50 protein-coding genes (2 of these 50 only partly in view) are annotated in these 57671 nt (G+C 67.9%); 27 read left to right on the forward strand and 23 right to left on the reverse strand.

Features of this window, described 5'->3' with window-relative positions; all coding sequences use genetic code 11:
* Positions 1-609: the start of an ABC transporter permease gene (locus CFB82_RS13570; RefSeq protein WP_069248578.1), read on the reverse strand. 1149 nt of this gene lie to the left of the window's left edge; 609 of the gene's 1758 nt are visible here — the first part of the coding sequence; it begins with the start codon at positions 607-609; the stop codon falls past the left edge of the window.
* A 509-nt stretch (positions 610-1118) separates the two neighbouring features.
* Here CFB82_RS13570 and CFB82_RS13575 point away from each other — a divergent pair.
* On the forward strand, positions 1119-1385 hold the full coding sequence (locus CFB82_RS13575) for a double-stranded DNA-specific endonuclease (RefSeq protein ID WP_011545926.1): 267 nt from the start codon (positions 1119-1121) through the stop codon (positions 1383-1385).
* A 42-nt stretch (positions 1386-1427) separates the two neighbouring features.
* Here CFB82_RS13575 and CFB82_RS13580 read toward each other — a convergent pair whose 3' ends face one another.
* A complete protein-coding gene (locus tag CFB82_RS13580) occupies positions 1428-2744 on the reverse strand; it encodes an ATP-binding protein (protein WP_089446192.1) in 1317 nt (438 codons plus the stop codon).
* The gene (locus tag CFB82_RS13585; protein WP_009693256.1) at positions 2728-3453 is read right to left on the reverse strand and encodes a response regulator; all 726 of its coding nucleotides are present in this window, start codon (positions 3451-3453) and stop codon (positions 2728-2730) included. Before CFB82_RS13585 ends, CFB82_RS13580 begins: the two co-directional genes overlap by 17 nt.
* A 224-nt stretch (positions 3454-3677) precedes the next feature.
* Here CFB82_RS13585 and CFB82_RS13590 point away from each other — a divergent pair, with 224 nt between their 5' ends.
* Positions 3678-4229, forward strand: a complete 552-nt coding sequence (locus CFB82_RS13590; RefSeq protein WP_069248580.1) for a periplasmic heavy metal sensor — start codon at positions 3678-3680, stop codon at positions 4227-4229.
* A gap of 70 nt (positions 4230-4299) precedes the next feature.
* Here the strand turns inward: CFB82_RS13590 and CFB82_RS13595 are convergent, their stop codons facing one another.
* Complete coding sequence (locus CFB82_RS13595) at positions 4300-4995, reverse strand: pirin family protein (RefSeq protein WP_089484395.1); 696 nt, start codon at positions 4993-4995, stop codon at positions 4300-4302.
* Between the two features lie 369 nt (positions 4996-5364).
* On the opposite strand from CFB82_RS13595, the gene CFB82_RS13600 reads away from it, so the two are divergent.
* The 4 genes from CFB82_RS13600 (at position 5365) to CFB82_RS13615 (ending at position 8578) form a co-directional block, all read left to right on the forward strand.
* Positions 5365-6147 carry an ABC transporter substrate-binding protein gene (locus CFB82_RS13600; RefSeq protein ID WP_143750906.1) on the forward strand — a complete coding sequence of 261 codons (783 nt, stop codon included), beginning with the start codon at positions 5365-5367 and terminating at the stop codon, positions 6145-6147.
* Positions 6148-6379: 232 nt separating this feature from the next.
* Complete coding sequence (locus CFB82_RS13605; RefSeq protein WP_021158491.1) at positions 6380-7069, forward strand: ABC transporter permease; 690 nt, start codon at positions 6380-6382, stop codon at positions 7067-7069.
* On the forward strand, positions 7066-7779 hold the full coding sequence (locus CFB82_RS13610) for an ABC transporter permease (protein WP_059233487.1): 714 nt from the start codon (positions 7066-7068) through the stop codon (positions 7777-7779). Before CFB82_RS13605 ends, CFB82_RS13610 begins: the two co-directional genes overlap by 4 nt.
* Positions 7780-7798: 19 nt before the next feature.
* Entirely contained in the window at positions 7799-8578 is a 780-nt protein-coding gene (locus CFB82_RS13615; protein ID WP_039368539.1) for an ABC transporter ATP-binding protein, read from the forward strand.
* Positions 8579-8665: 87 nt separating this feature from the next.
* On the opposite strand, the gene CFB82_RS13620 is transcribed toward CFB82_RS13615, so the two are convergent.
* The gene (locus CFB82_RS13620; protein ID WP_089484397.1) at positions 8666-9163 is read right to left on the reverse strand and encodes a GNAT family N-acetyltransferase; all 498 of its coding nucleotides are present in this window, start codon (positions 9161-9163) and stop codon (positions 8666-8668) included.
* Positions 9164-9249: 86 nt separating this feature from the next.
* Between CFB82_RS13620 and CFB82_RS13625 the strand changes: the two genes are divergently transcribed.
* Together CFB82_RS13625 and CFB82_RS13630 are read left to right on the forward strand one after the other, a co-directional pair.
* Positions 9250-10221: a LysR family transcriptional regulator gene (locus CFB82_RS13625; RefSeq protein ID WP_256990357.1), complete on the forward strand. Its 972-nt coding sequence runs from the start codon at positions 9250-9252 to the stop codon at positions 10219-10221.
* Between the two features lie 562 nt (positions 10222-10783).
* On the forward strand, positions 10784-11863 hold the full coding sequence (locus CFB82_RS13630; protein ID WP_089484452.1) for a porin: 1080 nt from the start codon (positions 10784-10786) through the stop codon (positions 11861-11863).
* Between the two features lie 144 nt (positions 11864-12007).
* Here CFB82_RS13630 and CFB82_RS13635 read toward each other — a convergent pair whose 3' ends face one another.
* On the reverse strand, positions 12008-12346 hold the full coding sequence (locus CFB82_RS13635; RefSeq protein ID WP_006398637.1) for a P-II family nitrogen regulator: 339 nt from the start codon (positions 12344-12346) through the stop codon (positions 12008-12010).
* 83 nt (positions 12347-12429) lie between these two features.
* Positions 12430-14136, reverse strand: a complete 1707-nt coding sequence (locus CFB82_RS13640; RefSeq protein WP_089484398.1) for an NAD+ synthase — start codon at positions 14134-14136, stop codon at positions 12430-12432.
* 110 nt (positions 14137-14246) lie between these two features.
* Between CFB82_RS13640 and CFB82_RS13645 the strand changes: the two genes are divergently transcribed.
* From CFB82_RS13645 to CFB82_RS13655, 3 genes are all read left to right on the forward strand, one after another.
* Positions 14247-15425, forward strand: a complete 1179-nt coding sequence (locus tag CFB82_RS13645; RefSeq protein ID WP_089484399.1) for a GNAT family N-acetyltransferase — start codon at positions 14247-14249, stop codon at positions 15423-15425.
* Between the two features lie 301 nt (positions 15426-15726).
* The gene (locus tag CFB82_RS13650; protein ID WP_089484400.1) at positions 15727-16761 is read left to right on the forward strand and encodes a helix-turn-helix transcriptional regulator; all 1035 of its coding nucleotides are present in this window, start codon (positions 15727-15729) and stop codon (positions 16759-16761) included.
* Between the two features lie 49 nt (positions 16762-16810).
* Entirely contained in the window at positions 16811-17629 is an 819-nt protein-coding gene (locus tag CFB82_RS13655) for a GIY-YIG nuclease family protein (protein ID WP_089484401.1), read from the forward strand.
* Between the two features lie 54 nt (positions 17630-17683).
* Here the strand turns inward: CFB82_RS13655 and ppa are convergent, their stop codons facing one another.
* The gene (ppa, locus tag CFB82_RS13660) at positions 17684-18211 is read right to left on the reverse strand and encodes an inorganic diphosphatase (protein WP_034178734.1); all 528 of its coding nucleotides are present in this window, start codon (positions 18209-18211) and stop codon (positions 17684-17686) included.
* 519 nt (positions 18212-18730) lie between these two features.
* Between ppa and CFB82_RS13665 the strand changes: the two genes are divergently transcribed.
* From CFB82_RS13665 to CFB82_RS13685, 5 genes are all read left to right on the forward strand, one after another.
* Positions 18731-20170: an aldehyde dehydrogenase family protein gene (locus CFB82_RS13665; RefSeq protein ID WP_069248587.1), complete on the forward strand. Its 1440-nt coding sequence runs from the start codon at positions 18731-18733 to the stop codon at positions 20168-20170.
* A gap of 92 nt (positions 20171-20262) precedes the next feature.
* Positions 20263-21021 (forward strand): SDR family oxidoreductase, encoded by a 759-nt coding sequence (locus CFB82_RS13670; protein WP_069248588.1) that lies wholly within the window; start codon positions 20263-20265, stop codon positions 21019-21021.
* Between the two features lie 164 nt (positions 21022-21185).
* Positions 21186-22490, forward strand: a complete 1305-nt coding sequence (locus CFB82_RS13675; RefSeq protein ID WP_089484402.1) for an MFS transporter — start codon at positions 21186-21188, stop codon at positions 22488-22490.
* Positions 22491-22715: 225 nt separating this feature from the next.
* Positions 22716-23129, forward strand: a complete 414-nt coding sequence (locus tag CFB82_RS13680) for a helix-turn-helix domain-containing protein (protein WP_089484403.1) — start codon at positions 22716-22718, stop codon at positions 23127-23129.
* Entirely contained in the window at positions 23126-24352 is a 1227-nt protein-coding gene (locus CFB82_RS13685) for an alpha/beta fold hydrolase (protein WP_089484404.1), read from the forward strand. The genes CFB82_RS13680 and CFB82_RS13685 overlap by 4 nt, the downstream gene beginning before the upstream one ends.
* 114 nt (positions 24353-24466) lie before the next feature.
* Here CFB82_RS13685 and CFB82_RS13690 read toward each other — a convergent pair whose 3' ends face one another.
* From CFB82_RS13690 to hemC, 3 genes are read right to left on the reverse strand one after another with little or no spacing between them, the layout of a single operon-like run.
* A complete protein-coding gene (locus tag CFB82_RS13690) occupies positions 24467-25654 on the reverse strand; it encodes a heme biosynthesis protein HemY (protein WP_089484405.1) in 1188 nt (395 codons plus the stop codon).
* Positions 25655-25656: 2 nt separating this feature from the next.
* The gene (hemDX, locus tag CFB82_RS13695; RefSeq protein ID WP_089484406.1) at positions 25657-27627 is read right to left on the reverse strand and encodes a fused uroporphyrinogen-III synthase HemD/membrane protein HemX; all 1971 of its coding nucleotides are present in this window, start codon (positions 27625-27627) and stop codon (positions 25657-25659) included.
* On the reverse strand, positions 27627-28631 hold the full coding sequence (gene hemC / locus CFB82_RS13700) for a hydroxymethylbilane synthase (RefSeq protein ID WP_089484407.1): 1005 nt from the start codon (positions 28629-28631) through the stop codon (positions 27627-27629). The genes hemDX and hemC overlap by 1 nt, the downstream gene beginning before the upstream one ends.
* 207 nt (positions 28632-28838) lie before the next feature.
* Here hemC and ppc point away from each other — a divergent pair, with 207 nt between their 5' ends.
* A complete protein-coding gene (gene ppc, locus CFB82_RS13705) occupies positions 28839-31865 on the forward strand; it encodes a phosphoenolpyruvate carboxylase (RefSeq protein WP_089484408.1) in 3027 nt (1008 codons plus the stop codon).
* 118 nt (positions 31866-31983) lie between these two features.
* Here the strand turns inward: ppc and CFB82_RS13710 are convergent, their stop codons facing one another.
* Positions 31984-32736 (reverse strand): class I SAM-dependent methyltransferase, encoded by a 753-nt coding sequence (locus CFB82_RS13710; RefSeq protein ID WP_089484409.1) that lies wholly within the window; start codon positions 32734-32736, stop codon positions 31984-31986.
* A 215-nt stretch (positions 32737-32951) separates the two neighbouring features.
* Here CFB82_RS13710 and CFB82_RS13715 point away from each other — a divergent pair, with 215 nt between their 5' ends.
* From CFB82_RS13715 to CFB82_RS13725, 3 genes are all read left to right on the forward strand, one after another.
* Complete coding sequence (locus tag CFB82_RS13715) at positions 32952-33761, forward strand: helix-turn-helix transcriptional regulator (RefSeq protein ID WP_089484410.1); 810 nt, start codon at positions 32952-32954, stop codon at positions 33759-33761.
* A 139-nt stretch (positions 33762-33900) separates the two neighbouring features.
* Entirely contained in the window at positions 33901-35310 is a 1410-nt protein-coding gene (argH, locus tag CFB82_RS13720; RefSeq protein ID WP_089484411.1) for an argininosuccinate lyase, read from the forward strand.
* Positions 35311-35404: 94 nt separating this feature from the next.
* Entirely contained in the window at positions 35405-36088 is a 684-nt protein-coding gene (locus CFB82_RS13725; protein WP_089484412.1) for an HAD family hydrolase, read from the forward strand.
* Positions 36089-36176: 88 nt separating this feature from the next.
* On the opposite strand, the gene CFB82_RS13730 is transcribed toward CFB82_RS13725, so the two are convergent.
* From CFB82_RS13730 to apbC, 5 genes are all read right to left on the reverse strand, one after another.
* On the reverse strand, positions 36177-36977 hold the full coding sequence (locus CFB82_RS13730) for a lysozyme inhibitor LprI family protein (protein ID WP_373558797.1): 801 nt from the start codon (positions 36975-36977) through the stop codon (positions 36177-36179).
* Positions 36978-37003: 26 nt separating this feature from the next.
* Entirely contained in the window at positions 37004-39283 is a 2280-nt protein-coding gene (locus tag CFB82_RS13735; protein ID WP_089484414.1) for an arginine/lysine/ornithine decarboxylase, read from the reverse strand.
* An 81-nt stretch (positions 39284-39364) separates the two neighbouring features.
* On the reverse strand, positions 39365-39934 hold the full coding sequence (gene dcd, locus CFB82_RS13740) for a dCTP deaminase (RefSeq protein WP_006398615.1): 570 nt from the start codon (positions 39932-39934) through the stop codon (positions 39365-39367).
* A 112-nt stretch (positions 39935-40046) separates the two neighbouring features.
* Positions 40047-40583, reverse strand: coding sequence for a superoxide dismutase [Cu-Zn] (gene sodC / locus CFB82_RS13745; RefSeq protein ID WP_069248600.1), 537 nt, complete (start codon positions 40581-40583; stop codon positions 40047-40049).
* 133 nt (positions 40584-40716) lie between these two features.
* Positions 40717-41808 (reverse strand): iron-sulfur cluster carrier protein ApbC, encoded by a 1092-nt coding sequence (gene apbC / locus CFB82_RS13750; protein WP_069248601.1) that lies wholly within the window; start codon positions 41806-41808, stop codon positions 40717-40719.
* Positions 41809-42156: 348 nt separating this feature from the next.
* On the opposite strand from apbC, the gene CFB82_RS13755 reads away from it, so the two are divergent.
* Both CFB82_RS13755 and metG read left to right on the forward strand, forming a co-directional pair.
* A complete protein-coding gene (locus CFB82_RS13755; protein WP_043189806.1) occupies positions 42157-42801 on the forward strand; it encodes an OmpA family protein in 645 nt (214 codons plus the stop codon).
* A gap of 379 nt (positions 42802-43180) precedes the next feature.
* The gene (gene metG / locus CFB82_RS13765) at positions 43181-45337 is read left to right on the forward strand and encodes a methionine--tRNA ligase (protein ID WP_069248602.1); all 2157 of its coding nucleotides are present in this window, start codon (positions 43181-43183) and stop codon (positions 45335-45337) included.
* 57 nt (positions 45338-45394) lie between these two features.
* On the opposite strand, the gene CFB82_RS13770 is transcribed toward metG, so the two are convergent.
* Both CFB82_RS13770 and CFB82_RS13775 read right to left on the reverse strand, forming a co-directional pair.
* Positions 45395-49474 carry a translocation/assembly module TamB domain-containing protein gene (locus tag CFB82_RS13770; protein WP_089484415.1) on the reverse strand — a complete coding sequence of 1360 codons (4080 nt, stop codon included), beginning with the start codon at positions 49472-49474 and terminating at the stop codon, positions 45395-45397.
* Positions 49475-49502: 28 nt separating this feature from the next.
* The gene (locus CFB82_RS13775) at positions 49503-51317 is read right to left on the reverse strand and encodes an autotransporter assembly complex protein TamA (protein ID WP_089484416.1); all 1815 of its coding nucleotides are present in this window, start codon (positions 51315-51317) and stop codon (positions 49503-49505) included.
* Between the two features lie 249 nt (positions 51318-51566).
* Here CFB82_RS13775 and CFB82_RS13780 point away from each other — a divergent pair, with 249 nt between their 5' ends.
* The 4 genes from CFB82_RS13780 (at position 51567) to panD (ending at position 54166) form a co-directional block, all read left to right on the forward strand.
* Positions 51567-51755 (forward strand): DUF3460 family protein, encoded by a 189-nt coding sequence (locus CFB82_RS13780; RefSeq protein WP_006478107.1) that lies wholly within the window; start codon positions 51567-51569, stop codon positions 51753-51755.
* A gap of 4 nt (positions 51756-51759) precedes the next feature.
* Complete coding sequence (locus CFB82_RS13785; protein WP_021164248.1) at positions 51760-52632, forward strand: segregation and condensation protein A; 873 nt, start codon at positions 51760-51762, stop codon at positions 52630-52632.
* 265 nt (positions 52633-52897) lie between these two features.
* The gene (gene panC / locus CFB82_RS13790; protein ID WP_089484417.1) at positions 52898-53737 is read left to right on the forward strand and encodes a pantoate--beta-alanine ligase; all 840 of its coding nucleotides are present in this window, start codon (positions 52898-52900) and stop codon (positions 53735-53737) included.
* Between the two features lie 42 nt (positions 53738-53779).
* Positions 53780-54166: an aspartate 1-decarboxylase gene (gene panD / locus CFB82_RS13795; protein ID WP_069248606.1), complete on the forward strand. Its 387-nt coding sequence runs from the start codon at positions 53780-53782 to the stop codon at positions 54164-54166.
* Positions 54167-54297: 131 nt separating this feature from the next.
* Here the strand turns inward: panD and CFB82_RS13800 are convergent, their stop codons facing one another.
* The 4 genes from CFB82_RS13800 to CFB82_RS13810 all read right to left on the reverse strand — a co-directional run bounded on the left by CFB82_RS13800 (position 54298) and on the right by CFB82_RS13810 (position 57391).
* Positions 54298-54966 carry a ParA family protein gene (locus tag CFB82_RS13800; RefSeq protein WP_089484418.1) on the reverse strand — a complete coding sequence of 223 codons (669 nt, stop codon included), beginning with the start codon at positions 54964-54966 and terminating at the stop codon, positions 54298-54300.
* 136 nt (positions 54967-55102) lie between these two features.
* A complete protein-coding gene (locus CFB82_RS13805) occupies positions 55103-55516 on the reverse strand; it encodes a DoxX family protein (RefSeq protein WP_089484453.1) in 414 nt (137 codons plus the stop codon).
* Between the two features lie 150 nt (positions 55517-55666).
* Positions 55667-55807, reverse strand: a complete 141-nt coding sequence (locus tag CFB82_RS43215; protein ID WP_166896785.1) for a hypothetical protein — start codon at positions 55805-55807, stop codon at positions 55667-55669.
* Between the two features lie 81 nt (positions 55808-55888).
* Positions 55889-57391, reverse strand: a complete 1503-nt coding sequence (locus CFB82_RS13810) for a cobyric acid synthase (protein ID WP_089484419.1) — start codon at positions 57389-57391, stop codon at positions 55889-55891.
* Between the two features lie 74 nt (positions 57392-57465).
* On the opposite strand from CFB82_RS13810, the gene cobU reads away from it, so the two are divergent.
* Positions 57466-57671 carry the 5' portion of a bifunctional adenosylcobinamide kinase/adenosylcobinamide-phosphate guanylyltransferase gene (gene cobU / locus CFB82_RS13815; protein ID WP_089484420.1) on the forward strand. Its footprint extends 349 nt past the window's final position, so the window shows 206 of its 555 coding nt (coding positions 1-206); the start codon lies at positions 57466-57468; its stop codon lies beyond the right edge, outside the window.

A 57671-nucleotide genomic window follows, 5' to 3' on the forward strand; every position in this document is an offset into this window, starting at 1 on the left:
CGACATCATCATGTTCCAGATCAGGCCCGGCATCGAGAACGGCACTTCGAGCTTCCAGAAGCGCTGCCACGACGTCAGGTGGAAACCCCGCGACACTTCGTCCAGGTCGCGCGGCACCGTACGCAGCGACTGGTAGAAGCTGAACGTCATGTTCCACGCCTGGCTCGTGAAGATCGCGAAGATCGCCGCGAGCTCGGCGCCGAGCACGCGGCTCGGGAACAGCGCGAGGAAGAACGTGACCGTAAACGAGATGAAGCCGAGCACCGGCACCGACTGCAGGATGTCGAGGATCGGGATCAGCACCATGCCGGCACGCCGGCTTTTCGCGGCGAGCGTGCCGTAGATCAGCGTGAACGCAAGCGACGCGACCATCGCGGCGAGCATCCGCAGCGTGGTGCGCAACGCGTATTCGGGCAGGTTCGACGGGTCGAGCGAGATCTTCTGCGTCTGCAGGGTACCGATCGGCGCCATCGTTTCGTGGAAACCGACGATCGCCATCGCGAGCAGGCAGATGATCAGCGGAAACGCGATGAAATCCCACCGGTTCGGCAGGACGCGCCACGCGGACGCGTTGGCGGTCCGGTTCGGATTGAAGAATCCGACGTCCATCAGGCGCCCTCCCCGGTAAGGCCGAACGAAGCCGGCAGTCGATGTTGATTCATGGCAAAGCGCACGGGTGCGGTAATTCGATTGACTGACGATCGCGCGCGAGCGCGGTGCGCCGTGCATGCACGCGCTGCCGAGCCCGGACGAGTCGGCCGCGACGGCACGACACTACACCAACCTGTATTTCAGGTACAACCGTCCGGGAACGGCGCAGGCGGCGCACGGATCATGCCTGGCGCGTGGGCGGATGGCGGGTGCGCGGGTCGAGCAGCCCCGGCCGCAGTCTTTCGGCCGGCATGCAGGCCCGAATTATGCCGTGATCCGGCTCGCCCGGGAACCCGCCAGCCGCACGTACGCGACAAACCATGTCGCGCGTCACCAGCCGGATACGACTAAGCGGGTATGATCAGGGCTGGCCCTCGGGATCTGTTACGGACGGTCCGATGGCAACGCATGCGCGTGCCCGATGTCAACAGGCCCCGGGGATCGATCGACGAGCGGGAGGAAAGGGAATGGCAGGAAACTTGGTGATCGTCTGCCGCGATCAGGATGCCGACGCGTTCTACGAACTGATGCAGGAGTACGGGTCGTTCCAGACGCGGCTGTCGTCGACGGCGTGGTACCTGAACATGAACGTCGTGCCTGAATCGCTGCAGGAGGAAATCCTGGAGCGCCTCGGCCGGTACACGACCGTCTACATCTTCGAGGCCACCACCGTGACCTACAACACCATCGACAGCAACGCGGCCGAGACGCTCGGCACGCTGTTCGGCGAATGACGGCACGCGGCGCCAGCCCGGACGGGCCGGCGCCGCAGCCGCTCATGCGGCTTGTGCGTGGGGTTCGTCCTTCGGCACGACCTCGAACGGGAACGTCATCGCGACGCGCAGGCCGCCTTCGGGGCGGTTGCCGATGTCGCACGCCCCGCCCAGCCTGAGTACGAGCCGCTCGACGATCGCGAGCCCGAGCCCGCTGTGGCCGTTGCCGCCTCGCGCGGGGTCGAGCCGCACGAACGGCCGCGTGGCCGCCGCGAGGTCGCGCGGTGCGATCCCGCCGCCGCTGTCGCTGACCGACAGCACGTAGCCGGTCGGCGTGCGCGCCGTCTCGATGAGCACGGGCGGCGCACCGTACGCATGCGCGTTGTCCAGCAGGTTCGACAGGATCCGGTCGAGCGTCGCCGTCGGCAGCCGGAAGCCCGGATCGGCGTCGAGCCGGGTCTGGACCGTCGGCGCGTTCGGCGCGACCGCGCGATAGCTGCGCGCGATCCGCTCGCACGCCTGATCGACCGGCACCGGCTCGCTGCGATCGGACCCGCCGTGCGCAAACACCAGGAATTGATCGACGATGTGCGACATCGAATCGACGTCGCGCACGACGCCGTCACGCAGCCGGGCGTCGTCCATCATTTCCGCCCGCAGCCGCATCCGCGCAAGCGGCGTGCGCAGGTCGTGCGCCACGCCCGCGAGCATCACCGCGCGGTCGCTCTCGGCCTGCGACACCTGTTCCACCATCTGGTTGAAGCCATGCGTGAGCTGGCGCAGCTCGCGCGGGCCGCGCTCACGCAGCGGCGGCACCGGCTGGCCGCGACCGAAGCGCGCGACCGCGCGCGCGAGCGAGCGCAGCGGCTGCTGCAGTTGCCAGGCCGCGAACAGCGCGGCGATCACGCCGGCCGAGAAGATCGTGCCGAGCCACAGCAGCATCCGGTCGAGCGAGCGCGGCGGCCGCAGCGGCTGCACGGGCACCACGATCCAGTTGCGGTCGGCCGGCTCCTTCACCCACAGCACGGGCGGATGGCCGGGCGTGCCGATCTCGACCTGCGTGCCGGGCGGCATGCGGTCGCTCACGTCGTCGCGGAACCGCTTCAGCGGCGGCGGCAGCCCTGCATCGCCGCCCTTCGGCACGTCGGCGCTGTCCGGCGACACGAGCCGCACGCGCGACGGCAGCGGCTGGTCGGGCGTGCGCGCGACGTGCTGGCGCACCGCGTCGACGAGGAACGCGGCCTCCTCGACCGCATAACGCGTCTGCATCTGGTTGCGCTCGAGCCGCATCGCGAAGAACCACGCGAAGTGCGACAGGAGCAGGACACCGACGACGAGCAGCGCCAGCCGCCCGAACAGTGAATCAATGGGTTTGCGCATGGGCCTCGCCGTCGGGCACGAACACGTAGCCGCGCCCGCGAACCGTCTGGATGAAGCGCGGCGTCGACGGATCCGTTTCGAGGATGCGGCGCAGGCGCCACACCTGGACGTCGATGCCGCGGTCGGTGCCGTCGTACTCGGGCCCGTGCAGCAGCTCGAGCAGCCGCTCGCGCGTGAGCGTGCGCAGCGCATGGTTCACGAAGATCTTCAGCAGCGCGAATTCACTGCTCGACAGCGTGGCCGGCTTGCCGTCGACCGACAGCGTGCGCGCCTGGAAGTCGAGCACGAAGCGGCCGAACGCGAACGGCTCGCGCTGTTCGGGCGCCGCGGCCGACGGCGTCGCGCGGCGGCGGCGCAGTACGGCCTGCACGCGCGCGAGCAGCTCGCGCGGGTTGAACGGCTTGCCGAGGTAGTCGTCCGCGCCGAGCTCGAGCCCGACGATGCGGTCGACGTCGTCCGCACGCGCGGTCAGCATGATCACGGGGATGTCGTCGCCGGCCGCGCGCAACTGGCGCAGCGCGGTCAGGCCGTCGACGCCCGGCATCATCAGGTCCAGCACGATCAGGTCGGGCCGCTCGCGCTCGAGGCGCTTCTCGAGCGTCGCCGCGTCGTGCAGCACGGACACTTCCATCCCCTGGCGCACGAGGTAGTCGCGCAGCAGGTCTCGGAGTTCTTGGTCGTCGTCGACGATGAGGATCTGGGTAGTCATGGTTCGAAGTTTACCGCGCGAGGGAGGAGTCGAAGAACGAAACAAAGGGACGAAAGGGTTACTGCGGGTTACCGCGCAAGGGAACTGTAATGCGCGGTAACCCGGCCACCGCCCCACGTAACACCGGCCGCAGCCTGCATCGCTAACCTGCGTCTTACCGGATGCGGTACCCGGTTTTCCCGGTACCGCATCGCCGGACCCTTTGGATACAAGGAGTTTCTGAAATGTATAAGAAGACTTCCCGCGTGGCCATCGCGGCCGCCACCGTGCTCGCTCTCGCATTCGGCACCGCGCATGCCGCGCAGCCCGACGACATGCCGCCTCCGGGCGGCCCCGGCGCCCACCAGATGCACGGCGGGCACGAAGGCGGCCCGTTCGGCGCGATCATGAAACTGCACGACCAGCTGAAGCTCAACGCGTCGCAGGAACAGCAATGGCAGGCGGCCGTCAACACGATGAAGCAGAACCGTGACGCGATGCGCAAGAGCCACGAGCAGATGCGCGACCAGTTCAAGGCGCAGCAGAACCAGCCGATCCTCGACCTGAGCGCAATGCACTCGGCACGCCAGCAGGCCGAGGCGCAGAACGCGCAACTGCGCGAGCAGACGTCCGCCGCGTGGCTCACGTTCTACAACGGGCTGAACGACCAGCAGAAGACGATGGTCAGCACGGCGCTCAAGCAGCAGTTCGCGAAGATGGAACAGCGCCACGAGAAGATGAAGGAGCGCTGGGAGCAGCATCGCGCGGCCAAGGCCGCGTCGGCGCCGGCGCAGTAAGCCGGCGGGCCGCTCCGCGGAGCGGCATCGAAGGGGACGCGGGCACCGGCCCGCGTCCCCTTTTTGCATGTCAGGCGACGTCGAACAGCAGCACCTCGGCCGCCTGGCCGCGCGCGAACGCCACCGCGTCCACGCCGCCGATCCGCACGCCGTCGCCCGCGGCCAGCGCACAGCCGTTCACCTCGAGGTCGCCGCGCACCACGTGCACGTACGCGCGACGCCCGGCCGGCACGTCGAACGCCGCCGCCTCGTCGCCGTCGATCAGCCCCGCGAAGATGCGCGCGTCCGCACCGATCGGCAGCGCACCGTCGCCACCGTCCGGCGCCGCCACTATCCGCAGCCGGCCGCGTTTCTCGTCATCGGCAAAGCGCGTCTGCACGTAGCCGGGCCGGCCGCCTGCCCCGGCCGGCGCGAGCCAGATCCGCAGCAGGCGCAGCGGCTCGTCACGCGACGCGTTGGTTTCGCTCAGCATCACGCCGGTGCCGGCGCTCATGCGCTGCACGCCGCCCGCACGGACGATCGCCCCGTTGCCGAGGCTGTCGCGATGCGCGAGCGCGCCGTCGAGCACGTAGGTGACGATTTCCGCGTCGCGGTACGGCCGCATCCCGTAGCCGCGGGTCGGCGCGATGCATTCCTCGTTCAGTTCGCGCAACGCGCCGAACGCCGGCGGCCCGTTCCGGCCGGACGCCCGAGGAAAGCTGTGACGGAATTCGTGCCAGCCATGGCTGCGCAGGTCGCGATCGGCGGCGCGGCGGATCTGGAACATGGGACGGACACTCCGTGAGATGCGTGGTTCTGCCATGCCATCACTGTATGAGTGTGCCAATCGCGCCACAATCCGCCGCTTGCGCACCGCATCGTTGCACCCGCGGATGCAATCGACGCAATGGTCATTGCGAATGCGACGATTATCGCAACAGCGGGATCAATGCGTCGAAGAATCGATCGGTCGGCCCGGATTGCCGGTTTCCGGGTATCGCGTTCGGGTAAAATACCGGCCTTTTGGCGTTCGCCGTTCCGGCGGCCGCCATTGCCAGAGCGCCGTTCGGCGATTTTTGGCCGTCTAGAATACGCCGCGGCGCCCGGTCCGACCGGCCGCGAGCGCTCCCGGAAAGTCAGCAACAGAAGGATGGAAATGAAGAAGGCCGCCCTGTGCGCCGCCCTCGCCCTCATGGCGGGCAGCGCCTTCGCGAAGGAGTGGAAGACCGTGCGGATCGGCGTCGACGCCAGCTACCCGCCGTTCGAGTCGACCGCGCCGAGCGGCGAGATCGTCGGTTTCGACGTCGATTTCACCAAGGAAATCTGCAAGCGAATCAACGTGAAATGCGTGTGGGTGGCGCAGGATCTCGACGGGATCATCCCGGCGCTGAAGGCGAAGAAGTACGACGTCATCGTGTCGTCGCTGACCGTCACGGACAAGCGCCGCGAACAGATCGACTTCTCCGACAAGGTATATGACGCGCCGGCGCGGATGATCGCGAAGACCGGCTCGCCGCTGCTGCCGACGATCGCGTCGCTGAAGGGCAAGCGCGTAGGCGTCGAGCAGGGCTCGACGCAGGAAACCTACGCGAAGGCGTACTGGGAACCGCAGGGCGTGACGATCATTCCTTACCAGAACCAGGACCAGGTCTATGCCGATCTCGGCTCGGGCCGTCTCGACGCGACGCTGCAGGACGAGCTGCAGGCCGACTACGGCTTCCTGCGCACGCCGCGCGGCAAGGGTTTCGCGTTTGCCGGGCCGGAAGTGAAGGATCCGAAGACGATCGGCGACGGCACCGCGATCGGCCTGCGCAAGGAAGATACGGACCTGAAGCTCAAGATCAACAAGGCGCTGGCCGACATGCACAAGGACGGCACGTACGACCGGCTGTCGCACAAGTATTTCGCGTTCAGCGTCTATTCGGCTTCGGCCCGCTGAGCAACGAAAAGAAGAGACGACGGATGCGGGGGCGGCCTCGGATCCGGGCAGTACAGGCAATCAACCACGCGCCGCCCGCCCCCTTGCCCGTCGTTCGCGCGACGGGCGGGCCCGGCACCGATGCCGGGGCGGACGGTCATGATACGCACGGGGCGTTCCGCGCAGCTTGGGCGGAACGCGTCTTTCGCGGCGCACCGCGTGCGCCCTAAGGGACCACACCAGGGACCACTCAATGTTTCTACAAGGTTACGGCCCGCTGATCCTCGCTGGCACCTGGCAAACCGTCAAACTGGCGGTGCTTTCGCTTGCGCTGTCGTTCCTGCTGGGCCTGCTCGGCGCGGGCGCGAAACTGTCGCGCAACCGCTTCACGAACGGCGTCGGCACCGTCTACACGACGCTGATCCGCGGCGTGCCCGACCTCGTGCTGATGTTGCTGCTGTTCTACAGCCTGCAGATCTGGCTGAACATGGCGACCGACGCGCTCGGCTGGGACCAGATCGACATCGACCCGTTCCTCGCCGGCGTGCTCGTGCTCGGCTTCATCTACGGCGCGTACTTCACCGAGACGTTCCGCGGCGCGTTCCTGTCGGTCCCGCGCGGCCAGCTCGAGGCCGGCAGCGCGTACGGGATGACGAACTGGCAGGTGTTCACGCGGATCATGTTCCCGCAGATGATGCGCTTCGCGCTGCCGGGCATCGGCAACAACTGGCAGGTGCTCGTGAAGTCGACCGCGCTCGTGTCGATCATCGGCCTCGCCGACGTCGTGAAGGCGTCGCAGGATGCCGGCAAGGGCACGCTGCGGTTCTTCTTCTTCACGCTGATCGCGGGTGCCGTCTACCTCGCGATCACGACGATCTCGAACTTCGTGCTGATGTGGCTCGAAAAGCGCTACTCGACCGGCGTCCGCAAGGCTGACCTATGATCGAACTCATCCAAGAATACTGGCGCAACTATCTCTACACCGACGGCTATCGCATCACCGGTGTCGCTATCACGCTGTGGCTGCTGGTCGTGTCGATCGGCCTCGGCTTCTGCCTGTCGATACCGCTCGCGGTCGCACGCGTATCGAAGAAGAAGTGGCTGTCGAGCGCCGTGTGGCTCTACACGTACGTGTTCCGCGGCACGCCGCTCTACGTGCAGCTGCTGCTCTGCTACACGGGCCTCTACAGCCTGCAGGCCGTGCGCGGCACGCCGATGCTCGACGCGTTCTTTCGCGACGGGATGCACTGCACGCTGCTCGCGTTCACGCTGAACACCTGCGCGTACACCACCGAGATCTTCGCGGGCGCGATCAAGGCGACCTCGTACGGCGAGATCGAAGCCGCGCGGGCGTACGGGATGTCGACGTTCACGATGTATCGTCGCGTGATCCTGCCGTCGGCGCTGCGCCGCGCGCTGCCGCTGTACAGCAACGAAGTGATCCTGATGCTGCACGCGACCACCGTCGCCTTCACCGCGACCGTGCCGGACATCCTGAAGATCGCCCGTGACGTCAACTCGGCGACCTACATGTCGTTCCATGCGTTCGGCATCGCCGCCCTGCTCTATCTCGTGATCTCGTTCACGCTCGTCTGGCTGTTCCGCCAGGCCGAGCGCCGCTGGCTCGCGTATCTGCGCCCGCAAGGCAAGTAAGTTTTCGCAGGACTATCGAATGAACTCCCAGACCCAGAAGCTTTTCGTCGACGATCTCCACAAGCGGTACGGCGACAACGAGGTGCTCAAGGGCGTGTCGCTGAAGGCGAACTCGGGCGACGTGATCAGCGTGATCGGCTCGTCCGGCTCCGGCAAGAGCACGATGCTCCGCTGCATCAACTTCCTCGAGCAGCCGAACGCGGGCCGCATCTTCGTCGACGGCGAGGAAGTGCGCACCGCGCTCGACAAGACGGGCGCGCTGCGCGCGGCCGATTCGAAGCAGCTGCAGCGCGTGCGCACCAAGCTGTCGATGGTGTTCCAGCACTTCAATCTCTGGTCGCACATGAACGTGATCGAGAACGTGATGGAAGCGCCCGTGAACGTGCTCGGCATCCCGAAGAAGGAGGCCGAGGAGCGCGCACGCGAGTATCTCGAGAAAGTCGGCCTCGCGCCGCGCGTCGAGAAGCAGTATCCGTCGCACCTGTCGGGCGGCCAGCAGCAGCGCGTGGCGATTGCCCGCGCGCTGGCGATGCATCCGGACGTGATGCTGTTCGACGAGCCGACGTCGGCGCTCGACCCGGAGCTGGTGGGCGAAGTACTGAAGGTGATGCAGAAGCTCGCCGAGGAAGGCCGCACGATGATCGTCGTCACGCACGAGATGGGCTTTGCGCGCAACGTGTCGAACCACGTGATGTTCCTGCACCAGGGCCGCGTCGAGGAGGAAGGCGTGCCGTCCGAGGTGTTCGCCAACCCGAAGAGCGAACGCCTGCGCGGGTTCCTGTCGGGCAGCCTCAAGTAACATCGCACGCTGCACGCCACGCGTCGCGACGCGTGAGCGGGCGCCCCGCGGTTCGCCGCGCGGCGCCCGTTTTGCATTGACGCGGCGTTATGCGGCGCCGACCGGCGCGGCGTCGGCGAACGCGCGCAGTTCGTCGCCCGCGAGCCGGTAGCGCACCCATTCGCTCTGCGGCGCCGCGCCGACGCTCTCGTAGAAGCGGATCGCCGGCTCGTTCCAGTCGAGCACGCTCCACTCGAAACGCCCGCAGCCCGACTCGACCGCGATCCGCGCGAGCGCCTTCAAGAGCCGCAGCCCGGCGCCCGCGCCGCGAAAACGCGGCGATACGTACAGATCCTCGAGATACAGCCCCTGCCGGGCAAGCCACGTCGAATACGAGAAAAAATACACGGCGAAGCCGGCCGGCTCGCCGTCGACCTCGCACATCAGCGCGCGCGCCGGCGATCCGTCGCCGAACAGGCTGCGCTCGAGCGACGCGGGCGTCGCGATCACTTCGTGTTCCGCCTTCTCGTAGATGGCCAGTTCGGTAATGAAACGCAGGATCTGCGGCACGTCGGCGACGGTGGCGGAACGGATGTCGATTTGCACGGGTTGAGCCCTCCTCCGGCCCGGGTGAAACGGGAAACGGCGCCGCGCAGCCGCGCTGGCACCCATCAGAGCGTCATGCTACGTTCATGCAGCCCCTGCAGGAAGTGCAGTTTCTTCATCCGGACCTGAACATGATGCATCCCGATCTGCGCCGCCTCGACCTGAACCTGCTCCTCGTGTTCGATGCGCTGTACCGCCACCGGTCCGTCGCCGCGGCCGCGCACGAGCTCGCGTTGAGTCCGTCCGCGTTGAGCCACGCGCTCGCGCGGCTGCGCGACGCGATCGGCGACGCGCTGTTCGTGCGCCTCGGCAACGAGATGCAGTCGACCGTGCGCGCCGACGACATCGCCACGTGGGCCGGCGACGCGCTCGACACGATGTCGAAGGGGCTCGCCCGCGCACGCCGCTTCGATCCCGCACAAAGCGACCGCACGTTCGTGTTCGCGGCGACCGACTACACGGCATTCGCCGTGCTGCCGGCGTTTCTCGCCCGCATCCAGCATGTCGCGCCGCAACTACGGATCCGCGTCGTGCATTCCGACCGGAAGATCTCCGTCGACGAACTCGCGGCCGGCCGCATCGATTTCGCGCTCGGCTACCACGAGGAATCGGCCGCCGACGCGCCGGGCATCGAGGACTTCGACTGGTTCTCCGACGACTACGTCGTGATCGCGAGCGCCGCGCATCCGGAGATTCGCCGGCGCCTGACGCTCGACCAGTACCTCGCGGCACGCCACGTGGTCGTCACGCCGTGGAACGAGTCGCGCGGTGTCGTCGACCATGTGCTCGACCGGCTCGGCCTCGCGCGGCAAGTCGCCGTGCAGTTGCCGACCGTGCTGGCCGCGCCGTTCGTGATCGCGGAATCCGCGCTGCTGATGACGGTGCCGAACCGCGCCGCGCAGGCGTTGCGGCACGCGGCGCCGATCCGCCTCTTTCCGGCGCCGTTCGAGATCCCGCGCTACACCGTGAAGGTCTACTCGCACGCGAAGCATGCGCGCACCGATGCGCATCGCTGGATTCGCGCACAGTTGCTCGACGCAAGGCCCGCCAATGCCTGACCGACACAGGTCGGTACATCGCGCCGGGCGTTGCCGGACAAGCGTTTCAGGCACCCGCCGCCTCTATCCGGCAGCCGCCCATTCATTACGAAATACTTACCAATTTTTCGTCTCCGACGCCTACGCCCGCGCCCTCGCAGCGTCAATAGTGGCAATCCTTGACCCCTGTTTGCAAAATTCGTGTCTCCCTTGCAGGACAAGGGTTTTCCGTTAATTGCAAACCCTTGGCACCCCTGTTGCCCACCGTGTTGCATGGCAATTTGGCGACACGTGTTAGTCAAACAACGATTTCCATCGCCACAAAATTGTATTTTTGCTAAATTAGTAACCAAAGTAGCAAAACGAAGTTCGTGAAATGTAGTTTAGCTTCACGACACTACAAGGAGACCCCGCAGGCCGACCCGGCTGCGCGGGACCGCTCAACGGTTTTCCGTCCGCTTGCCCGCGTGCTGCGCTTACCGGCCCTGCACGAGGTCTCCCTGGTTATCCCGCTTTTGCCCGGCGCTCGCGCTCCGGGCATCTCGTGCAGTCTGGGTTGACTTTTTGACAGGGTATGGAGGAGATGATGAAGAAAGCTTTGGTCGCGGCCGCGCTGATGGCTGCTGGGGTGGTGACGGCGCACGCGCAGAGCAGCGTCACGCTGTATGGCCGCCTGGATGCCGGCATCGAGTACATGAACGGCCTGCAAAACGGCCACCAAGTGCGCGCGGAAAGCGGCGACTGGGGCACGAGCCTCTGGGGCTTGAAGGGCACCGAGGACATTGGCGGCGGCAACAAGATCCTGTTCCACCTCGAAGGCGCGTTCAACACGATGACGGGCGGCTTCAGCGGCTCGATCTGGGATCGTTTCGCGACCGTCGGTATCTCGAACGACCAATACGGTACGCTGCTGTTGGGTCGCGAGCTCGCGATCGCCAACGGCGTGTGGGACTTCGACCCGTTCGGCCAGTCGGCCTGGTCGACGGCATCGCTGGTGCGCGGCCGCAACTGGAACAAGACCAGCAACAACGTGTCGTACCAGTCGCCGCAGTTCTACGGCCTGGACTTCTACGGCCAGTTCTCGTTCTCGAACTCGACCAGCTTCAACGGCAACACGACGGCCGGCCAACCGGGCCGTGCAGCCGGTGCACAGGTCACCTACACGAATTCGCTGTTCCAGTTGCGCGGTATCTACGACGAAACGCGCGACAGCAACGGCCGCTTCTCGGACGTGTTCAACTACTCGCGTGAATACTTCGCGGGCGTGAACGTGTTCCTCGGCCAGTTCAAGGTGCAAGCGGCCTACCAGGCATCGCGCGCGGACGGCAGCGGCGGCCCGGCAGTGAACGCCGGCGTGACGGGCACCCAGCAGGTCTGGGGCGGCGTGACGTGGCAGGCAACGCCGGCAGCGGCGCTGATCGCAGCCGTGTATCACGTGAACGCGAACCACGGCGGCGGCAACGCGAACATCTACACGGTCGGCGGCTCGTACAACATCTCGAAGCGCACGCTGTTCGACCTGCAGGTCGCGACGGTGCGCAACAGCAAGAACGCCAACTTCGGCCTGAACGCGAACGGCGCCGGTACGGCCGTGTCGACGGGCAACCCGAATCCGGGCGGCAGCCAGACCGGTGTCTACGCCGGTATCCAGCACCTGTTCTGATCAGGCGCCGTTCTCAAAGAATCGATTCAACGACGTTTTCCACGCTGCTGCGAGAGGCGCGTATCGGTGCGGTACCCAACCGGGTATCCGCACCGTTTTTTATTGGCGGGCCGGTTTTGTGCGACCCTTCGACGAAGGCGGCGCTCAGACGGCCGCTTCGTTCTCTTCGCCGGTGCGGATACGGATCACGCGCTCGACGTCCGACACGAAGATCTTGCCGTCGCCGATCTTGCCGGTGCGCGCCGCGCCGATCACCGCATCGATCACCTGGTCGACCTGCGCTTCCGCAACGACCACCTCGATCTTCATCTTCGGCAGGAAGTCGACGACGTATTCGGCGCCGCGATACAGCTCGGTATGGCCCTTCTGGCGGCCGAAACCCTTCACTTCCGTCACGGTCAGGCCCGTGAGACCCACTTCGGCGAGCGCTTCGCGGACTTCGTCCAGCTTGAACGGCTTGATGATGGCAGTGATGCGTTTCATGGTGGTTGTCCCCCAATGCTCGTTTGGATGAAAAATCGCGACCCCGATTGTAAGCCTGCGGGCCGCATGCGGCCCAGCACCGCTCAATCGAGACGTTCGGTAAACCGTGACGTGATCGGATAGCGCCAGTCGCGCCCGAACGCGCGATGCGTGACGCGAATGCCGATCGGCGCCTGGCGGCGCTTGTATTCGTTGATCTTGATGAGCCGCGTCACGCGTTCGACGTCGGCCTGCGCATAACCGGCCGCGACGATCTCGGCGAGCGGACGATCCTCTTCCATGTACATCCGCATGATCGCGTCGAGCACGTCGTACGGCGGCAGGCTGTCCTGGTCGGTCTGGTTCTCGCGCAGCTCGGCCGACGGCGCGCGGGTGAGAATCCGCTCGGGAATCACGTCGCGCAGCGGGTAGTCGGCCGTTTCGTTGCGATAGCGGCACAGCCGGTACACGAGCGTCTTCGCGATGTCCTTGATCACCGCGAACCCGCCGGCCATGTCGCCGTACAGCGTGCAGTAGCCGACCGCCATCTCGCTCTTGTTGCCCGTCGTCAGCACGATCGAGCCGAACTTGTTCGACAGCGCCATCAGCAGCGTGCCGCGAATGCGCGCCTGGATGTTCTCCTCCGTCGCGTCTTCCGCACGGCCCGCGAACTCGCCCGCGAGCGATGCGCGGAACGCATCGAACATCGGCGCGATCGCGATCTCGTCGTAGCGCACGCCGACGCGCCGCGCCATTTCCGCCGCGTCGGTGGTCGAGATGTCGGCCGTGAAGCGCGACGGCATCATCACTGCGCGCACGCGCTCCGGCCCGAGCGCATCGCATGCGACGGCCAGCACGAGCGCCGAATCGACGCCGCCCGACAGCCCGATCAGCACGCCCGGAAACCCGTTCTTGCCGATGTAGTCGCGCACGCCCGTCACGAGCGCGCGGTACACCTGCGCGTCCGTCGACAGCTCGGGCGCGATCGCGCCCGGCAGCGGCCGCGCGCCGTCGAATTCGACGATTGCGTGCCCTTCGTCGAACTGCGGCATCTTCGCGACGAGCGCGCCCTGCGCGTCGAGCACGAACGAGCCGCCGTCGAACACGAGCTCGTCCTGGCCGCCGACGAGGTTCACGTACACCATCGGCAACCCGGTTTCGCGAATCCGCGCGCGCAGGATGTCGATGCGCACCGCTTCCTTGTTCATGTGGTACGGCGAGCCGTTCGGGATCAGCAGCACCTGCGCGCCGGCCGCCTTCGCGATCTGCGCGGCCGATGCGTGCCACGCATCCTCGCAGATGATCACGCCGTATTTCACGCCGTTCAGCTCGAACACGAGCGGCTCGGCGTCCGTCGCGAAATAGCGCTTCTCGTCGAACACCTCGGCGTTGGGCAAATCCTGCTTGCGATAGGTGCCGAGGATCTCGCCGCCGACGATCAGCGATACCGCGTTGTAGGTATCGGTGGGCGGCACGCCGCGCTCGATCGGTCGGTTTGCATTACCATCGACGGCTGGCGCGTGCGCGCCTTCGCCCATGCTTCGCAGCGGATGGCCGACCAGCACCGCGAGCCCGTCGAATGCTTTCAACGCGTCGGCGAGCGCGTCGAGTGCCGAGGCCGCCGCCGCGTAGAACGCGGGCCGCAGCAGCAGGTCTTCCGGTGGATAGCCGGACAGCGCGAGTTCCGGCGCGACCATCAGCTGCGCACCATCGTTGTGCGCGGCGCGTGCGGCCGCGACGATCCGTGCGACGTTGCCGGCGAAGTCGCCGACGGTGACGTTGATTTGGGCGAGAGCGAGTCGGGTCTTCATGGCGGGATCGGCGCAGCCCGGCGGCGCGCTCTGAACGGCTGACGAAATCGTCCCGGTGCGGGCCGCGCAGGCCCGCGCATCCGGCGACACAGAACGGTACGGATTCACGCTTGAAACACGAACGCATCGATTATCGCACGGGCATCCTGTCGTCCCCCGCGGAGGTGCCGGCCGAAGAATGGAACGCGCTGCTCGCCCGCGACGCGCAGCCGACGCCCTTCCTGCGCCACGAATTCCTCGACGCGCTGCACGTCGCGCGCTGCGCGGTCGACGATACCGGCTGGTCGCCGCACTTCGTCACGCTGACCGACGAGCGCACCGGCCGCCTCGTGGCCGCCGCGCCCGTCTACGCGAAGCAGCATTCGTACGGCGAATACGTGTTCGACTGGGCCTGGGCCGACGCGTACCAGCGCAACGACCTGCCCTACTACCCGAAGCTGCTGTGCGCGGTGCCGTTCACGCCCGTGCAGGGCACGCGCCTGCTCGCGGCCGACGACGACGCGCGCCGCCGGCTCGCGGCCACGCTGCTCGCGTTCGCCGAGCAGAGCGACGTGTCGTCGCTGCACGTGCTGTTCCCGACCGGCGACGAAGCGGCGCTCCTCGAATCGATGGGGATGATGCTGCGCGAAGGCGTGCAGTTCCACTGGATCAACGACGGCTACCGCCACTTCGACGATTTCCTCGGCACGCTCGAGCAGAAGAAGCGCAAGAACATCCGTGCCGAGCGGCGCAAGGTGCACGACGCGGGCGTGACGTTCCGGCGGCTCACCGGCGACCAGATCACCGACGCCGACTGGCGCTTCTTCTCGCGCTGCTACCGGCAGACCTATCGCGAACACTATTCGAGCCCGTACCTGAATCTCGACTTCTTCCGCACGATCGGCGCGACGATGCCCGAGAACCTGCTGCTCGTGATCGCGGAAGCCGGCGGGCAGCCGATCGCGAGTGCGCTCGCCGTCTACCGGCGCGGCGAAAACGGCGGCGGCACGCTGTATGGCCGCTATTGGGGCGCGCTCGAACACGTGCCCTGCCTGCATTTCGAAACGGCCTACTATCAGTTGCTCGAATTCTGCATCGAGGCCGGGCTCGATACGTTCGAAGGCGGCGCACAGGGCGAACACAAGCTCGCGCGCGGCTTCCTGCCGACCGTCACGCACTCCGCGCACTGGCTCGCGCACCCGGCGTTCTCGGACGCAGTCGCACGCTTTCTCGAACGCGAGACCGAGCATATCCACGCGTACGTCGACGAACTGCGCGAACACGATCCGTTCCGGCGCAGCGGCAAGTAACGTCATCAAGCGCACCGGCATGCGAGAAGTCACGGCCGGCTTCGCCGCATGCCACACGGCTCCTTCGGCTCCGTGCGCGGCGAGCGTCACCGCCATCGGCAGCGCCTGGATCACCCACGCGACGCAATCGTCGAACGCCGGACCAGCGAAGTTTTCATTGATCCGCCTGAATCGATCTGTTGTACTTGTCACCACACTCCAGCGTCCCAGTTTAAAAAATCGACCGGTCACCATGCTTGACCGGCAGGAGCAGTACCTGACCTCTCGCAGCGGGGGCAACCCGAAGGTCATGGAGAGAGACATGGAGTTACGACAGAAATCGGTATCCGTCCGGGTCTACCGACAGGCGCTCGACGACCTGCGCCGCAACGGCTTCGACGTCGCGCCGCTGTATGCGACGCTCGGCATCGGCGCGGCCGATCTCGCCGACGACGCGCGGCGCATCCCCGGCGATCGGCACGTCGCCGCGATGCGGCTGATGAGCGACTGGCCGTTGTCCTGGCATCGGCCGCCGCCGCAGGTCGTGCCGTGGCTCGCACCGTTCCCCGAGCTCGCGGGCATCACCTGCAACGCCGCGACGCTGCGCGACGCGCTGCACGGCTACCTGCGCTACCGCGAACTGATCGGCAACGTCGACTGGCTTTTCGCGCATGAAACGGGCGACGCGATCGCACTCGAGTACGTGAACGAGGGTGACGGCCGGCCCGCCAGCAGCGCGTTCGCGAATTTCGCGATCCTCGTCGCGCTCGCGCGCCTGTACGATCCGCACGTGCGGATCGACGAAGCCGCGTTCGCGGGCCGCGCGTTCGCGCCGACGGCCGCGTTGCGCGACCTCCTCGGCGCGGCGGTGTCGTTCGATGCCGCATGCAACCGCGTCGTGCTGCGCTCCGCGCGCTTCGACACACCGTTCGAGCGCTACAACGCGCCGCTCGCGGACATCCAGCGCCATGCGGCCGACGCCGCGCGCGAGCGCGTGCGCGCCCGCTCGACGTTCGGCTCGTCGGTCGAGCAATGCGTGCGCGACTGGCTGCGCACGTCCGACGACGCCGACGTGCCGTCCGACACGTTGATGGAGCATGTCTGCGCGCGCTTCGCGATGTCGCGCTGGACACTGCGCCGGCGGCTGCATCGCGAAGCGGTCGGGTTTCACGCGCTCGTCGCGCAGGCGCGGCTCGGTGAAGCGCGCGACCTGCTGCTGAATACGCAACTGCCGATCGGCGAGATCGGCGCGCGGGTCGGCTTCCGTTCGACGAGCGCGTTCACACGCTTCTTCACGCGCGAACTCGGCGCGGCGCCGAGCCGCTTCCGCGACGGGCACGGCGATCGGTGGCGTTGACGGGCGCTTTTTCTGAGACACTGGCGGCTTCGCATCCCGCCGCCCTGCCATGTCCTGGTTTCTGTATCTGATCGAATGCGCCGACGACAGCGTCTATACGGGCATCACGACCGACGTTGCCGCACGCTTCGACGAGCACGCATCGGGCAAGGGCGCGCGCTATACGCGCTCGCGCAAGCCGCGCGCGGTGCTCGCGTCGTTTCCGCTGCCCGACCGGTCGAGCGCGTCCCGCGCCGAATACTGGGTGAAACGGCTCACGGCGGTGCAGAAGCGGGAACTGGCGGCCGGACTGCGGACACTGGAGTCGGTACTGCCGGCCGTGGTGGCCGTCGATACGAGCGGTGACGCGGCCGGGTCGAAGGCCGGTGCGCGCGGGCGGAAGAAGGCGAAGAACGTCGATAGTGCGGAGAAGACGGTCGAGACGGGCAAAAAACCGAAGAAGGCCGGAAAGGCCGGGAAAGCCGAAAAGGTCGACAAGCCTGCAAAAGCCACCAAGCCTTCCAAGGCGACAAAAGCCACACCGGTCGCGAAACGCAAGAAGCCCGACAGCGATGCGGTCGCAAGAAAGACTTCATCGCGCGACACCCCGGTAAAGAAGGACAAGCCGGCCACGCCTTCTTCGTCGAAAAGAAAAGTGCAGGCAGCCAGCGGCAAACCCGTTACGAACGGACGCGAAAACACCGCGCCCGCGCCGGCCCGCCGCCGCCCGTCTGCTACCCGAGCCGCCGAAGCGCCCGAGGCTTCCGTTGCCCCTCGCCGCACGAAGCGCACGAAGGACGCGCCGTCCACCGCCACGTCGCCTGCGGCCGTGCCTGTCTCCGCGCACAAACGCCCCCAACGCACAAAACAAAACCGCGCGGCCTCCTGAGGAGACACGCGCGGTTTGCGTTTCGCACGAACCGGCCGTCGGCCGGTACGCCGCTTACTTCTTGTAGTTCGCTGCGCCGTCGGTGATTTCCTTGTGCGCGGCTTCGATGCCGGCCCAGCCTTCGACCTTCACCCACTTGCCCTTCTCGAGCGCCTTGTATTGCTCGAAGAAATGCTTGATCTGGTCTTTCAGGTACTCGGGCACGTCGTCGATCGACTTCAGGTTTGCCGTCATCGGGCAGATCTTGTCGTGCGGCACGGCGACCAGCTTCGCGTCGACGCCCGACTCGTCGGTCATCTGCAGCATGCCGAGCACGCGCGAACGCACGATCGAGCCTGCCAGCAGCGGGAACGGCGTGATCACGAGCACGTCAACCGGATCGCCGTCGCCCGACAGCGTCTGCGGGATGTAGCCGTAGTTCACCGGATAGCGCATGCCCGTGCCGATGAAGCGGTCGACGACGAGAAGGCCCAGTTCCTTGTCCGCCTCGTACTTCACCGGATCGCTTTGCGCGGGAATCTCGATGATCACGTTGAAATCTTGCGGCAGGTCCTTGCCGGCCGGAACATGATTGAAGCTCATGAGCACTCTCTGTAGGTCGATGGGAATTCGGGACAGGGCGCCGCGGCCGATGCATCGCCGCAGGCGTCCCGCAAGGGAATGCGCCATTATAGCCAATCGACCGGTGGCGTCCGGATGACGATCGGCCGATAATCGTTCCCGATGCCCGGCCGTCGAACCATCGGCGGCGTTACATGGAATCGGCATCGGCGGCTGAGGCGCTGCCGCCGGCCGACCGCGAAACATGGGGCCTGGGTGGGCGCCGAAGCGCCAACTCGGGTCGACCGCGAAGCATGGGGCCCGGGTGAGCGCTGAAGCGCCAACTCGGGTCGACCGCGAAGCATGGGACCCGGGTAAGTGCTGAAGCGCTAACTCGGGTCGACCGCGAAGCATGGGGCCTGGGTGAGCGCTGAAGCGCTAACTCGAGTCGACCGCGAAGCATGGGACCCGAGTAAGCGCTGAAGCGCTAACTCGGGTCGACCGCGAAGCATGGGACCCGAGTAAGCGCTGAAGCGCTAACTCGGGTCGACAGGAGGAGGCATGGAAGAGGCGAAGCACTTCATCGCGGGCGAATGGACGTTGCCCGCGCAACTGGAAACCATCGCGGTCGTCGATCCCTCCGACGGCCAGCCATTCGCGTCGATCGCCCGCGGCACGGCGCCCGACATCGAGCGCGCGGTCGCCGCGGCCCGCGACGCATTCGCGGGCCCGTGGGGCGCCGCCAGCGCCGCCGAGCGCGGCCGCGTGCTGATGCGGCTGTCGGCGCGTGTCGCCGCCTCGATCGAGGAACTCGCCGCGATTGAAGCGCGCGACACCGGCAAGCCGCTGAAACAGGCACGCGCCGACGCAGCCGCGCTCGCGCGCTACTTCGAGTTCTATGCAGGCGCCGCCGACAAGCTGCACGGCGAAACCCTCCCCTATCAAGCCGGCTACACGGTGCTGACGGTGCGCGAGCCGCACGGCGTCACGGGCCACATCGTGCCGTGGAACTACCCGATGCAGATCTTCGGGCGCAGCGTCGGCGCCGCGCTCGCGGCCGGCAACGCCTGTGTCGTCAAGCCGGCCGAGGATGCGTGCCTGTCGTTGCTGCGCGTCGCCGAGCTGGCCGTCGAGGCCGGGCTGCCGGCCGGTGCGCTCAACATCGTCACCGGCTACGGCCATGAAGCCGGCGCCGCACTCGCGCGCCATCCCGGCATCGACCACATCTCGTTCACGGGTTCGCCGGCCACCGGCAAGCTGGTCACGCAGATGGCGGCCGAGAACCACGTACCCGTCACGCTCGAACTCGGCGGCAAGTCGCCACAGATCGTGTTCGCCGATGCCGATCTCGAAGCGGCGCTGCCCGTGCTCGTGTCCGCGATCGTGCAGAACGGCGGGCAGACCTGCTCGGCCGGCAGCCGCGTGCTGATCGAGCGCGCGGTATACGAGCCGCTCGTCGAGCGCCTCGCCACCGCGTTCAACGGGCTGCGCGTCGGCCCGAGCCGCGCCGACCTCGACTGCGGCCCGCTGATCAACGCAAAGCAGCAGCAGCGCGTGTGGGATTTCCTGTCCGATGCACAGCACGACGGCATTCCGATGGCCGCGCACGGGCAGGTCGTCGCCGACGCGCCCGAAAGCGGCTTCTACCAGGCGCCCGCGCTGTTGCGCGACGTGCCGCCGTCGCACCGGCTCGCGCAGGAGGAGGTGTTCGGCCCCGTGCTCGCCGCGATGCGTTTCGTCGACGAGGACGAAGCCGTCGCGCTGGCGAACGGCACGCCGTACGGCCTCGTCGCGGGCATCTGGACGCGCGACGGCGCGCGCCAGATGCGTCTCGCGCGGCGCCTGCGGGCGGGCCAGGTGTTCATCAACAACTACGGCGCGGGCGGCGGCGTCGAGCTGCCGTTCGGCGGCGTCGGCCACTCGGGGCATGGCCGCGAGAAAGGCTTCGAGGCACTGTACGGCTTCACCGCACTGAAAACGATCGCGATCCGGCACGGCTGACCGCGCCGCAAGCAGCACTTGGCACGTGGCCGGCAGCGCCCGGCCGCGTGCCGAAGCATGACGACACTCATATCCAGCACAGGAGACACACCATGCGGTTGAGCGGGAAGACGGCAATCGTCACGGGCGGCGGCTCGGGATTCGGCGAAGGCATCGCGAAGACCTATGCGCGCGAAGGCGCGAACGTCGTCGTCAACGACCTGAACGGCGCGGCAGCCGAGCGCGTCGCGAGCGAAATCGCGCTCGCGGGCGGCAAGGCCATCGCGGTGGCCGGCGACGTGTCGAGGCAGGACGACTGGCACGCGCTGCTGCAAGCCGCGCTCGACGATTTCCATGCGGTGCAGATCGTCGTGAACAACGCAGGCACCACGCACCGCAACAAGCCGGTGCTCGATGTAACGGAGGCCGAATTCGACCGCGTGTACGCGGTCAACATGAAAAGCCTGTTCTGGTGCGTGCAGACTTTCGTGCCGTACTTCCGCGAACAGGGCGGCGGCGTGTTCGTGAACGTCGCGTCGACGGCCGGCGTGCGGCCGCGCCCGGGCCTCGTCTGGTACAACAGCACGAAGGGCGCGATGATCACCGCAAGCAAGTCGCTCGCGGCCGAGCTCGGCGCCGACCGCATCCGCGTGAACTGCATCAACCCCGTGCTCGGCGAAACCGCGTTGATGACCGAATTCATGGGCTGCGAGGACACCCCCGAGAACCGCAGCCGGTTCCTCGCGACGATCCCGCTCGGCCGCTTCTCGACGCCGCAGGACATCGCGAACGCGGCGCTTTACCTTGCCTCCGACGAAGCTGAATTCATCACGGGCGTTTGTCTCGAAGTCGACGGCGGACGCTGCATCTAGCCGCGCCTGTCGCGCCGGAATACACCCATCGGCCGACACCCAAGCATTGCTTCGCACGAAACCGGGCCTGGCATCGATACGCCGGCCCCGGCCAACTACAAGGACAGCGGTGCATGGGATCCAAGTAACCGCTAAAGCGCTAACTTTGATCGACAGGAGACAACATGGCAACATCGACGCAGTCGCTGCCGGGCTCGTCCGGCGCATTCGAGGAAGCAACCTATCGCAAGGTGTCGTGGCGGCTCGTGCCGCTCCTGCTGCTGTGCTACGTGGTCGCGTATCTCGACCGCGTGAACGTCGGGTTCGCGAAGCTGCAGATGGCGACCGACCTGAACCTCAGCGACACCGTCTACGGGCTCGGCGCCGGGATCTTCTTCTTCGGCTATTTCCTCTTCGAAGTGCCGAGCAACATCATCCTGCACAGGGTCGGCGCACGCGTGTGGATCGCGCGGATCATGGCGACGTGGGGCGTGATCTCGATCCTGACGATGTTCGTCACGACGCCCGCGATGTTCTACGTGATGCGCTTCCTGCTCGGCGTCGCCGAGGCGGGCTTCTTCCCCGGCGTGATCCTCTACCTCACCTACTGGTATCCCGCGCACCGGCGCGGCCGGATGACGACGTTCTTCATGACGGCCGTCGCGCTGTCCGGCGTGATCGGCGGGCCGCTCTCGGGCTTCATCCTGAAGGCGTTCGACGGCATCAGCGGATGGCACGGCTGGCAATGGCTGTTCCTGCTCGAGGGTATCCCGTCGGTGCTGGTCGGCGTGGTCGTATTCCTCAAGCTGGACGAGCGGATCGAGAAGGCGAACTGGCTGACCGACGACGAAAAGGCGCTGCTCACGCGCAACGTCGATGCTGAAGAAGCCACCAAGGAAGACCCGCCGCTCGGCGTCGTGATGTCGAGCCCGCGCGTGTGGCTGATGGCGCTGATCTACTTCTCGTTCGTGATGGGGCTCTACGGCGTCGGCTTCTGGCTGCCGACCATCATCAAGGCCACCGGCGTGACCGACACGTTCATGATCGGCCTGCTGTCGGCGATTCCGTATGCGGCCGCCGTGGTCGCGATGATCCTGATCGCACGCAGCGCGGACCGGCACCGCGAGCGCCGCTGGCACGTCGCGATTCCAGCCGCGATCGGCGCGCTCGGGCTCGTGCTGTCGGTGATCTGGGCGCACCAGACCGCGCTCGCGATGCTTGGCCTCACGCTCGCGACGATCGGCATCCTGACGACGCTGCCGCTGTTCTGGAGCCTGCCGACCGCGTTCCTCGGCGGCACCGCGGCCGCGGCCGGCATCGCGATGATCAACTCGATCGGCAACCTCGCCGGCTTCCTGAGCCCGTACATGATGGGCTGGCTCAAGCAGGCAACGGGCGCCAACGATTCGGGCATGTACATGCTCGCCGGGTTCCTCGTGCTCGGCGGGCTGCTGGCGCTGTCGGTGCCGAAGCGGCTGGTCGACAAGTAAGGCGGGGCGCATGACGCCCGCCGACCGATAACCGATCGACACCCGAAACGCCCCGCTGGCCGGAACCGCTCCGGCCGGCGGGGCGTTTCTGTTTCCGCGCACGCACCGCTTGAGAGATGCGGGTTCGGTATCCCGTCAATGATGACTCACCGGGCTCCAAAATATTCCCTATTAATCCCTTTATCATGGAACAATAAGGAATATTCCTGGCACCACTGGCCGATCATGTTCCATACCGTCGAAGAGTCCGCCGCCCGCCTGCGCCTCCACCCGAAGACCGTCCTGCGCTTCATCCGCGAGGGCAAGCTGCATGCAACGCGGGTCGGCCGTGCGTACCGCATCCTCGACGCCGACCTCGCCGCGTTCGCGCACACGAAGCCGGCCGCGCCCGTGCCGCGTGCGGTGCGCGTCACCAGCATCGTCGACATTCCGGACGCGTCGCAGTCGCTGCACCAGTACCTGTCGCGGTCGCTGCATGCGATGGCGTCCGGCCGCACGTCGTATGTCGACCCGGTGCGAATCGACGTCACGTTCGATCCCGCCGCGAGCCTCGTCAAGGTCATCGTCGCCGCAACGCCGGCCGACACGGCCGCGCTGATGTCGTCGCTCGAAGCACTGCTGCAGCAAAGCGGGACATGAACGCGATCTTCAGATCGCCCCGCCACGCACGCGCGATTCGCGTGGCTTACGAGGCAGCGCTGTCGCACTGGCCGGCCGGGTATCGGCGCATCACCGTGCAGACGCGCCATGGCGCGACCCATGTGATCGCCTGCGGCCCGGAACACGCGCCGCCGGTCGTACTGATCCACGGCGCACAGACGACAGCGGCGAGCTGGCAGCATTACGCGGCCGAATGGTCGACGCATTGCCGGCTCTACGCGATCGACGTGATCGGCGAAGCGGGACCCAGCACCCCGTCGCGACCACCGCTCGCAAGCGACGCGTACGCGCAGTGGCTCGACGACGTGCTCGACGGCCTGGGCGTGTCGCGCGCCGCGTTCATCGGCATCTCGCTGGGTGCGCGAACCGCGCTCGATTTTGCGTTGCGCCGGCCAGCGCGCGTCACACGGCTTGTGTTGCTCTGCCCGTCCGGCATCGGCCGGCAGAAGCCGTTTCTGTGGTGGGCGCTGCCGCTGTTGCTGCTCGGCGATGTCGGGCGCACCTGCGTGCGACGACGCGTGCTCGGTCGTCTGCCACCCGCAACCACGCCGGCCGAGCGCGACACATTCGAGCTCATGCGCGCCGTGGATCGCGGCTTCCGGCCGCGCCTCGAAGCGATCCCGGTGTTCGGCGACGACACGCTGCGCACGCTGTCCACGCCCGTGCTGGTGATCGTCGGCGGCCGCGACGTCATGCTCGATTCGCACGACACGCGCGATCGCCTGACGCGTCTCGTACCGCACGCGCAGGTCCTGTTTCTTCCGGATCAATACCACTTCATCCGCGGGCAGCGCGACACCGTGCTCGCCTTTCTCATGTCGACGGAGCCCACCCGCATGCACCACCGAATCGTCCAGGCAGCCGGCCACCGTGTGCTGGTCCGCGATCCTGCCGCCGGTCTCGTCCAGCGCGAAAGCGATGCGCTCGACCTCGTCGCGCTCGCGCACGAACATGAAGTCGACTGGGTCGCGGTGCCCGCGGACGCGCTGCACGACGACTTCTACCGGCTCGAAAGCGGCCTCGCTGGCACCGTGCTGCAGAAGTGCGTCAACTACGGCGTCCGGCTCGGCGTGGTCGGTGATATCGACCGCTGGCTCGCGCGCAGCGAAGCGCTCCGCGCGCTCGTTCGCGAGTCCAATCGCGGCGCATCGGTTTGGTTCGTCGCAAACGAGGCGGACCTGCTGCGCAAGCTCGGCGCATGACGTGCCATCCAGGGCCGCCCTGGACGAAAAAATGCCCCAAAGGCCTTCCGGCATTCGGGGCATTTTTACGAAGGTTGCACGAGCCGCCTGCAGCAGGCAGCCACGCCACCCGCATCAGACCACCGTAATCGCGAGCGCGCTTTCGCGGTAGTGCTTCGCCGCCTTGTCGGTTTCGCCGAGATGCTCGAACAGGCGCGCGAGCGCGCGATGCGCACGCACCTTCAGCGCCTCGTTGTCGGCCAGCTTCAGTGCCGATTCGAGGAACGACTGCGCCTTGCCCCACAGCTGCTGCTGCTGGCACAGGCGACCGAGCGCGAACAGCAGGTCGGCATCCTCCGGGTGATCCTTCTTCCACCCTTCCGCCTTCTGGATCAGCGGCAGCGCATCGGCACCGGCCGTGTCCGGATAACGGCGCAGCAGGCGCGCATCCCAGTTGTGCGCCAGCGCGTCCTCGACGATGCGGCGCGCTTCGTTGCGGCGCTCGAGCGGCACGAGCAGATCGGCGGCGAGATCGGCGAGACGCGGCGACTGGCGCTCGACCGGCGACAGCGACTGCCACACCTCGAGCAGCGCGTCCGGGTCGTGCCGGCGTTCGCGCAGCAGGTTTTCCGCGGCCTGCTGGCGCAGCCGCACGGCCGCGGCCGGATGCAGCGCCTCGCGCTTCTCGAGCGCCTTCGCAAGCTTCAGCACCTCGGCCCAGTTCTTCAACTGCTGCTGCGCGCGCAGCGCGACCTGCTGCGCATGGATGCGCTTGCCGCCCGCCTGCAGGTCGGCCAGCGCGGCCAGCGCGCCGTCGGCATCACGCGCATCCGCGCGCATGTCGGCCGCGGCGAGCAGCCGTGCGTCCTGCCATTCCGGCGCGTCGACCTTCGACAGCCAGTCATCGCGGCGCGTGTATTCGTGCATCCGGTGCGCGGCGGTGGCCGCGACGAGACTCGCCGCACCCAGGTTCGCATCGACCGACAACGCTTCACGTGCGGCCTTCTCCGCGCGCGAGAAGCGGCCCGCGTACAGGTTCGCGATCGCGTCACGCAGCGATGCCTGTGCCTTCTCGTTGCGCGAGCGCGCCCGATACGCGGCGACCCGCTGCGGCATGCGCCAGATGTTGCGCACGATGCGCAGCAGCGCATACACGACGATGAACAGCACGACGATGGTGATCACGAACAGGTTCAGCGACACGTCGATCCGGTACGGCGGATAGACGAGCAGCACCTGCCCCGCGTCAAAGCGGCCGACGGTGGCGAGCGCGGCGGCGATCGCGAACAGGACCGCGAGCCAGACGATTCCTCGAAGCGTCATCGTTACCCCCGGCTCTTGAACTGCTGAACGGCGTTCAGGCTCGTGTTCAGGTTCGGCACCGCAACCGTCAGCGATGCGCCGTCAACCTGCTTGAGCAGATCCTCGACGGTCTGCGTGTCCTTCGATGCCTGGTCGAAATACTTCCCGAGCGACGCCTGTGCGGCGTGCAGGTCGGCCTTCATCGCGCTGTCGTTGCGCGCGAGCAGCGACAGGCGGGCGGTCAACAGGCGCAGCTTCACGTTCTCGCGCACGAAGTAGCCCTGGTCGGGCGACGCGAGCATCGCGTCCGCGTTGTCGATGCGGCGCACCTGCACGAGCCCCTTCAACTGCTGGCCGAGGCCGGCCGAGAAGTCGTGCCACCACACCTTCCAGCGCGGCTCGCCGGCCACGGCCGACGACGCGGCGTCGGCCGGCGCGGCCTTCGGCGCCTCGTGCGGGACGATCGCCTCGCCGGACAGCGGCAGCGCGTCGATCTTCGCGATCGCATCGTCGAGCTTGATCGCCAGGCCCGTGAGGTCGGCGGCCGGTGCGGCCTTCAGCTTCTCGATGTCCAGCGCGAGCGCCTTGCGGACGGTGACGGCCTGCGCGCTCTGCGACGTTGCGAGGCGCGCGTCGGCGTTCTGCAGCGCGATCAGCGCGAGCTGCGTGTTGCCGGTCAACTGAAGCTGCTGGCTCGCGCTCGACAGCATCTGGTCGATTTCCTCGAGCATCCACGCATCGCGGTTGCGCGACAGGTCCTGGTATTGCTGCTGCAGCGCCTGCTGCGCGCTCTGCGCGTCGGCGAGCTTGCCGTCGAGCTGCGCAAGCTGCGTGTCGACCTGGTGCGTGCTCGCGAGCGCCTGCTCGGTCTTCATGCGCGTCTCGGCCGTCTGCGCGTCGAGCGCCTTCTGGCGCGTGACGAACGTGCCGTCGAGCCGGTCGATCTTGCGGTTCAGCGCGTAGCCGCCGACGCCCGCCGCACAGCCGAGCACGACGACGACGAACCACAGCACCGCGCTGCCGCCGCGGCGCGCGGGCGGTTCGGCGCCCATGTAGGCAGGACGGGACGGCGGTGCGGATGCAGCGGCCGGCTGGGAAGCGACGCTTTTGGAATCGTTGGTATCTGTCATGCGTTTAGTCACCGGTGCGGCTGTCGCCGGTTGGACGGCCTCGTCGGCCATCGTTCGAAACGCGCGGACGATGCGCTCATCGCCCGCGCCGGTCAGCGTAATCCTATCAAAACCCAATGAACGCGCGGTCTGCTCGATCCGCGGATGCGGCGTCACGAGCGGCGCGTGCTTCAGCGCGTCGATCTCGGCATCGTTCAGATGCGCCCGCGCGAGTTCGTGCAGGTTGCGCACGCCTTCCGAGCTCGTGACGAGCCACGCATGCGGTTCGCCGTGGAGCAGCGCATGCACGCGCTCCCACGCGCCGACGCGCGGCTCGGGCACGACGCGCCGGTACGCGGCGACGAGCGTGACGTCCGCACCGGCCTCGCGCAATCGTTCGGCGAGCCATTCGCGCCCGCCGTCGCCACGCACGATCAGCACGCGCTTGCCCGCCAGCGCCTGCGCGCCGCCGAACGCGGCCTCGATGCACGCGAACAGGCTTTCCGAATCGTAATGGGGCACGCCACCGTCGGCCGGCGCCTGCGGCGCGATCACGCGATGCGCGGGCGCCGCGATGCCATGGCGCTCGAGCGCCGCGACGCTGCCGGGCCCGACCACGCCGACCGGCAGCGCGTTCGGCCAGATCGCGCCGTACTGCGCGAGCGCGCGGTCGATCGCGTTCGGCGATACGAAAATCACCAGCGCGTAGTCGGCGAGCGCCGCGAATGCCGCGTCGAGCGGCGCCGGATCGTCGACCGGCGCAATGTCGATCAACGGAAATTCGAGCACGTCGCAGCCGGCCTCGGCCAGTTGCGACGCAAGCGCGCCGGACTGGCCGTCCGGGCGCGTCAGGACAGCGGTGAACGCGCGCGCGCCGCCCGCCATCAGGCGTCGCCCTTGCCGGCGGCCTGCGAGCCCGCGAGCAGCGCCCGGACGATGTCGAGCGCGCCTTGCGCCTCGAGTTCGTCGGATACCGCGCGGCCGAGCGCGAGCGCATCGGCGACGGTCATCACGGCCCCGCACTCCTCGGCCGTCAGCACGCGCTTGCCGTCGGTCGTCGATACGCGGCCCGTCAGGTACAGTTCGCCCGCGCGCCACACCGCGTGCGCGGCGAGCGGCACCTCGCAGCTGCCGCCGAGCGCGCGCGACACCATCCGCTCGGCCTCGACCGCGAGCGCGGTCTGCGGGTCGTGCAGCGGCGCGAGCCATGCGGCGACGTCGTGGCGGTGCGAGGCTATCTCGATGCCGAGCGCGCCCTGGCCCGCCGCGGGCGGGCTGGCTTCGACGTCGATCAGCGTGCGAATGCGCGCTTCCAGGCCGAGGCGTTTCAGGCCGGCGGCCGCGAGGATGATCGCCGCGTAGTCGCCGCGATCGAGTTTCGACAGGCGCGTGTCGAGGTTGCCGCGCAGCGGCAGCACGTCCAGGTGCGGGTAGCGCGAGCGCAGCATCGCTTCGCGGCGCAGGCTCGACGTGCCGACCACGGCGCCGGCCGGCAGCGCGTCGAGCGACGCGTAGTCGTTCGACACGAATGCGTCGCGCGGGTCCTCGCGTTCCATGATCGCGGCGAGCGAGAAGCCGTCGGGCAGCGCCATCGGCACGTCCTTCAGCGAATGCACGGCGAGATCGGCGCGGCCGTCGGCGAGCGCGGCCTCCAGTTCCTTCACGAACAGGCCCTTGCCGCCGACCTTCGACAGCGTGCGATCGAGAATCTGGTCGCCGCGCGTCGTCATCCCGAGGATTTTCACGTCACAAGCTGGATATAATTTGCGCAGCGCATCACGCACATGTTCGGCTTGCCACATCGCCAGGCGGCTTTCGCGCGAAGCAATCGTCAACGTCGCGGGCGGCTGTGCCTGTTGCGGCCCGGCCGCGGGGATCTCGGAATTCATTGCTGGAACATCGAAGGACGGGATTGAAGATCGAACAATGGTAGCACGCACGCCCCTGCCCGCCCGGGCCCGGAGCCTGCGCCCGGCCTGCCGCCGAGCGGGTCGCGGCGCCGATGTGCGGATGTGCCGCACGTAGCTGGTTGCTTGACCGCAGTTTCGCAGTTTCCGCAGTTCCTTTTGACTCGAGCTTTCCCAAGGAAACCCATCGTGAAGTCTTCCGGATCGGCGCGTACGGCGCGCCGCAATGCTGCCCTGTCCTCCTCCGACGCCTCGACGGACACCGTCGCCACCGCCGCGAACGGCCGTGCGAAAACGGCAACGAAACCGAAAGACCCGATACGTCAGACAAAACGCGCGACGAAAGCCGCCGGCCCGGCTGCCCGCACCGCGGCCCGCACGGCCGGTGCGCCGAAGTCCGGCACGCGCACGCGCGAGGACAAGGACGGCCCGCTGTTCGAAGACATCCGCTTCCTCGGCCGCCTGCTCGGCGACGTCGTGCGCGAGCAGGAAGGCGACACCGTGTTCGACGTCGTCGAGACGATCCGCCAGACGGCCGTCAAGTTCCGCCGCGAGGACGACAGCGAAGCCGCGCAGACGCTCGAGAAGAAGCTGCGCAAGCTGACGCCGGAACAGACGGTGAGCGTCGTGCGTGCGTTCAGCTATTTCTCGCACCTCGCGAACATCGCGGAAGACCGCCACCACAACCGCCGCCGCCGCATCCACGCGCTGGCCGGCTCCGCGTCGCAGCCCGGCACGGTCGCGTACGCGCTCGAACAACTGAAGACGACCGGCAACGCGTCGAAGCGCCTGCTGCAACGCTTCTTCGACGATGCGCTGATCGTGCCGGTGCTGACCGCGCACCCGACCGAAGTGCAGCGCAAGAGCATCCTCGACGCCCAGCACGACATCGCGCGCCTGCTCGCCGAGCGCGACCAGGAACTGACGAGCCGTGAGCGCCAGCACAACGAATCGATGCTGCGCGCGCGCGTCACCGCGCTGTGGCAGACCCGCATGCTGCGCGACTCGCGCCTGACGGTCGGCGACGAGATCGAGAACGCGCTGTCGTACTACCGCGCGACGTTCCTCGACGAACTGCCCGCGCTGTACGGCGACATCGAGGCCGCACTCGCCGAGCACGGCCTGTCCGCGCGCGTACCCGCGTTCTTCCAGATGGGCAGCTGGATCGGCGGCGACCGCGACGGCAACCCGAACGTGACCGCGCCGACGCTCGAGGAAGCGATCAACCGCCAGGCCGCGGTGATCCTCGAGCACTATCTGGAACAGGTGCACAAGCTCGGCGCCGAGCTGTCGGTGTCGAACCTGCTCGTCGGTGCGAACGACGCCGTGAAGGCGCTCGCGGCAGCTTCGCCCGACCAGTCGCCGCACCGCGTCGACGAACCGTATCGCCGTGCACTGATCGGCATCTACACGCGCCTCGCCGCAAGCGCGCGCGTGCGGCTCGGCGAAGGCACGGTGCCGGTGCGCAGCGCAGGCCGCGGCGCGCCGCCCGTGCGTGCGGTCCCGTACGCGGATTCCGAAGCGTTCGTCGCCGACCTGAAGGTGCTGACCGCGTCGCTCGACGAACACCACGGCACGTCGCTCGCCGCGCCGCGCCTCGCGCCGCTCGTGCGCGCGGCCGAAGTGTTCGGCTTCCATCTCGCGAGCATCGACCTGCGCCAGAGCTCCGACATCCACGAAGCCGTGGTTGCCGAACTGTTCGCCCGCGCGGGCGTCGAAGCCGACTACGCGGCGCTCGCCGAGGAAGACAAGCTGCGCGTGCTGCTCGCCGCCCTGGCCGACCCGCGCCCGCTGCGCTCGCCGTACTTCGAATATTCGGCGCTCGCGCAGAGCGAGCTCGGCGTGTTCGAGAAGGCGCGCGAAGTCCGCGCGCAATTCGGCGCACGTGCGGTACGCAACTACATCATTTCGCATACGGAAACCGTCAGCGACCTCGTCGAGGTGCTGCTGCTTCAGAAAGAGACGGGCCTGCTCGAAGGCGCACTCGGCGTCCCGGGCGGCGATGCGAAGAACAGCCTGATGGTGATCCCGCTGTTCGAGACGATTCCCGACCTGCGCGACGCCGCGCGCATCATGCGCGAATACTTCGCACTGCCGGGCATCGACGCGCTGATCGCGCACCAGGGCGCCGAGCAGGAAGTGATGCTCGGCTACTCGGACAGCAACAAGGACGGCGGCTTCCTCACGTCGAACTGGGAGCTGTATCGTGCGGAGCTCGCGCTCGTCGACCTGTTCCGTGACCGCAAGATCACGCTGCGCCTGTTCCACGGCCGCGGCGGCACGGTCGGCCGCGGCGGCGGCCCGACCTACCAGGCGATCCTGTCGCAGCCGCCGGGTACCGTGAACGGCCAGATCCGCCTGACCGAACAGGGCGAGGTGATCGCGAGCAAGTTCGCGAACCCGGAGATCGGCCGCCGGAACCTCGAGACGGTCGTCGCCGCGACGCTCGAAGCCACGCTCCTGCCGCAGAACAACGCGCCCGCACAGTTGCCGGCGTTCGAGGCCGCGATGCAGACGCTGTCCGATTCGGCGATGGCCGCGTACCGCGCGCTCGTCTATGAAACCCCGGGCTTCACCGACTACTTCTTCTCGTCGACGCCGATCACCGAGATCGCCGAGCTGAACATCGGCAGCCGCCCGGCTTCGCGCAAGCTGCAGGATCCGAAGCAGCGCAAGATCGAGGACCTGCGTGCGATTCCTTGGGGCTTCTCGTGGGGCCAGTGCCGGCTGCTGCTGACGGGCTGGTACGGCTTCGGCAGCGCGGTGAGTGCGTACCTCGACGGCGCGCAGGACGACGCCGAGCGCACGAAGCGCGTCGCGCTGCTGAAGAAGATGAACAAGACCTGGCCGTTCTTCTCGAACCTGCTGTCGAACATGGACATGGTCCTCGCGAAGACCGACCTCGCGGTGGCGTCGCGCTACGCGCAGCTCGTTTCCGATCGCAAGCTGCGCAAGCACGTGTTCGAGCGGATCGTCGCGGAATGGGAGCGCACGTCGCAGGCGCTGGCGGAAATCACCGGGCACGAAGGCCGCCTCGCGACCAACCCGCTGCTCGCGCGCTCGATCAAGAACCGCTTCCCGTATCTCGATCCGCTGAACCACCTGCAGGTCGAGCTGATCAAGCGCCACCGTGCGGGCGACACGAACGCGCGGCTGCGCCGCGGGATTCACCTGACGATCAACGGGATCGCGGCCGGCCTGCGCAATACGGGCTGATCCGCGTGCGGCGCGGTGCGATTCCGCGCCGGCTGACGTCTTGAAAGCCGCGATACGCGATGGGGCGTATCGCGGCTTTTTTCATGCGCGGGCACAACCGCAGCTACACACCTCGCGCTCAGTGCGCGTCGATCAGCAACGCGTCGTGTTCGAACGAACCGTCGGACTGCACCGCGTAGTAGCCGCGCACCTCGTCCGGCGCATGCGCCCACAGCGCGCGAATACCGGTGACGCTGTCGGCCGGCGTGCGAATGCGCGCGACCCACGTATCGAAATCGATCGGCAGCCGCCAGCGGCTGTGCACGTGCGCGTCGAAACCGGCTTCGCGGAACATCGCGAGCCATTCGTCCGCCCGGTAGTCGCGCACGTGCGACGCGTCGCGCAGCACTTCCGCGGCCTGCAGGTACGTATCGAGAAGCGGATGGTCGTTGCCGGCGATATCGATCATCAGCACGCGGCCGCCCGGTTTCAGCACGCGGCGCACCTCGGCGAGCGCCGCGCGCATGTCGTGCCAGTGGTGCGCGCTCATCCGGCTCACGACCCAGTCGAACGTCGCCGTGTCGAACGGCAGTTGCTCGGCCGGGCCCTGCTGCGTGCGGATGTTCGCGAGCCCGCGTTCGCGCGCGGCGGCGTCGACGGTCGCGAGCATCTGCGCGGCGAGATCGTAGGCGACCACGTCGCGCACGTGCGGCGCGACGGCGAAGCTCGCGTGGCCGGCGCCACAGCCGAGATCGAGCACCGCGGCGCCGGGCGTCGCGCGCACCGCGTCGGCGAGCGTCTGCAGATCGGCGCCCGTCGCGTGGACCGTGCTCGTCAGATAGGCGGCAGCCGTCGTGCCGAATGCGTCGGCGACCTGGTCGTGGTGTTTCATCGTTCGCTCCTTTGTACTGTTGCCGGTGCGCCAGACGCCTCAGCACCTGCTCCGGCCCCATGCAACGGGTTTTGTGGGACGCTCGCTGCCCTGCCAGCGCGCGAGCCGCTACAATAGGCCGGCGCTTGTACCAGTACAAGTTAAGCAGTTATTCTGGTATTCGATACACCTGTCTGACCGTTGCCGCGCCTCCGTTTCCATTTCGCCGTTTTCGCATGAACCACCTGTCCTCCGCCTCCGTCCCGCCGCTCGACGCCACGCCCGCCCGCGCACTCGGCGAATTCATCCGCGCCCACCGCGAGCGGCTGTCGCCGCAGGCCGTCGGCCTGCCGCCCGGCCCGCGCCGCCGCACGCCGGGGCTGCGGCGCGAGGAAGTCGCGCAACTGTGCGGCGTCAGCCCGACCTGGTACACGTGGATCGAACAGGGCCGCCCGGTGTCGGCGTCGGCCGACGCGCTCGCGCGGATCGCCGTCGCACTGCAGCTGTCGAAGGCCGAGCGCGGATACCTGTTCGAACTGGCCGCGCAGCGCGACCCGGCCGAGCCCGACGTCGCGGGCGGCGACCTGCCGCCGACGCTCGCCGCGACCGTCACGGCAATCGCGACGCCCGCGTACGTGCTCGACCGGCAATGGAACGCCCTCGCATGGAACGCGCCGGCCGCCGCGCTCTTTTCCGGCTGGCTCGACGGCGAGCACGACCGCAACCTGCTGCGCTTCACGTTCATGTCGCCGGCCGCACGCACGCTGATCGTCGACTGGGAAACCCGCGCGCGGCGGCTCGCGGCCGAATTCCGCGCCGATTCGATCCGTCACCTGACCGACGCGCCCACGCGCGCGCTGATCGACGCGCTGACCGCCGGCAGCGACGCTTTCGCGCAGTACTGGGCATCGCAGGACGTGTTCGAACGCGAAGGCGGCCTGCGCGAATTCGACCATCCGGCCGACGGCCGCCTCGTGTACCAGCAGATCACGCTGAAGCCCGCGCACCGCGAGGACCTGAAGCTGGTCGTGCTGGTGCGCGACTGAACGGGCCGGCCTGCGCCGGCCACGGTCGGCAGGCCGCCGCGAACGGCTGCGCGCCGCGGCGGGCAGTCCCGCGAATGTTAGAATCGCGGGATTCCCTCGGCGGCGCACGCCGCCCAAACATCCCCTTCGAAGAATCGCCATGACGTCCCAACTGCACAAAAAGGGCGAGGCCTGGTCGGCCCGCTTCTCGGAACCGATGTCCGAGCTGGTCAAGCGCTACACGTCGTCGGTATTTTTCGACAAGCGCCTCGCGCTCGTCGACATCGCCGGCTCGCTCGCGCACGCGAACATGCTCGCCGCGCAGAAGATCATCAGCGCCGACGACCTGGCCGCGATCGAACGCGGGATGACGCAGATCAAGGGTGAAATCGAGCGCGGCGAATTCGAATGGCAGCTCGACCTGGAAGACGTCCACCTGAACATCGAGGCGCGCCTGACCGCGCTGATCGGCGATGCCGGCAAGCGCCTGCACACGGGCCGCTCGCGTAACGACCAGGTCGCGACCGACATCCGCCTGTGGCTGCGCGGCGAGATCGACCGCATCGGCGGCCTGCTGAACGACCTGCACGGCGCGCTGCTCGACCTCGCGGAGCAAAACGCCGACACGATCATGCCGGGCTTCACGCACCTGCAGGTTGCCCAGCCCGTCACGTTCGGCCACCACCTGCTCGCGTACGTCGAGATGTTCTCGCGCGATGCGGAGCGCATGCGCGACTGCCGCACCCGCGTGAACCGCCTGCCGCTCGGCGCGGCCGCACTGGCCGGCACGAGCTACCCGATCGATCGTCACGCCGTGGCGAAGACGCTCGGCTTCGACGGGATCTGCGCGAACTCGCTCGACGCGGTGTCGGATCGCGACTTCGCGATCGAATTCACGGCCGCCTCCGCGCTCGTGATGACGCACGTGTCGCGCTTCTCCGAGGAACTCGTGCTGTGGATGAGCCCGCGCGTCGGCTTCATCGACATCGCCGACCGCTTCTGCACCGGCAGCTCGATCATGCCGCAGAAGAAGAACCCGGACGTGCCGGAACTCGCGCGCGGCAAGACGGGCCGCGTGAACGGCCACCTGATGGCGCTGCTGACGCTGATGAAAGGCCAGCCGCTCGCGTACAACAAGGACAACCAGGAAGACAAGGAACCGCTGTTCGACACGGTCGATACCGTCGCCGACACGCTGCGGATCTTCGCCGAGATGGTTGCCGGCATCACCGTGAAGCCGGACGCGATGCGCGCGGCCGCGCTGCAGGGCTTCTCGACCGCCACCGACCTCGCCGACTACCTCGTGAAGCGCGGCCTGCCGTTCCGCGATGCGCACGAAGCCGTCGCGCACGCCGTGAAGATCTGCGACGACCGCGGCATCGACCTGGCCGACCTGACGCTCGACGAGATGAAGCAGGAACTGCCGAACGTCGCGCACCTGATCGGCGAAGACGTGTTCGGCTACCTGACGCTCGAGGGTTCGGTCGCCAGCCGCAACCATCCGGGCGGCACCGCGCCCGACCAGGTGCGTGCGGCGGTCAAGGCCGCGCGCGCCGCGCTCGGCCAGTAAGCCTGCTGCTCCGGACGGACGCCTTCGGCGTCCGTTTTTCATTCGGGCGGCCGTCACGCCGCCCATCGCCTTCCCCGCTTCCCGAATGCCGCCGATGACCTTTTCCGCCGCGCTCTTCGACATGGACGGCCTGCTCGTCGATTCCGAGCGGACCATCATGAACACGTGGATCGACGTGTCGAACGCGCACGGCGTCGCGCTGACCACCACCGACTACCTGCAGATCGTCGGCCGTTCGTTCGCCGAAGGCCAGGTCATCCTGGCGCGGCTGATCGGCAACCCCGATACGTTCGACGCGGTGCGCATCCGCGTGCGCGAGCAGCTCGCGGCGCCCGAACCGCACCCGAAGTTTCCGCTGAAGCCCGGCGCGTTCGCACTGCTCGACGCACTCGCGCAGGCCGGCATTCCGTGCGCGGTCGCGTCGTCGTCCGCGTGCGAGGTCATCCGCGCGCGGCTCGACGCGGTCGGCGTGCTGCCGTTCTTCCGCGCGATCGCGGGCGGCGACGAAGTCGCGCGCGGCAAGCCCGACCCGGCCGTCTACCGGCTCGCGGCCGAGCGGCTCGGCGTGCCGGCCCACGCCTGCGTCGCGTTCGAGGACAGCGACTTCGGCGCGCAATCGGCCGCCGGTGCGGGCGCATCGGTCGTCACCGTGCCCGACCTGAAGGCGCCGACGCCCGAAATCGTCGCGCTGAGCCTGCACGTGCTCGCCTCGCTCGACGATGCGGTCGCGCTCGTGCCGTCGTGGTTCGGCCTGCAGGGCACATCGGCGTCCGCATAGGCGCCACAGGCAGGCCGCCACATGCAAAACGGGCACCGCAAGGTGCCCGTTTTGCCGTCTCGCCGAACAAACGGCATCGCAATTGCGCTTACTTGTTGCCGGCCGTCTCCGACAGCCGCTTCATCGTCGCGATGCGCGCGCCGATCAGGTCGACGCGGCCGTCCTCGCCGACGAGCGGCGCCGTCGCATCGCGGAACCCGACCCACGCGCGCTGCGCGCGGACGAGCGTCGCGGCCGAATGCGCGGGCATCTTGCGGCGCAGCTTCTGGTAATAGCGGTTCAGGTCGAACAGCGCATGCTCGCACGCGGCGTCCTGTTCGCACGGCCGCACGCGGCGCACGGCCGGGTCGCGCGGCGCGTTCGCCGGTCTCGCGTTCGGTTTGACCGCGCTCGGCGCATCACTCGCGCCGCCCTGCGCACCGCTCGTGGCCGCGACCGGCACGGCGGCGGGCGGCGGTGCATAGCGATCGGCCGCACCGCGCAGCGCCAGCGCGCGATCGCGCACCGGCTGCAGTTGCAGGTCGGCACTCGACATCGCGTACGACGTCCCGCGCGTGGTGTCGTACACGGCCTTCAGCAGATTCACTTCGTCCTTGCGCCACGTGAGCCAATGGCGCTGGCTGTCCTGCCAGCCGCGCCTCGCGTCGGCCGGCGCATCCTTCAACAGGCGCTGGTACGCGCCGTCCATCACGGCCTGCCACTGCTGCTGCGCCTCGCCCATGCACTGGATCTGGCCGGCCGGCGAAGATCGGTCGCGCCGCGCGAGACACTGCCGCATCGCGACGTCGATCGGGTCGGCCGCCGCGACTTCCGCGTGCGCGACCCCGACTCCCGCCAGCCCTGCCGACCCTGCCGCCCAGACGACGAGCGCGGCCAGCGCCGCACGCATCGCCTGGATTCGTCCATGCGTCGCCATCAGTCGCGCACGCAGTCGACGAAGTACTCGACGCGGCCGTTCACCTCTTCCGCGACGAGGCCGTGGATGTCGGTGTGGAAGCCCGGGAAGCGTTCGTTGAAGTCGCGCGCGAACCGCAGGTAGTTCACGATCGTCTTGTTGAAGCGCTCGCCCGGGATCAGCAGCGGAATGCCCGGCGGGTACGGCGTGAGCAGGATGCTCGTCACGCGGCCTTCGAGCTCGTCGAGCGGCACGCGGTCGATCTTGCGGTGCGCGAGCTTCGCGAACGCGTCCGACGGCTTCATCGCCGGTTCCATGTCCGACAGGTACATCTCGGTCGTCAGGCGGGCGATGTCGTTCGCGCGGTACACGTCGTGGATCTGCGTGCACAGGTCGCGCAGGCCGACGCGCTCGTAGCGCGGATGCTGCGCGACGAATTCCGGCAGCACGCGCCACAGCGGCTGGTTGTTGTCGTAGTCGTCCTTGAACTGCTGCAGCTCGGTCACCATCGAGTTCCAGCGGCCCTTCGTGATGCCGATCGTGAACATGATGAAGAACGAGTACAGGCCGGTCTTCTCGACGATGATCCCGTGCTCGGCCAGGTACTTCGTGACGATCGCGGCCGGAATGCCGGTCTCGCCGAACTCGCCGTCGACGTCGAGCCCCGGCGTGATGATCGTCGCCTTGATCGGGTCGAGCATGTTGAAGCCTTCCGCCAGCGGGCCGAAGCCGTGCCAGTGGTCGTTCGGCTTCAGCATCCAGTCCTCGCGCGAACCGATGCCTTCCTCGGACAGGTTGTCCGGGCCCCACACGCTGAAGAACCAGTCGTCGCCGTATTCGGCGTCGACCTTGCGCATCGCGCGGCGGAAGTCGATCGCCTCGGCGATCGATTCCTCCACGAGCGCGGTGCCGCCCGGCGGCTCCATCATCGCGGCCGCGACGTCGCACGACGCGATGATCGCGTACTGCGGGCTCGTCGACGTGTGCATCAGGTACGCCTCGTTGAAGCGGTGCTTGTCGAACGTGCGGTTCTCCGAATCCTGCACGACGATCTGCGATGCCTGCGAGATGCCCGCGAGCAGCTTGTGCGTCGAGTGCGTCGCGAACACGAGCGCGCCGGTGCGCGGACGGCCGTCGCCGATCGCGTGCATGTCGCGGTAGAAATCGTGGAACGTCGCGTGCGGCAGCCATGCTTCGTCGAAGTGCAGCGTGTCGAGCAGGTCGCCGAGCAGGTCCTTGATCATCTCGACGTTGTAGACCACGCCGTCGTACGTGCTCTGCGTGATCGTCAGGATGCGCGGCTTCATGTCCGGGTTCTCGCGCAGCGCTTCGCGCGCGAACGGGTTCGCCTCGATCTTCTTGCGGATGTTCTCCGGCTTGAATTCGTCGCGCGGGATCGGCCCGATGATGCCGAAATGGTTGCGCGTCGGCGTGAGGAACACCGGAATCGCGCCCGTCATCGTGATCGCATGCAGGATCGACTTGTGGCAGTTGCGGTCGACCAGCACGATGTCGCCCGGGGCGACCGTCGCGTGCCAGACGATCTTGTTCGACGTCGACGTGCCGTTGGTCACGAAGAACAGGTGGTCCGCGCTGAAGATGCGCGCCGCGTTGCGCTCGGACGCCGCGACCGGGCCCGTGTGGTCGAGCAGCTGGCCGAGTTCGTCCACTGCGTTGCAGACGTCCGCGCGCAGCATGTTCTCGCCGAAGAACTGGTGGAACATCTGGCCGAGCGGGTTCTTCAGGAACGCGACGCCGCCCGAGTGGCCCGGGCAGTGCCACGAGTACGAGCCTTCGTCCGCGTACTTGACGAGTTCCTTGAAGAACGGCGGCGCGAGCGAGTCGAGATAGACCTTCGCCTCGCGGATGATGTGGCGCGCGACGAACTCCGGCGTGTCCTCGAACATGTGGATGAAGCCGTGCAGCTCGCGCAGGATGTCGTTCGGCAGGTGGCGCGACGTGCGCGTCTCGCCGTACAGGAAGATCGGGATGTCCGCGTTGCGGCGGCGCACTTCGGTGACGAACGCGCGCAGCTCGATGATCGCGGTCGCGAGCTCGGGCAGCTCGCCGTCCGAACCGGTTTCGCCGAGCATGAGTTCGTCGTCGTCGATCGACAGGATGAAGCACGACGCGCGGCTCGATTGCTGCGCGAACGACGTCAGATCGCCGTAGCTCGTGAGACCGAGGACTTCGACGCCCTCCTTCTCGATCGCTTCGGCCAACGCCCGGATGCCGGAGCCCGAGATGTTCTCGGAGCGGAAATCTTCGTCGATGATGACGACGGGGAAACGAAACTTCATGGGCGATTCTCCAAAAAGAACGACCGCGGCGCGTCACGCGCAGCGGTCACCCGGAAACTGGTGAGACGTTATGCAACCAGATCAGGTTTTCGGCAGCGTGACACCACGCTGCCCCTGATACTTGCCGCCGCGATCCGCGTACGACACGTCGCACACTTCGTCGCTCTCGAAGAAGAGCACCTGGGCGACGCCTTCGTTCGCGTAGATCTTCGCGGGCAGCGGCGTGGTGTTCGAGAATTCCAGCGTGACGTAGCCTTCCCACTCGGGTTCGAACGGCGTCACGTTGACGATGATCCCGCAGCGCGCATAGGTCGACTTGCCGAGGCAGACGGTGAGCACGGTGCGCGGAATACGGAAATATTCGACGGTGCGGGCCAGCGCGAACGAGTTCGGCGGGATGATGCACACGTCGCCCTTGAAATCGACAAACGAACCCTCGTCGAAGTTCTTCGGATCGACGATCGTCGAGTTGATGTTCGTGAAGATCTTGAATTCGTCCGCGCAGCGGATGTCGTAGCCGTAGCTCGACGTGCCGTAGCTGACGATCCGGCGGCCGTCCTCGGACGCGCGAACCTGATCGGGCACGAACGGCTCGATCATCTTGTGCTCTTCGGCCATGCGCCGAATCCATTTGTCGGACTTGATACTCATATCGGGGCGCCAGGAAACGCTGCGTGACAGTCAGGGAGGGCCGCTCGCGCGAGGCAGCGGCCGGGAAAGGCGCACATTTTACGCGATCATCGGCCCGCGCACGCGGCGGCCGTCAACGGATCACGCCGCAGGCGAGCGCGGGCCCCGCGCCATGCTGCGGAAACGCGGGATCGCTCGGGTCGCGGTGCACCAGCGCCGCGCGGTTCATCGCCGAGCGCACGCCATCGAGGGCCAGATCGGGGGCGACGATGAAGCCGGCCGCGACGCCGTTCGCGTCCGCGTGGATGTTGCCGAGATCGCCGGCGACGCGGGCGCCCGCGCGCAGCCGGTCGGCCGCCGGCGCGAACACCTGGCCGGCGCTCGAGCCGTCGCCCGCGTTGCAGTCGCCGCGATCGTGTACCTGTAAAGCGTGATCGCTGTTCGGCGGCAGCCCGGCCAGGTTGTAGGTCACCTGCACGCCGTCCGGACGCTCGACGAACGTCACCGCGCCGCGCGCCTGCGAGCCGACCGTCGGCTGCAACTGTGCGTCGGCCCGTTTTTCGTGCGACGAGGAAAAGGAGGTGCAGCCGGCCAGCAGGCCCAGCGCGGCGGCGGCCAGCAGCGCGCACCGCACGCGGCCGGCGTACACGCCGTGATGTCGTTGTTTCATTCGATCCTCATGCCGGCTGGCGGCCGTTTGACACGACGGCCGCGCCGGGCGGGTAAAGGGACCCGGGAAAAGTCGCCATGATACCGCGCCTCGCGGCGCCGTAAACAGCGTGAGCCCCCGCCCCGCAAGGGTTTTACGTATTTTGAACAACGATCGACGGGAACTTCGACGTCATGTCGCGCGATCGCTCGGCAATCGCCAGCGCGACGCCGCGCGCGATTTCTCGATAGCGACGCGCCAGCGCGCCTTCGGAATCGGCCACGACCGTCGGCGTGCCGCTGTCGGCGCGCTCGCGGATCGCGATGTCGAGCGGCAGGCTGCCGAGCACGTTCACGCCATACTCCTTCGCCATCCGCTCGGCCCCGCCGGCGCCGAAGATGTGCTCCTCGTGGCCGCAGTTCGAGCAGATGTGGATGCTCATGTTCTCGACGATGCCGAGGATCGGAATCCCGACCTTCTCGAACATCTTCAGGCCCTTCTTCGCGTCGAGCAGCGCGATGTCCTGCGGCGTCGTGACGATCACCGCGCCCGTGACGGGCACGCGCTGCGCGAGCGTCAGCTGGATGTCGCCCGTGCCGGGCGGCATGTCGACGATCAGGTAGTCGAGCTCGCGCCAGTTGGTCTGGCGCAGCAGCTGCTCGAGCGCGGAAGTCGCCATCGGGCCGCGCCACACCATCGGGTTGTCTTCCTCGATCAGGAAGCCGATCGAGTTCGCCTGCAGCCCGTGGCCGACCAGCGGGTTCATCGACTGGTTGTCGGGCGACTCGGGACGCTGGCCGTGGATGCCGAGCATCGTCGGCAGCGACGGGCCGTAGATGTCGGCGTCGAGGATGCCGACCGACGCGCCTTCGGCCGCGAGCGCGAGCGCGAGGTTGACGGCCGTCGTGCTCTTGCCGACACCGCCCTTGCCCGACGCAACCGCGACGATGTTCTTCACATTCGGCAGCAATTTCACGCCACGCTGCACCGTGTGCGCGACGATCTCCTGCGAGACCGCGACGCGCGCGTCTCGCACGCCGGCCACGGCCTGCAGCGCCGCGGTGATGCGGGCGCGCACGTCGTCGTGCTGGCTGCGCGCGGGATAACCGAGCACCACGTCGAGCGCCACGACGTCGCCGTCGATCGCGACGTTGCGCACGCCCTTGTTCGCCGCATACGGACGGCCGGTATTGGGGTCGACGACAGCCGCCAAAGCGGCGTCGACTTGTGCCCGGTCAATGCTCATCGAAACTCCGTGAAAACGTTTTTCTCGCGCGCAAACGTCAAAAAATATCAAATTACGGCGCGAAAATCGGGAAAAGTGAAAGAATCTGTTGCACGCCATTGCGCGAACGCGCGACCCGGCGCACTCTTCGCCTGCGGCATGCTATGGGGCCAAATCGGCCACTTACCGCCTATATTGTAGAGGCTGACGCGTCGCACTGTCCCAACAGCCACGCTGACGGGCAGGGCATGCAGCCACCTCGGCGGCTGCCGCGAGCACAGGCCTGCCCTCCTTTTTCGGGCGGCCCGCGCAGGGAGCCGTAACTGTTGTCGTCGTTGTCGACTCGTTCAACCAAGAGAGGAATCCAAGATGAACATGAAAATCGCGACCCGCTTGTCCGTCTTCGCATTGGCCGGCGCACTGCTGGCAGGCTGCGCCACGCAGCAAGGCAACAACGCGGCCGTCGGTACCGGCACGGGTGCGGCGCTGGGCGCAGGCATCGGCGCGCTGGCAGGTGGCGGCAAGGGCGCGGCGATCGGCGCAGGCGTCGGCGCACTGGTCGGCGGCGTGACGGGTTACAACTGGCAGGCGATCAAGAACAAGCTCGCACCGTCGGCAGCGCAAACGGGTACGCAAGTGACCGAGCAGCCGGACGGCTCGCTGAAGCTGAACGTGCCGAGCTCGGTGACGTTCGCGACGAACCAGTACGCGATCACGCCGGCCTTCACGCCGCTGCTGAACGACCTGGCGACGACGCTGAACCAGAACCCGCAAGTGACGGCATCGATCGTCGGCTACACGGACAGCACGGGCTCGGCCCAGCTGAACCAGACGCTGTCGCAGAACCGCGCGCAAAGCGTCGTGAACGCACTCGCCCAGCGCGGCGTGAACGGCGGCCGCCTGTCGGCGCAAGGCATGGGCGCGTCGAACCCGATCGCGGACAACGCGACCGAAGCCGGCCGCGCACAGAACCGCCGCGTCGAAATCTACCTGCGCGCAGCGCAGGCGCAGTAAGCGCACGACGAGGGGAAGGCGCGGGCCCACCGCCCGCGCAGCCCCGCCGGACAAGGCTGCCGTCGGGGCCGGTAACGAATCGAAAAAATTTTCGAACTTCTGTCGCAGGCCGTGGTCAGTATTTACGGTACGCGGCTGGTGTTGCCGGCCCGTCACCATTCTCCTCTTGTCGTTGTTGCTCCGGGGCCGTATCCGCCCCGGTTTTTTTTGCCCGCAGAAATCGTGCTGCATCGCAGCACACTACTGTCGGGCACGCCGCTTGCGCGGCAGCGCCCGTTACGGCGCCCGGTCAAGGGCGGCGCCTGCCCGCGTCGCCGGCGCGCGCCCCTGCTAGAATCGCAGTTTCCCGTCGTTTTTCCGCTGTTCCTCTACAGACCCTATGTCCGCATCCGACCTCACTTCCGTGCAGGCTGCGGCGCCGCAAGGTGGCCGCCAGATCCTCGTTACGTCCGCACTGCCCTATGCCAACGGGCAGATCCACATCGGCCACCTGGTCGAGTACATCCAGACCGACATCTGGGTGCGGACGCTGCGAATGCATGGCCATGAGGTCTACTACATCGGTGCCGACGACACGCACGGCACGCCGATCATGCTGCGCGCGGAGAAGGAAGGCCTGACCCCGAAGCAGCTGATCGATCGCGTGTGGACCGAACACAAGCGCGACTTCGACAGCTTCGGCGTGTCGTTCGACAACTTCTACTCGACCGACTCGGACGAGAACCGCGTGCTGAGCGAGAAGATCTACGTCGCGCTGCAGGACGCCGGCTTCATCGCCGAGCGCGAGATCGAGCAGGCGTACGATCCCGTCAAGGAAATGTTCCTGCCGGATCGCTTCATCAAGGGCGAGTGCCCGAAGTGCCACGCGAAGGACCAGTACGGCGACAACTGCGAAGTGTGCGGCTCGACCTACCTGCCGACCGAACTGCTGAACCCGTATTCGGTCGTGTCGGGCGCGACGCCGGTGCGCAAGACCTCGAAGCACTACTTCTTCCGCCTGTCCGATCCGCGCTGCGAAACGTTCCTGCGCGAATGGGTGAGCGGTCTCGCGCAGCCCGAAGCGACCAACAAGATGCGCGAATGGCTCGGCGACGCCGGCGAGGCCAAGCTCGCCGACTGGGACATCTCGCGTGACGCGCCGTACTTCGGCTTCGAGATCCCGGGCGCGCCCGGCAAGTATTTCTACGTGTGGCTCGACGCGCCGGTCGGCTACTACGCGAGCTTCAAGAACCTGTGCGACCGCAACGGCATCGACTTCGATGCGTGGGTCCGCCCGGGCTCGACCACCGAGCAGTACCACTTCATCGGCAAGGACATCCTGTACTTCCACACGCTGTTCTGGCCCGCGATGCTCGAGTTCTCGGGCCACCGCACGCCGACCAACGTGTTCGCGCACGGGTTCCTGACGGTCGACGGCGCGAAGATGTCGAAGTCGCGCGGCACGTTCATCACCGCGCAGAGCTACATCGACACGGGCCTGAACCCCGAATGGCTGCGCTACTACTTCGCCGCGAAGCTGAACGCGACGATGGAAGACATCGACCTGAACCTCGACGACTTCCAGGCACGCGTGAACAGCGACCTCGTCGGCAAGTACGTGAACATCGCGAGCCGCGCGGCAGGCTTCCTGATCAAGCGCTTCGACGGCCGTGTGCAGGACAGCGCGATGAATCACCCGCTCGTCGCGAAGCTGCGCGAGGCGATCCCGCAGATCGCCGCGCACTACGAAGCACGCGAGTACGGCCGCGCGCTGCGCCACACGATGGAGCTCGCGGACGAAGTGAACGCGTACGTCGACGGCGCGAAGCCGTGGGATCTCGCAAAGGATCCGGCCAACGCCGTCGCGCTGCACGAAACCTGCAGCGTGAGCCTCGAGTCGTTCCGCCTGCTGTCGCTCGCGCTGAAGCCGGTGATGCCGCGCGTGGCCGTTGCCGTCGAGTCGTTCTTCGGGATCGCGCCGCTCGCATGGGCCGATGCCGCGAAGCCGCTGTCGTCGGCGCAGCCGATCAAGGCGTACCAGCACCTGATGACGCGCGTCGACCCGAAGCAGATCGAAGCGCTGCTCGCCGCGAACCGCGACTCGCTGCAGGCCGAAGCCACCGGCGCGGCTGTCGCGAGCGCGAACGCCGCGAAGGATGCGAAGAACAACGCAAAGGCGAACGCGAAGCAGGCTGTCGTGAACGGCGCGGACGACGCACCGATCTCGATCGACGATTTCGCGAAGATCGACCTGCGCATCGCGAAGATCGTCGCGTGCCAGGCCGTCGAAGGCTCGGACAAGCTGCTGCAGCTCACGCTCGACGTCGGCGAGGAAAAGACCCGCAACGTGTTCTCGGGCATCAAGTCCGCGTATCAGCCCGAGCAGCTCGTCGGCAAGCTGACCGTGATGGTCGCGAACCTCGCGCCGCGCAAGATGAAGTTCGGCCTGTCGGAAGGGATGGTGCTTGCCGCATCGGCCACCGACGAGAAAGCCGAGCCGGGCCTCTACATCCTCGAGCCGCACAGCGGCGCGAAGCCCGGCATGCGTGTGAAGTAAGCCGAACGCGCTGCCGCTTGCGCGAAAGGAAGCCCCGCACATCGTGCGGGGCTTTTTTCATGGCTGCTCGGCGCGCCGCCCGCGCCCGCCGTCACTGCTGAACCAGCGATCAAAACGCCGCGTGTAGTTCAGGTCGACGCCCTGGAACGTGCCGCCGTACGCGGATACCGACCAGAAGCGCGTCAGGTTGATCGTCGCCTTGAACGCGTTGGCCGCCGATTGCAGCCCCTGCTCGAAGCCGAGCACGAAGCGCTCGTTGATCGCCTTCGACACCAGCACGACCTGCGGATCGGTCAGGCCGACTTCGCTGCGGCCGACCGAAACCTCGTCGAGACCGAAGGTCTGCGCGACGCGCTTGCCGGTCACGCTGCCGAGCAGCCCGAGCGCCGCCGTCATCGCCCCCTGCTGGCCGACGTTGTTGCCCTGGTCGGTGCCGTGGCCGAACAGCAGCCACGACAGCTTTTCGTTTTCCGTGACGTTCGGCTCCGACACGAGCTTGACCGTCAGCGACTGGATCGTGCCCGTGACCTGCACGCCGGCCTCGACCTCCTGGTTGCGCCGCATCGCGAGGATGTTGACGCCCGGGTTCGACACGGGGCCGTTGAATGTGAAGAAGCCGTTCTCGACCGCGAGCTTGCGGCCGAACGACGTGTACGTCGATCCCTCGGTCACGCGCACGTTGCCGACCGCGCGCAGCGGCACGCCCGGCGCGCTCATCACGGTGATCGTGCCGCGCAGCCCGAGATCCGCGCCGTGCCCCTTGAAGCGGAAGTTGTTGCCGAGGCCGATGTCGATGTTCGCGCGCGGCGCGAGCGACGGTGCCGGCTTGTCCTCGACCGGCTTCGGCTTCGCGACCGCGGAACCGGTCGGCGTCTCGCCGCGCACCGTGCCGCCCGGCTGCATGATCACCACGTCGTCCGACAGGTGCGGCGCAGACTCCTCGGGCAGGTCGAACAATGCGCGGTCGACGACGAACTTACCGTCGATCGACAGCGCGCCGCGCGGCCCGTCGTTTGCGACCGTCGCCTTGCCCGACAGCGACAGCTTACGATCCGGCGCCGCGAACAGTTCGAGCTTGTCCGCGACGATGCTCGCGGTCAGGTCGGGCGCTTCGCCGTCAAGGCGCACGCGGCCGAGTGCGCGCAGCGTACCGTCGCCGCCGTGGAACTCGACCTGCTGGAATTCGACGAGGTTTTCCGACAGCTTCACGCGCACGATGCCGTCCTTCAGCTGCACGCCCTGGTCGATGAGCGTCGCGGACAGGTCGTCACCCGTCAGCATCCCCGACAGGCTCGGCTTCACCGGCGTGCCCGCGACCGTCAGCTTCAGCGCCGCGCGGCCGCCGAGCAGATAGCTCGGCCCGAACAGGTTGCCGGTCGTCTTCAGCGCAGGGATGTCGGCGTCGATGCGGCCCGACAGCGGGCCGTCGTTGACCACGCCGAACATGCCGTCGCGCAGCGCGAACGGCACGATGACGTTCGCGTCGAGCGTACCGACCCGGTTCGCCTTCGCGAGCGCCGTCACGTTGAGCCGGTTGCCGGGCATGAAGCTCGCGCGCGCGGACAGGTCGGTCAGCCCCAGCGATGCGATGCCGCGCCCGCTCTCGATCGTCACGTCGCCGCCGCGGCGCTTCACCTGCACGTAGCCCGTCGCGTTCGCGCCGAGCGAGAAATCCCAGTCGGCATCGAGCACGACGTCGGTGCGCACCGGCGGCCGCTGGCCCGTCAGCTCCTGGCGGACCTCGAGGAAACGCGCGACCGACGCACCGGTCACCGAGCCCGCCGAGCGCATCTGGCCGTGATCGAACACGAACGATTTCAGGTCGATCGCCGCACCTTCGAGCGTGAGTCGCGTCGCGCCGAGCGTCACGCGGCCGGCGCCGGCCGAGACGGTCAGCGGCGACTGCAGCGCGATGGTCGGCGTGCCGCGGTTCGCAAGACGCGTGACGGTGCCGTCCCAGCGCATCCCGTCGCGATTCTCGACCACGCCGCCATTCGCCGCGAGCGTCACGTCGATCACGCGGCCGCCGGCCGCCCCGAGTGCCGACGCGTCGAGCGTGTGCTTCGCGCGCGTGCCGTCGAGGTTCGCGCGCAGCGATTTCAGCTTCAGCGAGCCGAGCGCGATGTCGGACGCGTCGGCGGTGAACACGAGCGCGCCGTGCGCGCCGTCGCGGATGTCCGCGCGGCCCTGCGCGGCACCGATCCGGTTCGAGCCGACGACGACGTGCTCGGCCTTGTAGGTCGCCGTCACGTTCGGGTGCGCGAAGCTGCCGGTCAGGTCGCCCTGCGCCTGCACGAGCCCTTCCACGCCGAAGCCGAGCCGGTCGAGTTGCGGCGCGTCGACGACGAAGCGCAGCCGGTCGCCGGGCGCGCCGAAGCTGCCGCGCAGGTCGACATGATTCCCCGCGATCGACAGGTTCGCGTTGCTCGGCAAGATGCGCGAGCCGGCGAGCTGCACGACGCCGGCGCCGGTCAGCGGCACGCCGTCGTACAGGCTGTCGCCGAGCTTGAAGGTCGCCTTCGTCGACACCTGCGGCGCGAATGCGCCCGACGCCGTCAGCGTGCCCGACACGCGCGTCTCGCCGCGCTTGGCCGGAGCCTTCGACGCCTTGGGGGGCGCCTTGCCGCCACCCGCCTTCGGCGCGCTCGCCGCGGCGAGCAGCAGCGGATCGAATGCCGTCAGCGTCGCCTTCGCGTCGTAGCTCGAATGCGCGTCGTGGCGGAACACGCCCGTCAGGTCGATCCGGCCCTTGCCCGCCGTCACGCGCGCGTCGGTCAGCACGGTCTGCTGCGGCGTCAACGCGACCTTCGCGCGTGCGCCGAGCGCGAGCTTCGGATCGTTCAGGTTGAAATCGACGGTCGTTACATCGCCCGCGAGCGTCACGCCGAGCGGGCCGGCGAGGCGCATCGGCCGCAGCTCGGCGACGAACGCATTCAGGTCGAGGTTCGCGACCTTCAGGTCGAAGCGGCCCTTGCCGCCCGTCAGCATGCCGTTGCCGGTCACACTGCCGTCGCGGATCAGCTTCAGCGCGAGATCGTCGATCCGCTGCGCATGCGCATCGAGATGTACGTTCGCGTGCGCGTCGATCACCGGCAGCAGGTGGTCGCCGAGCGTGCCGGGCTTCGCGTTGACGATCGACACCGGGCCCGTCACCGCAAAACCCTTCGCGGGTTCGGCCCCGGCCGGCGCCGTCACCGGCGCGAGTTCCGCGCGCACCGCGAGATCGGCGGCCGGTGCGCCGGGCGAGAGCGCCTGCGGGTTCACGTGATCGAACGCGAGCGATGCGCGCGTGAGCGGCACTGCGCCGAACGGCGCGGCCTCGACGTGCGCGCGCCCGTTCAGCTTCATCCCGCTTGCGTCGACATCGGCGACGAGCGCTTCGAGCGAGCCCGACACGCGGGCGCGCGCGTCGACCGGCTCGTCGGACAGCTTGCCTGCGTACGTGGCGTCACCCGTCAGCGCGAACGGCTTGACGCCGTCGAGCTTCGCGCGTGCGGTCAGCGCGCCGTACGGCGTATCGACGCCGTCGAGCACGAGTTCATGGTGACGGCCGTCGCTGCGGCCGGTCAGCGCGATATGGTCGAGCTGCGTCGTCGAGCCGCCGTCGTGGATCGCGAGGTGATCGACGCGCAGGTCGTCGATCCGCAACTGCAGCGGCAGGCTCAGGTCCTGCGGCGTCGTACTCGGCGTCGACGGCCCCGGCGCGATCCGCACGTCGATCGTGCCGGCGCGAAGATACGCGATGGACAGCCGCCACGGCGCGCGGGTCAGGGCCCAGCGGCCGTCGAGCCGGTCGATGCGGATTTCGGTGCCGGTGCCGTCGGGGCTCGTCCACGCGAACCCGCGCAACCGCACGCCGGTCGCAAGCGAGCCGTCGAGCGTGCCCGCGAGCCGCGCGCCGAACACGCGGCCGGCCACCTGCCACGCGAGCCGCGTGCCGTGCTCGGTCGTCGCCGCGGCCAGCACGAGGCCGACCGCCAGCACGACGAGCAGCACGACCGTCGCGAGCGTCCACGCGACGAACCGCCCGATCCGCGCGACGGGCCCGCGGCGCGGCGCGCGCGGCGGCGCGTCGGGCGCGCCGTCGGGCGAGTCCGGATCGTGAGGCGGCGGCGTGTCGTTCGGGTCCTTCGTCATGCGGTTCGTCGTCGGTGAAACAGTACGGTCAGAAAGCGATGCCGAGCGTCAGGTACGGGCGCACGCTATGGTTGCGCAACCCGTACGCGACGTCGACGTTGATCGGGCCGACGGGGCTGCGCCAGCGCGCGCCGATGCCGACACCCGGGTAGAACACGCGCTCGCCCCACGCATCGGTGGCGGTGCCGATGTCGAAGAACGTCGCCGCGCCCCAGTCGCGGTTGAACCAGTGCTGGTATTCGGCGGTGCCCGTCATCAGGTACTTGGTCGGCAGCACGGAACCGTCGACGCTGTTGCCGATACTCTGGTAGCCGTAGCCGCGCACCGAGTTCGAGCCGCCCGCGCGGAACAGCAGCGACGCCGGCACGCCGGTCGAGCTGCCGCTCGTGAACACGCCGCCGAGCTCCGCGCGGAACACGAACAGGTCGCGCTTGCCGATCGGCAGGTACTGCTGGCCGCGCGCGTAGCCACGAATGAAGGACTGGTCGGTCAGCACGCCCTTGACCGCGAAGCCGGCCTCCGCGTGGATCAGGTTGCCCGAACGCGGAAACAGCGGATCGTCGACGTTGCGGCGCGTCCACGCCCATTGCGGCACGAGCGCGCGGCTCGTGGTCGGACCCGCGCCGTTCTGGTCGAGCCGGTCCTGGTAGTACATCAGCGAATACGAATAGTCGATGAACTGGCCGGTGCGCGTGCGCTGCACGCCGACCCGCGCGCTGTAGATGCGCGTGTCCGACACGTTGGTGTTCGTGTACGACGCGAGCACGCTGTTGGTCCAGCCCTTCTCGCCCGGCGGCATCGACAGCTGGACCTGCCCGTATTGCTGGATCTGGTCGAGCCGGCCCGACACGGTCAGCGGCCACGCGGCACCGAACGTGTCGAGATACGTATAGGAGCCCTGCACGTGCGGCCCGGTGTCGGTGGCAAAGCCGACGCCGCCGCGGATGTTGTTGTACGGGAACTCGCTGACCTTCACGTGTACGGGCGTGCGCTCGGGCTTCGCCGTATCGTCGCCGACGTCGATCGCGACGCTCGCGTAATACGGCGTGTTCTGCAACTGCCGCTGCAGTTCGGTGATCCGCCGTACGTCGTAGATCTCGCCTTCCGACAGCGGATTGACGTTCGTGACGATCTTTTCCGGATAGCGTCGCACGCCGTCGACGTCGACCTTGCCGATCGTGAACGTCGGGCCGCTGTCGAACGTGACCGCGAGCATCGCGCGCTGCGTGCGCGGGTCGATACGCGCTTCGGACGACGCGATCTTCCCGCCGAGATAGCGGTGCGACTGCAGCTGCCTGAGCGCCGCGCCCTTCGCGCCGTCCCAGTCGGACTGCGTGAACGGATCGCCCGGCTTCAGCGAGAATGCGAAACGGGTCGCGGCTTCCTGCTTCGGATCCTCGGTGTCGATGGGCCCCTTGAAGGTCAGGTCGACGCTCGACACGATCGTCTGCTTCCCCGGATCGACCGCGATGCGCACGTCGCGCTTGCCGTCGCGCGTGCGCACGTCGGTGCGCACGACCGGCGAGAAATAGCCGGCCGTCGCGGTCAGGTCGCGCACCTGCTGCGGCGTGGCGGTCACGAGGAAGTCGAACTGGTCGTCGCTGATGTCGTCGCGCTTCGCGAAGCGGGCGATATCGAGATGCGTCTTCAGAAGCTTGCGGATCGAACGCGGCGCGTCGATGTCGACGTCGTACTTCGCGTAGGCCGGCAGCGCGAAGCACGCGGCCAGGCAACCCGCGAGGGCCGCCCGCGCGACGCGGGCCGCGGCGCCGGCGCGCTCGCGTGCCGCGCGTCGGCTCGCGTCATGCGCCGTGTGTGCTTGCTGGTTCGACTGCCCCGCCAAATATGACCTCGCCGTCTCGGAGTGTTACGGTTTCGTGGAAAACCCTGTATTTGACCACAGGGCGCCGACGTCACCGCCAAACGATTGTGAAAGAGTGCCAAGGCACCGGAAGGGCCGCGGCACGATGTCCGCCGGTACCGGCCCGCGGTTTCGACGCGCGATTGACGCCGGCTGTTCCCCGCGATGCGGTAAAATCCCGCCATCGAGAATCCGGCGCATCGTGCGCCGCCCGAAACGGAAGATCCAGCCATGCCGTACCAGTCCGACGTCACGCAGTTCCTGAACCAGCTCAAGCAGCAGAAGCCGACGCTCGAGGAAGAGCAGCGCAAGGGCCGCTCCCTGCTGTGGGACAAGCAGCCGATCGACCTCGAAGAACGCGCCGAGCAGCAGGAGTCGCGCGTGAAGCAAACGTCGTACGTCTACTACCAGAACTTCTGACGACGTGAGCGCCGCCGACGAGGCCAGCGCCGCCCGGCAGGACGACGCGATCGCCGCGCCCGCGGGCGCCGATTCGACGCCCGACACGGTCGACGGCGTCGCGGCATTCGCTCGCCTGTACGGTGAGCCGCTCTTCAAGCTGCCGCAGGATCTCTACATCCCGCCCGATGCGCTCGAGGTCTTCCTCGAGACCTTCGAAGGCCCGCTCGACCTGCTGCTCTACCTGATCCGCAAGCAGAACTTCAACGTGCTCGACATCCCGATGGCGCAGGTCACCGCGCAATACCTGGGCTACGTCGACCAGATCCGCACGTCGAACCTCGAGCTGGCGGCCGAGTACCTGCTGATGGCCGCGATGCTGATCGAGATCAAGTCGCGGATGCTGCTGCCGGTCAAGAAGGCCGACACCGGCGAGGAAGCCGAGGATCCGCGCGCCGAACTCGTGCGCCGCCTGCTGGAATACGAGCAGATGAAGCTCGCCGCGCAGCGGCTCGACCAGCTGCCGCAGCTTGGCCGCGACTTCCTGCGCGCCGAGGTCTACATCGAGCAGAGCGTCACGCCGCGCTTCCCCGACGTGAATTCGGACGACCTGCGCGCCGCATGGGCCGACGTGCTCAAGCGCGCGAAGCTCGTCCAGCACCACAAGATCTCGCGCGAGGAGCTGTCGGTGCGCGAACACATGAGCCTGATCCTGCGCCGGCTGCAGAACGCGCGCTTCATGGAGTTCGCCGAGCTGTTCGACACGTCGCGCGGCGTGCCGGTCGTCGTCGTGAATTTCATCGCGATGCTCGAACTCGCGCGCGAGTCGCTCCTCGAAATCACGCAGGCCGAGCCGTTCGCGCCGATCTACGTGCGTCTCGCGTACCTGCCCGCGTAACACCCGCGCCCGCCCTTCCCGTTCTCCCGGTTCCTCCCGGCACGCTCGCCGCTACGCCGCGGCCCGGCGCGGCCGCGCGAGCGGTTGCCGGCACGCCCGATTAAAAAGTGAACGACCGTTCTCTTTTCGATGCGTTTGGCGGCCAAATCCTCTACAATCCGCCGACGCCCGATGCGCCGCCCGCGCGCCGGCGTTCTCCGCTTCGACCCCGACGCCGCTGCTGCGGCGCCAACGCGCGCCAGCGCGAGGAACCTGCTACCCGATCATGAAAGTCATCAGCTCGATCCATGAACTGCGCGACCAGCTGCGCGGACAGAACCGCACGGCGTTCGTGCCGACGATGGGCAACCTGCACGAAGGGCACCTGTCGCTGATGCGCCTCGCGCGCCAGCACGGCGACCCGGTCGTGGCGAGCATCTTCGTCAACCGGCTGCAGTTCGGCCCGAACGAGGATTTCGACAAGTATCCGCGCACGCTCCAGGACGATATCGAGAAGCTGCAGAAGGAAAACGTCTACGTGCTGTTCGCGCCGACCGAGCGCGACATGTACCCGGAACCGCAGGAATACCGCGTGCTGCCGCCGGACGATCTCGGCGGGATCCTCGAAGGGGAATTCCGGCCCGGCTTCTTCACCGGCGTGTGCACGGTCGTGGCGAAGCTGATGGCCTGTGTGCAGCCGCGCGTCGCCGTGTTCGGCAAGAAGGACTACCAGCAGCTGATGATCGTGCGCCGCATGTGCCAGCAGCTCGCGCTGCCGGTCGACATCATCGCCGCCGAAACCGTGCGCGACGAGGACGGCCTCGCACTGTCGTCGCGCAATCGCTACCTGTCGGCTGACGAGCGCAGCGAAGCGCCGGAACTCGCGAAGACGCTGCAGCGCATCCGCGACAGCGTGCTCGGCGGCGAGCGCGACCTCGGCAAGCTCGAGGAACTGGCCCGCACGCATCTGGCCGGCCGCGGCTGGGCGCCCGACTACATCTCGATCCGCCGCCGCGCGAACCTGATCGCGCCGGACGCGGCCCAGCTCGAAGCCGGCGAACCGCTCGTCGTCGTCGCCGCCGCGAAGCTCGGCGCGACGCGCCTCATCGACAACCTGGAAATCTGACGGGCCGCCCCGCCCGCGCCTCTCACGCATCACGGAGACACCATGCAGCGCCACATGCTCAAATCGAAGATCCACCGTGCGGCCGTCACGCACTGCGAGCTGCACTACGAAGGCTCGTGCGCGATCGACGAAGACCTGCTCGACGCCTCGGGCATCATCGAGAACGAACGGATCGACATCTGGAACATCAACAACGGCGAGCGCTTCTCGACGTACGCGATCAAGGGTGAGCGCGGCAGCGGGATGATCTCGCTGAACGGCTCGGCCGCGCGTCGCGCGCAACTCGGCGACCTCGTGATCATCGCGGCGTTCGCGATGGTCGACGAAGCCGAGCTGCAGGCCGGCTGGAAGCCGAAGCTCGTGTTCATCGACGACGGCAACAAGATCAAGGGCCATCGCGATCACGTGCCGACGCAGAACTGGACCTGACCCGACCATCTGCCCGCGTGCCGTGGCGCGCTGGAGCGGCGGTGCCGCTGGTGGTCGAAGGGCCGGATGCCGTACTCGACGGCATCCGGCCCTTTCTCATTTCATCGCGCACCGGCCCGGCGGCCGCGCGCTCAGGACGCCTTGGCGGCCTTCTCCGTCTTCGCTGCCTTCGGCGCCCGGCGTTCGGCCCATTCGACGATCGGCCGCCACTGTTCGAGATCCTTCTCGACGCGGCTCTTCGCGACGTCCCACAGCGTCAGGCCGTGCGCGGCGATCTGCACGTAGTTCTGTGTGTCGCGCACGTAGCCGAGCACCGGCAGGCCGAGCCCTTCGACGAACCGGTGAAGCTGGTCGGACGAGCGCGTGCGCACATCGACCCGCATCCCGACGATCCCGACCTCGACGCTGCCCTTGCGCACGGCCTTCTCGCCGGCGAGGCGCTCCAGAAACTGCTGTGTGGCCAGGATATCGAACATCGATGGCTGCAGCGGCACGATCACCTTGTCGGCCAGTTGCAGCGCGACGTTGAGCCGGTTGCCATGCAGGCCGGCCGGCGTATCGATCACCGCATATTCGAGGCCGCGCGGAGGCTTCGTCGGCGCGTCCGGGTCGAGTTCCCATGCCTCGATCGGCGGCAATCCGGCCGGCCGCAGGTCGAGCCACGCATGCGAGGACTGCTGCCGGTCCAGGTCGGCGAGCGCGACCCACGCGCCCTGCGCTGCGAAAAAGCCGGCAAGATTGGTGGACAGCGTGCTCTTCCCCACGCCGCCCTTCGGATTCGCCACCACGATCACCGTCATGAATTCCCCCGAAAAAGCCGCGCGGCGCCCGCCGCATGGCAGGCGCCGCTCGATTGCGGATACAGGGAGCGATGATATCGGCAAACGGGGTGTCACCGGAACGGGTTGCGCCGCCCCGGGTACGCTTACGTATCCCTTACACACGCTGAACCGCGGCCTCCCGTGCGCCGAGCGCGAACGCGCCGCCGCCCAGCAGCGCCTGCACGGCGAGCGTGACGGCCCAGAACGCCGGATATTCCCAGCCGCCGTGCGGCGACGCGAAGCCCCAGCCGTTCGGCAGATGCGCGGCGGTCGCGCCGAGCATGAACGGCAGCAGCACGAGCGCGGCGACGCGCACGCGGAAGCCCGCGAGCAGCGCCAGGCCGCCGGCCAGTTCGACGAACGTCGTCAGGTACGCGAGCCAGCCCGGCAGGCCGATCGACACAAAGAACTGCGCGGTGCCGGGCAGCGTGAAGATGAACACCTTCTGCGCGACGTGCGCGAGGTACAGCACGCCGAGCGCGACGCGCAGCAGGGTCGCGGCGAAATCGTTGAGGCGATTGGGGTTCATGGCGAATTCCTTCATGAGTGGGGTGAATGGACCGCACTCTATTCGAATCAATTCGGCCGATAAACGCGCCAATTCGCTTTAACTAATTCCCATATGGAGTTAATCGGGACGTAAAAAGGGGCATGACCGATCATGCCCCCGCAACCTGCTTCAGTAACCGCTCTTGCCTTGTGTGGCGTCGCCGGAACCGGACTGGCTGCCGCCCGGTGTGTACGAATCGCACGCGTGCGCAACCGCCGACGCGCCCAGCAGCGCCGCGAGCAGCACACTCCACCACCATCGAGCCTTCATCGTCGCACTCCTCCAGGCGGACCTCCGCCCTTCTGTGTTGTACGCGATCCGGCGGAAAAAGCGAGCACGACCCAACCCGCGTCAACGAAACTCGGCGTACAGCGCGTCGAGGTCGAGATGGTTGGCGAACGTGTCGGCCAGCCGTTCGAGCGATGCCTCGCGTAGCGCCGGATAGTCGATGCGCTCCGCGCCGTCGAGCCCGGCCCACGCGAGCAGCGCCGTGCAGGCGTCGGGCGAGTCGAACAGCCCGTGCACGTAGGTCGCGAGGATCTGGCCGTCGTCGGACACCGCGCCGTCTGGGCGTGTGCCGTCCTGCGTGGCGTCGGCTGCCAGCGCCAGCGCGGGAGAAGCAAGCGCCGGCCCGTGCGTGTCGCCCATGTGGATCTCGTAGCCGCGCACCGCGGCCCCGCCCGGCAGCGCGAGATGCCCCGTCACGTTCTTCAGCGTCTTGTCGGGCTGCAGCGTCGTGTCGAAATCAAGCAGCCCCAGCCCCGGCACGCTGCCGGGCGCGCCTTCGAGGCCGAGCGGATCGTCGAGCGTGCGGCCGAGCATCTGCATCCCGCCACAGATGCCGATCACCTTGCCGCCGTAGCGCAGGTGGCGACGGATCAGCGTGTCCCAGCCCGCGTCGCGCAGCCACGCGAGATCGCGCTGCACGCTCTTCGAACCGGGCAGGATCAACAGGTCGGCGTCCGGCACGGGGCCGCTCTTCCAGTACGTGAATTCGACCTGCGGATGCGCACGCAGCGGATCGAAATCGGTGTGGTTGCTGATGCGCGGCAACGCCGGCACGACCACGCGCAGCACGCCGGCGTCGCCCCGTGCGGCGGCGCTGCGCGCCTGTGCGGGCAGCATGTCCTCGGCGTCGAGCAGCAGGCCGTGCAGGTACGGCAGCACGCCGAACACGGGCTTGCCCGTCTGCGCGCGCAGCCAGTCGAGCCCCGGTTCGAGCAGCTTGAAATCGCCGCGGAAGCGGTTGATCACGAAGCCGCGCACGCGCGCGCGCTCGCTGTCCGACAGGCATGCGAGCGTGCCGACCAGATGCGCGAACACGCCGCCGCGGTCGATGTCGGCGACGAGCACGACCGGGCAGTCGACGCGTTCGGCAAATCCCATGTTCGCGATGTCGCCGTCGCGCAGGTTGATCTCGGCCGGGCTGCCTGCCCCCTCGACGATCACCGTGTCGTAGCCGGCACGCAGGCGCGCGTACGACTCGAGCACCGCGTCGAACGCGACTGGCTTGTAGTCGTGGTACGCACGCGCATTGAGGTTCATGCGCGCCTTGCCGTGGATGATCACTTGCGCGCCGCGATCGCTCGTCGGCTTCAGCAGCACGGGGTTGAAATCCGTATGCGGCGCGACGCCCGCGGCCAGGGCCTGCAGCGCCTGCGCGCGGCCGATCTCGCCGCCGTCGGCCGTCACCGCGCTGTTGAGCGCCATGTTCTGCGGCTTGAACGGCGCAACACGCGCGCCGGCGCGGCGGGCGAGCCGGCACAGGCCCGCGACCAGCGTGCTCTTGCCCGCGTCGGACGTCGTGCCCTGGATCATCAGCGTGCCGCGCGGCCGCGGCTCGGGTGCACTCATCGTGTAAAGGTCGTCGCGAAGCAAAGGCCGCATTATCCCCCGCGCCGCCCTGCCCGCGCCGTTACAATCACGCGATGATTCCGCACGACCTCACCTTCGTCCTCGGCGGCGCGCGCTCGGGCAAGAGCGCGCATGCCGAGCGGCTCGCCGCCGACAGCGGCCTCCCCGTCACCTACATCGCGACCGCGACCGCCGCCGATGCCGAATTCGCGCAGCGCATTGCGCACCATCGCGCGCGCCGGCCGGCCGGCTGGGGTTTCGCCGACGCGCCCGTCGATCT

Origin of the sequence: Burkholderia sp. HI2714 (genome assembly GCF_002223085.1) — a bacterium.
GTDB classification, from domain to species: Bacteria; Pseudomonadota; Gammaproteobacteria; order Burkholderiales; family Burkholderiaceae; genus Burkholderia; species Burkholderia lata_D.

Bases quoted from the DNA above. Each gene is read 5' to 3' on its own strand.
- CFB82_RS13575 (WP_011545926.1), top strand. From the start codon at position 1,119: ATGGCAGGAAACTTGGTGATCGTCTGCCGCGATCAGGATGCCGACGCG.
- CFB82_RS13580 (WP_089446192.1), bottom strand. From the start codon at position 2,744: ATGCGCAAACCCATTGATTCACTGTTCGGGCGGCTGGCGCTGCTCGTC.
- CFB82_RS13585 (WP_009693256.1), bottom strand. From the start codon at position 3,453: ATGACTACCCAGATCCTCATCGTCGACGACGACCAAGAACTCCGAGAC.
- CFB82_RS13590 (WP_069248580.1), top strand. From the start codon at position 3,678: ATGTATAAGAAGACTTCCCGCGTGGCCATCGCGGCCGCCACCGTGCTC.
- CFB82_RS13595 (WP_089484395.1), bottom strand. From the start codon at position 4,995: ATGTTCCAGATCCGCCGCGCCGCCGATCGCGACCTGCGCAGCCATGGC.
- CFB82_RS13600 (WP_143750906.1), top strand. From the start codon at position 5,365: ATGAAGAAGGCCGCCCTGTGCGCCGCCCTCGCCCTCATGGCGGGCAGC.
- CFB82_RS13605 (WP_021158491.1), top strand. From the start codon at position 6,380: ATGTTTCTACAAGGTTACGGCCCGCTGATCCTCGCTGGCACCTGGCAA.
- CFB82_RS13610 (WP_059233487.1), top strand. From the start codon at position 7,066: ATGATCGAACTCATCCAAGAATACTGGCGCAACTATCTCTACACCGAC.
- CFB82_RS13615 (WP_039368539.1), top strand. From the start codon at position 7,799: ATGAACTCCCAGACCCAGAAGCTTTTCGTCGACGATCTCCACAAGCGG.
- CFB82_RS13625 (WP_256990357.1), top strand. From the start codon at position 9,250: ATGCAGCCCCTGCAGGAAGTGCAGTTTCTTCATCCGGACCTGAACATG.
- CFB82_RS13630 (WP_089484452.1), top strand. From the start codon at position 10,784: ATGATGAAGAAAGCTTTGGTCGCGGCCGCGCTGATGGCTGCTGGGGTG.
- CFB82_RS13635 (WP_006398637.1), bottom strand. From the start codon at position 12,346: ATGAAACGCATCACTGCCATCATCAAGCCGTTCAAGCTGGACGAAGTC.
- CFB82_RS13640 (WP_089484398.1), bottom strand. From the start codon at position 14,136: ATGAAGACCCGACTCGCTCTCGCCCAAATCAACGTCACCGTCGGCGAC.
- CFB82_RS13650 (WP_089484400.1), top strand. From the start codon at position 15,727: ATGGAGTTACGACAGAAATCGGTATCCGTCCGGGTCTACCGACAGGCG.
- CFB82_RS13655 (WP_089484401.1), top strand. From the start codon at position 16,811: ATGTCCTGGTTTCTGTATCTGATCGAATGCGCCGACGACAGCGTCTAT.
- ppa (WP_034178734.1), bottom strand. From the start codon at position 18,211: ATGAGCTTCAATCATGTTCCGGCCGGCAAGGACCTGCCGCAAGATTTC.
- CFB82_RS13665 (WP_069248587.1), top strand. From the start codon at position 18,731: ATGGAAGAGGCGAAGCACTTCATCGCGGGCGAATGGACGTTGCCCGCG.
- CFB82_RS13670 (WP_069248588.1), top strand. From the start codon at position 20,263: ATGCGGTTGAGCGGGAAGACGGCAATCGTCACGGGCGGCGGCTCGGGA.
- CFB82_RS13675 (WP_089484402.1), top strand. From the start codon at position 21,186: ATGGCAACATCGACGCAGTCGCTGCCGGGCTCGTCCGGCGCATTCGAG.
- CFB82_RS13680 (WP_089484403.1), top strand. From the start codon at position 22,716: ATGTTCCATACCGTCGAAGAGTCCGCCGCCCGCCTGCGCCTCCACCCG.
- CFB82_RS13685 (WP_089484404.1), top strand. From the start codon at position 23,126: ATGAACGCGATCTTCAGATCGCCCCGCCACGCACGCGCGATTCGCGTG.
- CFB82_RS13690 (WP_089484405.1), bottom strand. From the start codon at position 25,654: ATGACGCTTCGAGGAATCGTCTGGCTCGCGGTCCTGTTCGCGATCGCC.
- hemDX (WP_089484406.1), bottom strand. From the start codon at position 27,627: ATGGCGGGCGGCGCGCGCGCGTTCACCGCTGTCCTGACGCGCCCGGAC.
- hemC (WP_089484407.1), bottom strand. From the start codon at position 28,631: ATGAATTCCGAGATCCCCGCGGCCGGGCCGCAACAGGCACAGCCGCCC.
- CFB82_RS13710 (WP_089484409.1), bottom strand. From the start codon at position 32,736: ATGAAACACCACGACCAGGTCGCCGACGCATTCGGCACGACGGCTGCC.
- CFB82_RS13715 (WP_089484410.1), top strand. From the start codon at position 32,952: ATGAACCACCTGTCCTCCGCCTCCGTCCCGCCGCTCGACGCCACGCCC.
- argH (WP_089484411.1), top strand. From the start codon at position 33,901: ATGACGTCCCAACTGCACAAAAAGGGCGAGGCCTGGTCGGCCCGCTTC.
- CFB82_RS13725 (WP_089484412.1), top strand. From the start codon at position 35,405: ATGACCTTTTCCGCCGCGCTCTTCGACATGGACGGCCTGCTCGTCGAT.
- CFB82_RS13730 (WP_373558797.1), bottom strand. From the start codon at position 36,977: ATGCGTGCGGCGCTGGCCGCGCTCGTCGTCTGGGCGGCAGGGTCGGCA.
- CFB82_RS13735 (WP_089484414.1), bottom strand. From the start codon at position 39,283: ATGAAGTTTCGTTTCCCCGTCGTCATCATCGACGAAGATTTCCGCTCC.
- dcd (WP_006398615.1), bottom strand. From the start codon at position 39,934: ATGAGTATCAAGTCCGACAAATGGATTCGGCGCATGGCCGAAGAGCAC.
- sodC (WP_069248600.1), bottom strand. From the start codon at position 40,583: ATGAAACAACGACATCACGGCGTGTACGCCGGCCGCGTGCGGTGCGCG.
- apbC (WP_069248601.1), bottom strand. From the start codon at position 41,808: ATGAGCATTGACCGGGCACAAGTCGACGCCGCTTTGGCGGCTGTCGTC.
- CFB82_RS13755 (WP_043189806.1), top strand. From the start codon at position 42,157: ATGAACATGAAAATCGCGACCCGCTTGTCCGTCTTCGCATTGGCCGGC.
- metG (WP_069248602.1), top strand. From the start codon at position 43,181: ATGTCCGCATCCGACCTCACTTCCGTGCAGGCTGCGGCGCCGCAAGGT.
- CFB82_RS13770 (WP_089484415.1), bottom strand. From the start codon at position 49,474: ATGACGAAGGACCCGAACGACACGCCGCCGCCTCACGATCCGGACTCG.
- CFB82_RS13780 (WP_006478107.1), top strand. From the start codon at position 51,567: ATGCCGTACCAGTCCGACGTCACGCAGTTCCTGAACCAGCTCAAGCAG.
- panC (WP_089484417.1), top strand. From the start codon at position 52,898: ATGAAAGTCATCAGCTCGATCCATGAACTGCGCGACCAGCTGCGCGGA.
- panD (WP_069248606.1), top strand. From the start codon at position 53,780: ATGCAGCGCCACATGCTCAAATCGAAGATCCACCGTGCGGCCGTCACG.
- CFB82_RS13800 (WP_089484418.1), bottom strand. From the start codon at position 54,966: ATGACGGTGATCGTGGTGGCGAATCCGAAGGGCGGCGTGGGGAAGAGC.
- CFB82_RS13805 (WP_089484453.1), bottom strand. From the start codon at position 55,516: ATGAACCCCAATCGCCTCAACGATTTCGCCGCGACCCTGCTGCGCGTC.
- CFB82_RS43215 (WP_166896785.1), bottom strand. From the start codon at position 55,807: ATGAAGGCTCGATGGTGGTGGAGTGTGCTGCTCGCGGCGCTGCTGGGC.
- CFB82_RS13810 (WP_089484419.1), bottom strand. From the start codon at position 57,391: ATGAGTGCACCCGAGCCGCGGCCGCGCGGCACGCTGATGATCCAGGGC.